33 protein-coding genes and 4 pseudogenes are annotated in these 43,025 nt (G+C 65.8%); 17 read left to right on the top strand and 20 right to left on the bottom strand.

The window, feature by feature from the left end:
- The 8 genes and pseudogenes from DT603_RS11895 to dnaA all read right to left on the bottom strand — a co-directional run.
- Positions 1 to 218: pseudogene (locus tag DT603_RS11895) on the bottom strand (energy transducer TonB); the annotation flags it as partial.
- Positions 219 to 375: 157 nt separating this feature from the next.
- The gene (locus tag DT603_RS11890; RefSeq protein ID WP_162350103.1) at positions 376 to 1,566 is read right to left on the bottom strand and encodes a heme biosynthesis protein HemY; all 1,191 of its coding nucleotides are present in this window, start codon (positions 1,564 to 1,566) and stop codon (positions 376 to 378) included.
- Between the two features lie 125 nt (positions 1,567 to 1,691).
- Positions 1,692 to 2,483 (bottom strand): M48 family metallopeptidase, encoded by a 792-nt coding sequence (locus DT603_RS11885; protein ID WP_162350102.1) that lies wholly within the window; start codon positions 2,481 to 2,483, stop codon positions 1,692 to 1,694.
- A 70-nt stretch (positions 2,484 to 2,553) separates the two neighbouring features.
- The gene (locus tag DT603_RS11880) at positions 2,554 to 3,396 is read right to left on the bottom strand and encodes a CPBP family intramembrane glutamic endopeptidase (RefSeq protein WP_162350101.1); all 843 of its coding nucleotides are present in this window, start codon (positions 3,394 to 3,396) and stop codon (positions 2,554 to 2,556) included.
- Positions 3,397 to 3,409: 13 nt separating this feature from the next.
- Positions 3,410 to 5,854 carry a DNA topoisomerase (ATP-hydrolyzing) subunit B gene (gene gyrB / locus DT603_RS11875; protein ID WP_162350100.1) on the bottom strand — a complete coding sequence of 815 codons (2,445 nt, stop codon included), beginning with the start codon at positions 5,852 to 5,854 and terminating at the stop codon, positions 3,410 to 3,412.
- A 196-nt stretch (positions 5,855 to 6,050) separates the two neighbouring features.
- Positions 6,051 to 7,136 (bottom strand): DNA replication/repair protein RecF, encoded by a 1,086-nt coding sequence (gene recF / locus DT603_RS11870; RefSeq protein ID WP_162350099.1) that lies wholly within the window; start codon positions 7,134 to 7,136, stop codon positions 6,051 to 6,053.
- A gap of 127 nt (positions 7,137 to 7,263) precedes the next feature.
- The gene (gene dnaN, locus DT603_RS11865) at positions 7,264 to 8,364 is read right to left on the bottom strand and encodes a DNA polymerase III subunit beta (protein WP_162350098.1); all 1,101 of its coding nucleotides are present in this window, start codon (positions 8,362 to 8,364) and stop codon (positions 7,264 to 7,266) included.
- Between the two features lie 225 nt (positions 8,365 to 8,589).
- A complete protein-coding gene (gene dnaA / locus DT603_RS11860; RefSeq protein ID WP_162350097.1) occupies positions 8,590 to 9,915 on the bottom strand; it encodes a chromosomal replication initiator protein DnaA in 1,326 nt (441 codons plus the stop codon).
- 237 nt (positions 9,916 to 10,152) lie between these two features.
- Between dnaA and rpmH the strand changes: the two genes are divergently transcribed.
- From rpmH to DT603_RS11835, 5 genes are all read left to right on the top strand, one after another.
- On the top strand, positions 10,153 to 10,293 hold the full coding sequence (rpmH, locus tag DT603_RS11855) for a 50S ribosomal protein L34 (protein ID WP_162315717.1): 141 nt from the start codon (positions 10,153 to 10,155) through the stop codon (positions 10,291 to 10,293).
- Positions 10,294 to 10,381: 88 nt separating this feature from the next.
- Positions 10,382 to 10,816: a ribonuclease P protein component gene (gene rnpA, locus DT603_RS11850; protein ID WP_162350096.1), complete on the top strand. Its 435-nt coding sequence runs from the start codon at positions 10,382 to 10,384 to the stop codon at positions 10,814 to 10,816.
- A gap of 13 nt (positions 10,817 to 10,829) precedes the next feature.
- Positions 10,830 to 12,569 carry a membrane protein insertase YidC gene (gene yidC, locus DT603_RS11845; RefSeq protein WP_162350095.1) on the top strand — a complete coding sequence of 580 codons (1,740 nt, stop codon included), beginning with the start codon at positions 10,830 to 10,832 and terminating at the stop codon, positions 12,567 to 12,569.
- A 111-nt stretch (positions 12,570 to 12,680) separates the two neighbouring features.
- Positions 12,681 to 14,042 (top strand): tRNA uridine-5-carboxymethylaminomethyl(34) synthesis GTPase MnmE, encoded by a 1,362-nt coding sequence (mnmE, locus tag DT603_RS11840; protein ID WP_162350094.1) that lies wholly within the window; start codon positions 12,681 to 12,683, stop codon positions 14,040 to 14,042.
- An 89-nt stretch (positions 14,043 to 14,131) separates the two neighbouring features.
- Positions 14,132 to 15,145 (top strand): energy transducer TonB, encoded by a 1,014-nt coding sequence (locus tag DT603_RS11835; protein ID WP_162350093.1) that lies wholly within the window; start codon positions 14,132 to 14,134, stop codon positions 15,143 to 15,145.
- A gap of 309 nt (positions 15,146 to 15,454) precedes the next feature.
- On the opposite strand, the gene DT603_RS11830 is transcribed toward DT603_RS11835, so the two are convergent.
- From DT603_RS11830 to DT603_RS11815, 4 genes and pseudogenes are all read right to left on the bottom strand, one after another.
- Positions 15,455 to 16,636 (bottom strand): ABC transporter permease, encoded by a 1,182-nt coding sequence (locus DT603_RS11830; RefSeq protein ID WP_162350092.1) that lies wholly within the window; start codon positions 16,634 to 16,636, stop codon positions 15,455 to 15,457.
- The gene (locus DT603_RS11825) at positions 16,633 to 17,379 is read right to left on the bottom strand and encodes an ABC transporter ATP-binding protein (protein ID WP_162350091.1); all 747 of its coding nucleotides are present in this window, start codon (positions 17,377 to 17,379) and stop codon (positions 16,633 to 16,635) included. The genes DT603_RS11830 and DT603_RS11825 overlap by 4 nt, the downstream gene beginning before the upstream one ends.
- A complete protein-coding gene (locus DT603_RS11820) occupies positions 17,376 to 18,836 on the bottom strand; it encodes an alpha/beta hydrolase (RefSeq protein ID WP_162350090.1) in 1,461 nt (486 codons plus the stop codon). Before DT603_RS11820 ends, DT603_RS11825 begins: the two co-directional genes overlap by 4 nt.
- Positions 18,837 to 19,102: 266 nt before the next feature.
- Positions 19,103 to 19,922, bottom strand: a pseudogene (locus DT603_RS11815) (FAD-binding oxidoreductase).
- A 35-nt stretch (positions 19,923 to 19,957) separates the two neighbouring features.
- Here DT603_RS11815 and DT603_RS11810 point away from each other — a divergent pair.
- The 3 genes from DT603_RS11810 (at position 19,958) to panE (ending at position 22,965) form a co-directional block, all read left to right on the top strand.
- On the top strand, positions 19,958 to 20,932 hold the full coding sequence (locus tag DT603_RS11810; RefSeq protein ID WP_162350089.1) for an ABC transporter ATP-binding protein: 975 nt from the start codon (positions 19,958 to 19,960) through the stop codon (positions 20,930 to 20,932).
- 201 nt (positions 20,933 to 21,133) lie between these two features.
- Positions 21,134 to 21,928, top strand: a complete 795-nt coding sequence (locus DT603_RS11805) for an ABC transporter permease (protein WP_162350088.1) — start codon at positions 21,134 to 21,136, stop codon at positions 21,926 to 21,928.
- 98 nt (positions 21,929 to 22,026) lie between these two features.
- Positions 22,027 to 22,965, top strand: a complete 939-nt coding sequence (gene panE, locus DT603_RS11800; RefSeq protein ID WP_162350087.1) for a 2-dehydropantoate 2-reductase — start codon at positions 22,027 to 22,029, stop codon at positions 22,963 to 22,965.
- 4 nt (positions 22,966 to 22,969) lie between these two features.
- Here panE and DT603_RS11795 read toward each other — a convergent pair whose 3' ends face one another.
- Complete coding sequence (locus tag DT603_RS11795) at positions 22,970 to 24,949, bottom strand: winged helix-turn-helix domain-containing protein (RefSeq protein WP_162350086.1); 1,980 nt, start codon at positions 24,947 to 24,949, stop codon at positions 22,970 to 22,972.
- Between the two features lie 186 nt (positions 24,950 to 25,135).
- Here DT603_RS11795 and DT603_RS11790 point away from each other — a divergent pair, with 186 nt between their 5' ends.
- Entirely contained in the window at positions 25,136 to 25,453 is a 318-nt protein-coding gene (locus tag DT603_RS11790; protein ID WP_162350085.1) for a hypothetical protein, read from the top strand.
- 30 nt (positions 25,454 to 25,483) lie between these two features.
- Here the strand turns inward: DT603_RS11790 and DT603_RS11785 are convergent, their stop codons facing one another.
- From DT603_RS11785 to DT603_RS11775, 3 genes are all read right to left on the bottom strand, one after another.
- Positions 25,484 to 28,546 (bottom strand): efflux RND transporter permease subunit, encoded by a 3,063-nt coding sequence (locus tag DT603_RS11785; protein ID WP_162350084.1) that lies wholly within the window; start codon positions 28,544 to 28,546, stop codon positions 25,484 to 25,486.
- Complete coding sequence (locus DT603_RS11780) at positions 28,543 to 29,646, bottom strand: efflux RND transporter periplasmic adaptor subunit (protein WP_162350083.1); 1,104 nt, start codon at positions 29,644 to 29,646, stop codon at positions 28,543 to 28,545. Before DT603_RS11780 ends, DT603_RS11785 begins: the two co-directional genes overlap by 4 nt.
- An 80-nt stretch (positions 29,647 to 29,726) precedes the next feature.
- On the bottom strand, positions 29,727 to 30,539 hold the full coding sequence (locus DT603_RS11775) for a TatD family hydrolase (RefSeq protein WP_162350082.1): 813 nt from the start codon (positions 30,537 to 30,539) through the stop codon (positions 29,727 to 29,729).
- 93 nt (positions 30,540 to 30,632) lie between these two features.
- Between DT603_RS11775 and DT603_RS16255 the strand changes: the two are divergent.
- From DT603_RS16255 to DT603_RS11760, 3 genes and pseudogenes are all read left to right on the top strand, one after another.
- Positions 30,633 to 31,430: pseudogene (locus tag DT603_RS16255) on the top strand (DEAD/DEAH box helicase); the annotation flags it as partial.
- 105 nt (positions 31,431 to 31,535) lie between these two features.
- Positions 31,536 to 33,299, top strand: a pseudogene (gene hrpB / locus DT603_RS11765) (ATP-dependent helicase HrpB); the annotation flags it as partial.
- 227 nt (positions 33,300 to 33,526) lie between these two features.
- Positions 33,527 to 33,919 carry a hypothetical protein gene (locus tag DT603_RS11760; protein WP_162350081.1) on the top strand — a complete coding sequence of 131 codons (393 nt, stop codon included), beginning with the start codon at positions 33,527 to 33,529 and terminating at the stop codon, positions 33,917 to 33,919.
- Between the two features lie 92 nt (positions 33,920 to 34,011).
- Here the strand turns inward: DT603_RS11760 and DT603_RS11755 are convergent, their stop codons facing one another.
- The 3 genes from DT603_RS11755 to aceK all read right to left on the bottom strand — a co-directional run bounded on the left by DT603_RS11755 (position 34,012) and on the right by aceK (position 37,384).
- On the bottom strand, positions 34,012 to 34,551 hold the full coding sequence (locus tag DT603_RS11755) for a pseudouridine synthase (RefSeq protein ID WP_162350080.1): 540 nt from the start codon (positions 34,549 to 34,551) through the stop codon (positions 34,012 to 34,014).
- 199 nt (positions 34,552 to 34,750) lie between these two features.
- Positions 34,751 to 35,611, bottom strand: coding sequence for a class I SAM-dependent methyltransferase (locus DT603_RS11750; RefSeq protein WP_425500961.1), 861 nt, complete (start codon positions 35,609 to 35,611; stop codon positions 34,751 to 34,753).
- A gap of 66 nt (positions 35,612 to 35,677) precedes the next feature.
- On the bottom strand, positions 35,678 to 37,384 hold the full coding sequence (gene aceK / locus DT603_RS11745) for a bifunctional isocitrate dehydrogenase kinase/phosphatase (RefSeq protein ID WP_162350078.1): 1,707 nt from the start codon (positions 37,382 to 37,384) through the stop codon (positions 35,678 to 35,680).
- 319 nt (positions 37,385 to 37,703) lie between these two features.
- On the opposite strand from aceK, the gene DT603_RS11740 reads away from it, so the two are divergent.
- The 4 genes from DT603_RS11740 to DT603_RS11725 all read left to right on the top strand — a co-directional run bounded on the left by DT603_RS11740 (position 37,704) and on the right by DT603_RS11725 (position 40,702).
- Positions 37,704 to 38,216 (top strand): hypothetical protein, encoded by a 513-nt coding sequence (locus DT603_RS11740; RefSeq protein WP_162350077.1) that lies wholly within the window; start codon positions 37,704 to 37,706, stop codon positions 38,214 to 38,216.
- Positions 38,217 to 38,285: 69 nt separating this feature from the next.
- The gene (locus tag DT603_RS11735; RefSeq protein WP_162350076.1) at positions 38,286 to 38,885 is read left to right on the top strand and encodes a DUF6988 family protein; all 600 of its coding nucleotides are present in this window, start codon (positions 38,286 to 38,288) and stop codon (positions 38,883 to 38,885) included.
- Positions 38,886 to 39,347: 462 nt separating this feature from the next.
- Positions 39,348 to 39,941: a GNAT family N-acetyltransferase gene (locus DT603_RS11730; protein WP_162350075.1), complete on the top strand. Its 594-nt coding sequence runs from the start codon at positions 39,348 to 39,350 to the stop codon at positions 39,939 to 39,941.
- A gap of 320 nt (positions 39,942 to 40,261) precedes the next feature.
- Positions 40,262 to 40,702, top strand: a complete 441-nt coding sequence (locus DT603_RS11725) for a hypothetical protein (protein WP_162350074.1) — start codon at positions 40,262 to 40,264, stop codon at positions 40,700 to 40,702.
- A 320-nt stretch (positions 40,703 to 41,022) separates the two neighbouring features.
- Here the strand turns inward: DT603_RS11725 and DT603_RS11720 are convergent, their stop codons facing one another.
- A complete protein-coding gene (locus DT603_RS11720) occupies positions 41,023 to 41,898 on the bottom strand; it encodes a LysR substrate-binding domain-containing protein (RefSeq protein ID WP_162350073.1) in 876 nt (291 codons plus the stop codon).
- Between the two features lie 105 nt (positions 41,899 to 42,003).
- Between DT603_RS11720 and DT603_RS11715 the strand changes: the two genes are divergently transcribed.
- On the top strand, positions 42,004 to 42,606 hold the full coding sequence (locus DT603_RS11715; protein ID WP_162350072.1) for a hypothetical protein: 603 nt from the start codon (positions 42,004 to 42,006) through the stop codon (positions 42,604 to 42,606).
- Positions 42,607 to 43,025 lie beyond the last annotated feature (419 nt).

Raw genomic sequence — 43,025 nt, 5'->3', positions numbered from 1 at the left:
GGTGGCGGCGGTGGCGGCGGCTTCGGCGGATCGACGATGGTCACCATCGTCTTCTGTTCCTGTTCCTTTTCCGAAGGCGGCGCGACGGCCGGGATCAGCAGCAGCAGGAACGCAGCCACGTGCAATGCAATCACGAAGGCCATGCCGATGATGCGCGACCAGTTCAGCCCGGTCGGCTCTTCGTCCCGATACCTGTTAATGACCAGTTGTTCAGCCATGCGCCAATGAACTCACATTTTCTTGGGCCGACGATGCGGCGCCACCTAGAAGTTTGAACCGGCGATGTCTCCATCGCCGGGAGGTCGAGCTTATACCAATCACGTATCCCAGCACCATCATTTCAGTGTGCTGAAACCACGCATACAGGGTTGTGCGTCAAGGCAGCGCGATGATCTGCTTGGCGTCAGCCGGCTTCTTTACGCCTTTTTCCAAGGCCGATTTTGCAGCTTGCTTGGCTTCGGGAATCCGGTCTTCCTGCCACAGCACCTTGGCGAGGTTGAGATAGGTTTCGCCATCCTTGGACAGCGGGGCGGCCTTCTGCCACGCGTCGATGGCGGGGCCGACCTGGTCGGAATAGTAATAGGCCTGGGCCAGCGCCAGGTAGGTCTGCTGGTCGGGCTTCAGGACCCCCTTCTGCAGGCCTTCGTTGATCACCGAAACGACCTCTTTCTCCTTGCCGTCCATGTTCGAATAGGTGGCGAAGAGCTGGCGGTAATCCTTGTCCTCGCCCAGCTGGCCGGCGGCGCGCAGCTTCTCGAGGATGGCCGCGGCCTGCTCGTACTTGTCCGCCTGCAGGTAGACGTTGGCCAGGTTCATCTGCGCCTTCTTGTCGGCGGGCGACTTGGCGGCGATCTTCTCCGCCATCTGCACGGCATCGCCGGCCTGGCCGGTTTCGGCGTACGAAGCCATCAGCAGTTGCTGCCAGTTTTCCTTTGGCTCCGGCGAGCTTTCAATCGCCTGCTTGAGCACCGGAATGGCTTCGGCGTAGCGTTGGGCCTGATACAGCCCTTGGCCCTTGAGGGCAATTTCCTCGGGCTTCTGCGACTTGGTTTCGGCCAGGTAGCGGTCAAGCGTGGCGAGACCTTCGGCGTACTGGTCCTCCTGCAGCTGCACGCCCGCCAGCATGTACATCAACTGGTAATGGCTGTTGTTGTCGAGTGCATTGAACTCGATGGCGCGCTTCAGGTAGGCAATCGTGGCGGCCGAGTCATCCAGGTTGTAGGCGGCCTGCGATGCAAGCTGCGCGGCCACGGCCTTGTCGTAATCCGTCGCGGCGGGGTTGGCCAGCAACTCGTCGGCCTGGGTCCGGGTGGTGGCGAAATCATCCTTGTTGTAGATCTCGACGAGCTTCTGCAACTTGGATTGCAGCTTCGGCGACCCCTTGGCCTTCGGCTCGACGCGCGTCGCGCCGGGGTAGTTGACCTGGTTCTTTTCGCTGCCGCTCTTGCTCTTGCGCTCGGCCCGCTCGCGGGTATCGGCTGCGGAGGCGACGCTGACCGTGGTGGCGCTCAGCAGGCCGATGATGGCGGCGGAGAGCAGGGCTTGTTTTGAATTGCGGAAAAGCATGGGATGACCTCGAGGGGAATTACTGGCGGCGGGACCGTAGGACGCGCCCCACAGGGGGCGGCAACGCTAACAGAAACGCACAGGGCTCGGAACAGGGTTCGGTGCTGCGAAGCAGCAAAACGCACTCAGCCACACTTGGGAGTTCGGCCCGCGGCTCGCGCCTGCTGGTAGGCGGGTACCAGGCTGCCGGCGCGATTGCGCAGCTCCTGGATACGCGACTGCGGGTCGGGGTGGGTGGACAGCCATTCCGGCGGCCTGCCACCGCCGGCGGCGATCATGTTCTGCCACAGGTTCACGGCCTGGGCCGGGTCGAAACCGGCCTCGGCCATCAGGCGCTGGCCGACCTGGTCGGCCTCCGATTCCTGGACCCGCGAACCCGGCAGCAGGAAGCCGGTCTGCGCCAGCAGGCCGCCACCCTGGGTGGCAAGGCTGCCGTAGTCGCCGGCCAGGGCTCCGAGCAGCTGGACTGCGCCACTGGCGCCCATCTGCCGGGTAATGCGCTCGTCGTGATGGCGCTCGACCACATGGCCGATTTCATGCGCCAGCACCGCCGCCAACTGGTCCTGGGTCTTGGCCACGGTGAATATGCCGGTATTGACGCCCACTTTTCCGCCGGGCAGGGCGAAGGCGTTTGGCTCATTGTTGGCAAACAATGCCGTTTCCCACGCCACGCTCTGGTTCTGCGCAGGCAACTGCCGTACCAGCGCGTTGACCACGCAGCGCACATAGGCGTTTTGCCGGGCATCGTTGCTGATGGGGCCCTTGTTTTTCGCTTCCACGAACGCCTGTGCACCCAGCTGGTTGAGCTGTTGCTGGGAGACGCCGCCCACATACTGGGTGCGGCCGGTGGAGCTGGTGGTGGTGGCGCAGCCGGCAAGAACCGCGACGATGGCGGCAGTGAGAATCCAACGTTTCATGGGGCACCCCTTTCTGGATGCGCGGAGTGTGGCGAGCGGGGCCTTAACTTTTCGTCAATCCGCACCGCCCTCAGTCAACTCCGTACAGCTTCAGCAGGCCCAGCGCTATGGCATTGTTCAGCGCATGGGCCGCGATGGCAGCCCACAGCGTCCGCGTGCGCCAGTAGACCAGGCCGAAAGCGGCCCCCAGGAACGCGTAGGTCAGCCACAGCAATCCGGTGGCCGCCAGACTGTTGCCGCTGGTGCCGGGGATTTCATGCATCAGGGCAAAAGCTGCGCTGCTGAGCAGCAGGCCAAGCCAGGGGCGGCCGGCGGCCCATAGCCGGCCGAACAGCACCCGGCGGAACAGCAATTCCTCATACGCAGGTGCCAGCAAGGTGCCAAACAGCCACATGAACACCGGACTGGCCACGAAAGCAGCCTCGATGACCGGGAGATTCGTCGGCGCCGGAGCGATATCGAAGGCTTTTCCCACCGCGGACATGGTGCTGCTGAAGACAAAGGCGATGGCCGCGGTGCCCAGTACCCAGCCCCAGGTACTGGGCTGGCGCACGGCCGAGTACGAGATCGCAAGCTCGGCGGCACTGGCGCGGCGGCGCCAGTAGTACACGACCAGCGCGGCGGTGCCGGTGCTGAGCAGGGTCATCCACAGCATCGACAAGGGACCAGGTTGGCCCAGCCCGCTCACCAACACGCGCAGATCCGCGGGCAGGTTGCCCCGCAGCGCGAGCTGGGCAATCCGGACCAGCACCCAGGCCAGCCCGCTGGCGACCGACACCAGCAGCAGGACCGCCACGGCGATCAGCGCATCCAGCAGGAAGCCCGTCAACGCACGCCGATGGCCAGGCCTCGGCGGCGGGACGGAGCCGGTCAATGCCACCCCTGGGCTCGCCGGCGACGCTTCGCGTTCCATGTGCCGGCGCGGGTCAGACGTCGAGGTTGGAAACCTTCAGCGCATTGGCATCGATGAAGGCGCGGCGCGGTTCCACCACGTCACCCATCAAGGTGCTGAAGATCTGGTCGGCCGCCACGGCGTCCTCGATGCGCACCTGCAACAGGCGGCGCGTATCCGGGTTCACGGTGGTGTCCCACAGCTGTTCCGGATTCATTTCGCCCAGGCCCTTGAAGCGCTGGATGCTGCGGCCCTTCTTGGCCTCGTCCAGCAACCAGGCCTGTGCTTCGGCGAAGCTGGAAATCGGCTGGGTCTTGTTGCCGCGTACGATCTGGGCGCCGTCGCGGATCAGGCCATGCAGCACGGCGGCCGCTTCACGCAGGGGACGCAGCTCGCCGGATTCGAACACCGAGAACGGCAGCACCTGGGTCAGTTCCTCGCCCATGTGCTTGCGCGTGGCCAGCAACGCGGCCGGACGATTTTCGGTGGCCGCCTGCAGGGTCAGCGCGTAACGCGCACTGCCGATACCGCCGCGATTGAGCTTCTTCTCCAGCGCATCGAGTTCCTGGCGCTCGTCGACGTTCTGGGCCAGGTGCTCGGCATCCAGCGGCGAGAAATCGATAAGCGATTCCAGCAGGATGGCGTCGTAGCGATGCGCGTTGCGGGCGATCGCCTCGCGCGCGCCGGCAAAGGACAGCAGCAGTTTTTCCAGCGCCTCGCCGGTGACCGGCGGTTCGCCTTCGGCCGGAATCAGTCCGGCGTTTTCCACCGCGCTGTTGGCCAGGTAGACGTTGAGCGCGGCGTCATCCTTCATGTACATCTCCTGCTTGCCCTGCTTCAACTTGTAAAGCGGCGGCAGGCCGATGTAGATGTGGCCGCGCTCGATCAACTCCGGCATCTGCCGGTAGAAGAAGGTCAGCAGCAGGGTGCGGATGTGCGAACCGTCGACGTCGGCGTCGGTCATGATGATTATGCGGTGGTAGCGCAGCTTGTCCGGGTTGTATTCGTCGCGGCCGATGCCGGTGCCCAGCGCGGTGATCAGCGTGCCGACTTCGGCCGAGGCCAGCATGCGGTCGAAGCGCGCGCGTTCGACGTTGAGGATCTTGCCGCGCAATGGCAGCACCGCCTGGTTCTTGCGGTTGCGGCCCTGCTTGGCCGAGCCTCCGGCCGAGTCACCCTCGACGATGAACAGTTCCGACAGCGCCGGGTCTTTTTCCTGGCAGTCCGCCAGCTTGCCGGGCAGGCCGGCAATGTCCAGGGCACCCTTGCGGCGGGTCAGGTCGCGGGCCTTGCGGGCGGCCTCGCGGGCACGGGCGGCATCGATGATCTTGCCGGTGATCGCACGGGCCTCATTTGGGTGTTCCTGCAGGAACTCCTCCAAACGTGCACCGAACGTGTGCTCAACTACCGGCCTTACCTCGGAACTGACCAGTTTCTCCTTGGTCTGCGAGGAGAAGCTCGGGTCGGGCACCTTGACCGACAGCACCGCGATCATGCCTTCGCGCATGTCGTCGCCGGAAAGGGTGATCTTGGCCTGCTTGGCGATGCCACTCTGCTCGATGTAGTTGGTCAGGGTGCGCGTCAGTGCCGCGCGGAAGCCGATCAGGTGAGTGCCGCCATCCTTCTGCGGGATGTTGTTGGTGAAGCAGAACATGGTCTCCTGGTAGGAGTCGGTCCACTGCAGGGCCACGTCCACGGTGATGCCATTCTGTTCGCCGGTGACCGAGATGACGTTGGGATGCAGCGGCGTCTTCAACTGGGCCAGATGCTCGACGAAGGAGCGGATGCCGCCTTCGTACTGGAACAGGTCCGAGCGCCCTTCACCGCGCTCGTCGCTGAGCGTGATCTTGACCCCGGAATTAAGGAAGGAAAGCTCGCGCAGGCGCTTGGCCAGGATGTCGTAGTGGAATTCGACATCACTGAAGATCTCGGCGGCGGGCTTGAAGCGCAGCAGGGTGCCGCGCTTGTCGGAAGCCTCCAGCTGCTTGAGCGGATATAGCGGCTCGCCCAGCGCGTACTCCTGCTGGTAGTGGAAGCCGTCGCGCCACACATCCAGCCACAGGTGCTCGGACAGGGCATTGACCACCGACACGCCGACGCCGTGCAGACCGCCGGAAACCTTGTAGCTGTTGTCGTCGAACTTACCGCCGGCATGCAGCACGGTCATGATCACTTCGGCCGCGGAAACACCTTCTTCCTTATGGATGTCGACCGGGATGCCGCGCCCGTTGTCATAGACCGCCACCGAACCGTCTTCCAGGATCTTGACCACGACATCGTCGGCGTGGCCGGCGAGAGCTTCGTCAATGGCGTTGTCGACCACCTCGAACACCATGTGATGCAGGCCGGTGCCGTCATGCACGTCACCGATATACATGCCTGGACGCTTGCGGACGGCCTCAAGGCCGCGCAGCACGGTGATCTTGCTGGAGTCGTAGTTGCCGTTGGGGGTCGGGACGGGGCTGGTTTCTTCGGTCATGCGCTTCGGTCGCCTGCTGTGCTCCTGTGCGGGCCGGACTCGCGAAGTCTCGCGATCTGCGGCGCCACACATCAGCTATAGGGAGTGAGGCAGGAATTATACCATTTCAACGCCGGTCAGCCCCGCAACGAAGCGGTTGGGCAGGTCCGCGAGGGGCCTGCCAGCCTGCCGCAGGGCTAACGACAACAGGCCGCGCTTATTGCTGCTGGATATGACCGTGTTCCACGTGGAACACGGTCAAGGGCACCGCCAGCCCTGCCAGCGCGACCGGAACCTCGGTGCCGGTCACGAATACCTGGGCGCCGCTGTCCACCAGGCGTTGCAGCACCCGCTGCTGGTGCCGGCGGTCGAGCTCGGAAGCCAGGTCGTCCAGGGCCACGATGGGCCACTCGCCCCGGCGCTGCGCATAGTCCTCCGCCTGTGCCAGCAGCACCGACAGGGCTGAGAGCTTGGCTTGCCCGCGCGACAGGGCCTCACGGTTGGGGTGCGCGGCGTAATCGATACGCCAATCGGCCCGATGGGGACCTACCGAGGTGTAGCCCAGGCCCCGGTCGCGGTCGCGCGCCAGCAACAGTGCATCGGCCAGGGACAGGTCACTACTGCGCCACCCGGGCTGGAAATGGATCTCACCGGCGCCCAGACCCGGCACCAGATCACCGGCCACGCTCAGCAAGCGGCTTCGCAGCTGTTCCAGGTATTGCTGGCGATGGCGGGTCAGGGGTTCGCCGGATTCGGCCAGTTCGTGGTCCCAGGCATCCAGCTGGGCACCGCCCGCGCCTGACTTCAGTAGGGCATTGCGCTGTTTAAGGGCCCGCGCATAACGACGCCACACCGGCAGGAACTCGGGTTCCACGTGGAACAAACCCCAATCCACGAAGCGTCTACGGGGTTCACCGCCGCCCGTCACCAGCGCATGACTGCCAGGCTCGAAACTGACCACTGCCAAGGCTGCGCACAACTCGCCGAGCTGGGCGACATTTTCCCCATCCAGGCGACCAACCCAGCTCTGCCCGGTGTGCCGCAGGCCGGCCCGGCGTGGCCGGAAGTCGGCACCCTCGCGCCATTCAACGAAAACCTCCACCGCCTCCGCCCCCGACCGTACCAGCCCATCACGTACGCGCCCGCGAAAGCTGCGTCCGTACGCCATCAGATGCAGGGCTTCCAGGAGACTGGTCTTGCCCGCCCCGTTTTCACCGGTGATCAGATTCACCCCCGGGCCGGGCTCGATCGCCACGCCTTCAAAAAGCCGAAGCCCCGCTGCGGTGAGACGGGTTACTCGCATGGGCGCGCCACCCTCGGACCTGTTCCCGCCAGACCGAAACCCAGCACCACCGAGACCACGCCCTGAAAACCAGAACGCCCGGAGATTTCCGGGCGTTGGCCGTGTTCCACGTGAAACAGAGAAGGGATCACAGGCGCAGCGGCATCACCACGTGCCGGGACTTTTCGCTGCTGGCCTCACGCACCAGTGCGGAAGAGTTGGCATCGCGCAACTGGATGATGACGTGCTCGTCGCGAAGGGCCGACAGAGCATCGAGCAGGTAGTTGACGTTGAAGCCGATGGCCAGGTCACTGACCTTGGTGTCGGCCTCGATCTCTTCCTGGGCCTCTTCCTGCTCCGGGTTGTGGGCGCTGATCTTGAGCTGGCCGGGCGAAACCTCGACGCGCACGCCACGGTACTTCTCGTTGGACAGGATCGCGGCACGCTGCAGTGCTGCGCGCAGTACCTCGCGGTCCAGCTTGACCTCGCGGTCGGCGCCGATCGGGATCACCGCGGCGTAGTCCGGGAAACGTCCGTCGATCAGCTTGGAAGTAAAGGTGACGTCATCGCGCTTGACCCGGATATGGCTGCGCCCGATTTCCAGCTCCAGTTCGCGATCGCCGTTTTCGAGCAGGCGCTGCAGCTCGGTCACACCCTTGCGCGGCACGATGATCTGGCGTTTGGCGCCGGAGGCGCCTTCCAGCGGGGTTTCGCACAGCGCCAACCGGTGGCCGTCGGTGGCCACGCAGCGCAGCAGCTTGTCGCCCAGGTCGAACAGCAGGCCGTTGAGGTAATAGCGAACGTCCTGCTGGGCCATGGCAAAGGCGGTGCGCTCGATCAGTTCCTTCAATGCGGCCTCGGGCACGTTGACGCGCTCGGTGGCCTCGACCTCATCCACCGAGGGAAAGTCGTTGGCGGGCAGGGTGGCCAGGGTGAACCGGCTGCGGCCCGCGGACACCGTGACCTTGTCGCCGGTCTGGCTGACCGTGATCTTGCTGCCATCCGGCAAGGCCCGGATGATCTCGAAGAGTTTGCGTGCCGGGATGGTGGTTTCACCATCCTGGGCATCGTCGACCGCGCTGCGCGCAATCATTTCCACTTCCAGGTCGGTGCCGGTGAGCGAGAGCTGCCCCCCCTGGACCTGGACCAGGAAATTGGCGAGGACCGGCAAGGTCTGCCGACGTTCGACCACGTTGACGACTTGTGCCAACGGCTTCAGGAAAGCTTCGCGCTGCAGACTGAAACGCATGTGGTGCTGGCCCCTTATGCACTGGATCTAGAAAGAAGTATTAAATCAAAAGCTGGTGGTGATGGTAGAGCCGATTTCGGTGGAGAAGGGCTATAACCGATTGAATCAAAACGTATTTATCGCATCTGCAAGCTCTGTATCAAGGCTTGTGTAGTCCTGGTGGAACTTGTGGATAACTTTCAGCCCCAATTCCATCCCCACCTTATCCACAGGGCCTGGACCCTTTTATTCACTGAGCTTACGGATCAGTTTGTCCCAGTCCTCATGCAGCTTTCCGTCGGTCTGCATGAGGTTGCGGATCTGCCGGCAGGCATGCAAAACGGTGGTGTGGTCACGACCGGCAAAGGCATCCCCGATCTCGGGAAGGCTGTGCTCGGTCAGTTCCTTGGCCAGGGCCATCGCCACCTGCCGCGGGCGCGCCAGTGAGCGCGTGCGCCGCTTGGACAGCAAGTCCTTGATCTGCAGACCGTAGTAGTCTGCCACGGTCTTCTGGATGTTGGGGATGCTGATTGCCTGCTGCTGGGCCCGCAGCAGGTCGCGCAGGGTTTCCTGGGCGAATTCGGGAGTAATGGCACGACCGGTGAAGTTGGCGCGCGCGGTCAGCGTGTTCAAGGCCCCTTCCAGGTCGCGCACGTTCGAGCGCATCTTCTTGGCCAGCAGGAAGGCCACCTCGTCGGGAATCTGTGCCCCGCGCTCGTGCGCCTTGGCCAGCACGATCGCCGCCCGGGTCTCGAAATCAGGCGGCTCGATCGCCACCGACAGGCCCCAGGCCAGGCGCGACTTCAGCCGCGGCTCCAGGCCTTCGACTTCGCGCGGATAGCGGTCACAGGTCAGGATGATCTGCTGTTTGCCATCGAACAGGGCATTGAAGGTGTGGAAGAACTCTTCCTGGGTGCGGTCCTTGCCGGCGAAGAACTGGATGTCATCGATCAGCAACGCATCGACCTGCTGGAAGCGGCGCTTGAACTGGTCCATCGATTTTTCCATCAGCGCCTTGGTCATGGCACTGAAGAACGAGTCCGAACGCAGGTACAGCACGCGCGCATTCGGGTTCTGCCGGCGCAGTTCATTGCCCGCGGCGAACATCAGGTGGGTCTTGCCCAGACCGGTGCCGCCGTAGAGCAGCAAGGGATTATGCGAGCGGTCGCCGGGCTTCTGCGCCGCCTGCCAGGCCGCGGCGCGGCCCAGCTGGTTGCTGCGGCCTTCGACGAAGTTGTCGAAACTGTAGTGCGAGTCCAGGTTGCCGGCATACGGTTCGTTGGCGGCAAACGGCTGGGTCCCCGAATGGGAGGCCGGCGCAACTGGTTCCACGATGCGCGCACGCGAGCCTATTTCTACCGAAACATCGCGATGGCCGGCGAAGTGCCCCAGCAAGTCCTGGATCCGCGGCAGGTAACGCTCGCGCACCTGCTCGACGATGAAGGCGTTGGGTGCATACAGGACCATAGCATCGACGCGCTGTTCGGCCTGCAACGGCTTCAACCAGGTGTGTACGTCTTCGGCCGGCAGTTCGGCTTCCAGGCGTTCGAGGCAGCGGGGCCAGGCATCCATCGAGGGCAGCAATCGAGTTCTTCAGGAAGGCATGCACGCAGGTAGGGACGCGCGACGCGGGTGAAAATACAGTCGGCCACATTATCACGCGGCGACTACCGCCATTGGCGGCCCGCGTGTTCAGCCGGGCACTTGCGGCGGCCTGCCAGCGGCGGCCCCAGTCAATTGCGGGTTGACCGGGCCTGGGGGGAGCCTATAGAATTTCCGGTTCTTTCCACTTCAATCGCCCGAGGGCCCATGGCCACCAAGCGCACTTACCAGCCCAGCAACCTCAAGCGCAAGCGCGACCACGGTTTCCGTGCCCGCATGGCGACCGCCGATGGCCGCAAGATCCTGGCACGTCGTCGCGCCAAGGGCCGCACGCGCCTGAGCGCCTGATGGCCCTGCCGCATTCGCGGCGGAGTCCATCCATGCTTGTCTTTCGCAAGAGTCCGCGCAGTATTGTGCGGACTTTTTCGTATCCGATATGAAAGCGACCTTTCCCGCCACGGCACGGGTGCGCACGGGTGCCGAATACGCACGCATATTCGAAAGCGCGCGTCGCACGTCCGATCCGATCCTCAGCCTGCACTGGCTGGCTGGCCCAGTGCCGGCCCGGCTGGGCCTGGCGGTTTCGCGCAAGGTCGATCCCCATGCCGTCGGCCGCAACCGCATCAAGCGGGTTTTCCGCGACCAGTTCCGCAAGCTCCGCGCGCAATTGCCTGCCGGTGACTACGTGATCGTCGCCCGCGTGGCGGCGCGCAGCGCCGACAATGCACAGCTGCGCGCGACCCTGCTGCGCACGCTGGTGCGTGCGGGCGCATTGCCCGCACCGGCTGCGGGCGGCACAATGCCGCCGGTCACGAAATCAACTCCTTCCCCTTCCTGCAACACGCCCAAACCGGCCGCTTCCGCCGGTTGAGAATGCCTGTCCGATGAACCAGACCCGTTTGTTCCTGATCTTCGCCTGGCTGATGGTGGCGAGCCTTCTGTGGGTGGAGTGGGGCAAGTTCAATGCTCCCAAACCCCCCAGCGTGGTGGCAGCAACCGCGCAGCCGCAGCCTTCGAGCCTCAGCTCGGTGCCCTCCGCACAGCCAGTTCCGCAAGGCGCTGTCTCTGGGCAGAATGGCGTGCCCACGGCACCGGCAGTCTCGAGCCCTGACAAATCGACCGCTTTGGCAGTCGCTGCTCCTTCCAGCCAGCGTGTCGTGATCAGCAGCGACCTGCTGCGTCTGACTCTGGACGGCGGCAACGTACTTGAAGCGGTCTTGTTGAAGTACCCCCAAGCGAAAGTCGCCGGAAGTCCGCCTGTCGTGTTATTCACGCAGGATCCTGCGCATTACTACACCGCCCAAAGCGGTTGGACCAGCGCCAACAATCCCGCTCCGAACCACCTGAGCGGTTTCGTGCCTGAAAATGGCAGTGGGCATATTTCGCTGGCTTCAGGGGCGGCCTCGGTGTCGGTGCCATTCATATGGAATGGCCCAAACGGCGTACTCATCCGCCGTACCTACACACTCAAGCGCAATGACTATGCTATCGGCGTGCGCGATGAAGTAATCAACAACGGTAGTGCCCCGTGGGAAGGCACGATCTACCGACAGTTGGAACGGCTGCCCCCGGTGATCAAGACCGGCATGACGAATCCGGAATCATTCAGCTTCAGTGGTGCGACGTGGTACAGCGCTCAGAAACAATACGAGCGCCTGAAGTTCGCCAAGTACATGGATGACGGCAAGCTCGATCAGGATGCGAGCGGTGGCTGGATCGCGATGCTGCAGCATCATTTCTTCAGTGCGTGGATTCCTGATCAGAAAACAAAGGTAAAAATACAGACCGACCAGATCGACGGTCGCGCACTGATCCGCGAGCTCGGCCCAAGTTTCCGGGTTGCTCCAGGCTTGAGCCAAACTACAGAGGCACGCTTGTTCGTCGGGCCGAAGTTGATATCGCAGATGCAGGCGCAGGGCGTCAACTTGAACCGCGCGGTGGACTACAGCCAGTTCCGCATCTTCGATTTCATCGGCCAGGGCCTGTTCTGGGTGCTCAGCCACCTGCATTCCCTGTTCGGCAACTGGGGCTGGTCGATCATCGGCCTGGTGGTGCTGGTGAAGCTGGCGCTGTATCCGCTGGCCAATAAACAGTATGAAAGCGCCAACAAGATGCGCGCGCTGGCACCGCGCGTGGCCCAGCTGAAGGAGCGCTACGGCGACGATCGCGCCAAACAGCAGGCCGCGATGATGGAGCTGTACAAGAAGGAGAAGGTCAACCCGATGGGCGGCTGCCTGCCGATCCTGGTGACCATGCCGATCTTCCTGGCCCTGTACTGGGTGCTGGTGGAATCGGTCGAGCTGCGGCAGGCACCGTGGTTCCTGTGGATTCACGACCTAACCGCGCGCGACCCGTACTTCATCCTGCCCGCGCTCAACATGCTGGTGATGTGGACCACGCAGAAGATGACCCCTGCGGTGGGCATGGATCCGATGCAGCAGAAGATGATGCAGTTCATGCCGCTGGTGTTCGGCGTGATGATGGCCCTGTTCCCGTCCGGCCTGGTTTTGTACTGGGTCACGAACGGCAGCCTGGGCCTGTTGCAGCAGTGGTGGGTCGGCAAGAAACACAGCAAACCGCCGGCGGCAACGGAAACCAAGGGCAAGGCGATCGCCGGCAAATAAGCGCGGCGCGCTCCAATTAGCAAGCAGACGAACCCGCCTACCGGCGGGTTCGTCGTTTCCAGCATCGCGACCCGAGGCGGCGCCTGCAAAGGAATATGCAAGACTCCGCGCATGACTACGGCCCCGACCGGCATTGCCTCAACCGACACCATTGCCGCCATCGCCACCGCGCCCGGCGCCGGCGGCGTGGGCATCGTCCGCCTCTCGGGCCCACTGGCATCGCGGATTGGCGCCGAGGTTTGCGGGCGCCCCCTGCAAGCGCGACACGCCCACCATGTGCGATTCACCGCCGAGGCAGGCGAAACCATCGACGACGGCATCGCCCTTGCTTTTCCCGCACCCCACAGCTTTACCGGCGAGGACGTGGTCGAGCTGCAGGCCCATGGCAGCCCGCTGGTATTGCAGCAACTGGTAATGCGGGCCTGCGCGCTGGGCGCGCGGCCGGCACGGCCGGGTGAATTCAGCGAACGGGCCTTCCTCAATGACCGGCTGGACCTGGTCCAGGCCGAAGCCATCGCCGACCTGATCGCCGCTTCGGACACGCGCGCCGCACGTGCCGCGCGACGCGCACTGGACGGCGTCTTCTCGCAGCGAGTCGAGGCCATCGCCACCAGCTTTTCGGCCCTGCGCGTGCACGTGGAGGCGGCGATTGATTTCGCCGATGAGTCCATCGATACGCTCGGCGGCGACGCGGTGCGGCAGAAACTGGCACTCACCCGCCAGCAGCTTTCGCAACTCCTGCTGGAAGCCGAGCGCGGCCGCAAGCTGCGCGATGGCCTGCATGCGGTGATCGTGGGCCCGCCCAACGCCGGCAAGAGTTCGCTGCTGAACGCATTGGCGGGCAGCGAGCGCGCCATCGTCACCGATACACCGGGCACCACCCGCGACCTGCTGCGTGAAACGGTGCGCCTGGATGGTCTGGAACTGACGTTGGTGGACACTGCGGGCCTGCGCACCGGTGGCGATGCCATCGAGCGCGAGGGCATGCGCCGCGCCCGTTCGGAGCTGGAAACCGCGGACCTGGCGCTGGTGGTCCTGGATGCGCGCGACGCCGCTGGTGGGCTGGAGGCGGTCCAGGCCGATCTGGCCCAGGTGCCGATGCGGCTGTTCATCCATAACAAGAGTGACCTGCTCGCCACCGCGCCCGCCGACACCGATTCGACGGTGTATGTGTCCGCGACCACAGGCGCGGGCCTGCCAGCCTTGCATGTGCGGCTGCGCGCGTTGGCCGCCGGCGACGATGGGCTCGAAGCGGGGGCGGGGGAGTTTTCGGCGCGTGCCCGGCATGTCGAAGCGCTGGTTCGGGCATCAGAGCATGCGGAAGCAGCAAACCGTGAACTCCATCACGAAAGGCTGGAGCTGGCCGCCGAAGAATTGAGGCTTGCACATCAGGCCCTGGGCGAGATCACGGGAAAGGTCTCGCCGGACGACATGCTGGGCCGCATCTTTTCGACCTTCTGCATCGGCAAATGAGCCGGACAGGCCGACAAATGCGCTGGCATGGTTCATGCTTGGCAGATCTGGGGATTCCATTGTTTTGTACTGTTTCGGGGAGTAAGAAAATGTCGGTTGCCACGATTTCGAAGAAGTCGCGCTGGGTTGCGCTTTCGCCCGTCGTACTTGCGCTTGCCGTCGCAGTGGCGGGCTGTTCCAAGGACGAGCCGGCCAGCACGGCCGCGCCCGCAGCCGCGCCTGCAGCCGTTGCCGCGCCGCCCGCACCGGCGGTATCGGCCCAGGTCCAGGCCATGGGTGCCGACGAGCTGCGCGCCGCGGCCAACAAGGCGCTGGCCGAGAACCGCATTTACGCGCCGGGCGGGGACAATGCCATGGAGTACTACCTGGCCCTGCGTGACAAGCTGCCCAGCGATCCGGCCGTGGCCAGCGCGCTCACCGACCTGATGCCCTACACGCTGATCGCCACCGAACAGAGCATCGGCCGCGACGACTTCGTGGAAGCCCAGCGCCTGTCGGGGCTGCTCGAGAAGGCAGACCCGAAGGCACCGGCCCTGCCGCGCCTGAAGCAGAGCATCGCCGCCGCCCAGCTTGCCGTTACCGCCCGCGCCGAAACCGCCAAGACCAAGGAGGTGACCGACGCCGAGGCCAAGGTGCTGGAGACCAAGCGACTGGCGCAGCAGGCCGAACAGCAGCGCGTCGCCGCCGAAGCCCTTGCCACCCAGCAGCAACAGGACGCGGCCCGCAAGGCCGAGGCCGATCGCGTCGCCGCCGCCCAACGTGAGGCCGCGGCCGCGGCCCAGCGTGAAGCGGCCGCACGTACCGCCACCACCACGCCGGCCACGCCCGCCGCCGCGGCCCGCCCTGCAGCCAACGCGCTCAAGGTGGTCAGCTCGCCGTCGCCGCGCTACCCGCCCGAAGCATTGCGCGCCGGTACCAGCGGTGAAGTGCTGGTCGAGATCACCGTGGGCACGGACGGTTCGGTGACCAACGCGCGCGTCGTGCGCGCCACTCCGGCGCGCGTTTTCGACCGCGAAGCGCTCAACGCGGTACGCCGCTGGAAGTTCGAGCCGATCGATGCGCCGACCACCACGCGCCGCACGCTGGCGTTCAACCCGGGCTGAGGCAGCGGGTTGGGGAAGCAGAAAAAAGCCGGCGCAAGCCGGCTTTTTTATGGACGGTTGGAACGCCGGCAACACGGCATTGCATACGTGGCAATAGTCCGGCCGGGTACCCATGCGAAGGCCTCGACCTGCCGCGGTGAACGACGTGTTGGGCGCGTCGCCGCATCGAGGTCGCGGCTCAGGGAGTGCATCGACCAGGAGTTGGGTCCCGGCGTTCGCCGGGATGACGGCCTTTCTTTGATGTTTCTTCGTCCGGCATCCGGCATTTGCGGCTGGTCGCATGCCGCAATGCCGGCTGCAATGCCGCCGTCAGCCCGAGATCGCCAGTTGTTCCTGCTGGTAACGCCGGGTGGCCGCGAACCAAAGCAGGCCCGCCAGCCCGAAGCCCGCGGCCAGGTAGAGCGCCCATTGCGCCGCGGTGATCACCTCGCCGCGCACCACCTTCAGGATCAGCTGGTTCTGCGAAAGGAAGGGCACCGCGAACTGCCACATCTGCGTCTTCACCGGGTTCACCAGCAGCACGATGGTCGGTAGCATCGGCAGCAGCATCAGCCAGGTCATGTGGCTCTGCGCCTCCTTCATGCTCTTGGCCGAGGCCGCCAGGTAGGTCAGCAAGGTGGTGCCGATGAAGACCATCGGCAGCAGGATCAGCACCAGTCTGGCGATGGCCGGGAAACTCACCTCCATCTGTCGTCCCACTGTCGGTGAAAGCAGCGCGCCGAGCTTGAAGGCCAGCAGGGTCAGCAGCAGCGAGATCAGCGCCAGCATGCAGGCCGCGGCGATCTTGCCGCTGACGATGGCACCGCGTGCTGCGGGCGTGGCCAGCAACGGTTCCAGCGACTGGCGTTCGCGTTCGCCGGCGGTGGCATCCAGGATCAGCGAGGCTCCGCCCAGGAAGGCGGCGATGATCAGGAAGTAGGGCAGGATGAAGGACAGCATGCGGCCGCGCTGGGCCTCTGGCGTGGCCAGGTCGGTGCGCCGAATCTGGATGGCGGTGGCCGTGCCGGGACTGACCCCGCGCGCGAGCAGCCGCAGCGAGCCGGTCTGCCCGCCATAGCCCGACAGCAATCCCTGCAATCGCTGCACCGGGATCTGTGCGTCCTGGCGGGTGCTGTCCTGGATGATTTCCAGCGGCGCGGGCAGGCTCTTGCGCCACTGCTGGGCGAACTCCGGGCCGATGCGCAGGATCACGTCCTCGTCCTGGTTGGCGATGGCCGCCTCGATATCCTTCGGTGGCGCCTTGATCACCACGTTCTGTCCTTCCAGCCAGGCGATCAGGTTGGGTGCGTGCTCGCGGCCGACCACCGGAAGTTCCAGCGGCTTCTCGATCTGGCTGCGCGCGCGGCTTTCGCCCAGCGTGCCCAGGCCGATGATCAGGATCGGGGTCAGCAACGGACTCAGGCCCAGCGCCAGCACCAGGGTACGGCGGTCGCGGAAGATGTCGCGCAGTTCCTTGCGCATCACCGTCATCACGGCGCGGAGGGTCTTCATGCGTGCAGTCCTTCTTCCGAGCCGATGGCTTTCACGAACGCGTCTTCCAGGTTGTCTTGGCCGGTCAATGCACGCAGCTCGTCGGCGCTGCCGGAGGCCACCACCTGGCCGCGCGCGATGATGACGATGCGGTCACACAGGGCGGCGACCTCCTGCATGATGTGGCTGGAGAACACCACGCAACGTCCTTCGCCACGCAACTGCTTGAGGAATTCACGCAGCCCGCGCGTGGTCATCACGTCCAGGCCGTTGGTGGGCTCGTCCAGGATCACGTTGCGCGGGTCATGGACCAGGGCGCGGGCGATCGCGGTCTTGGTGCGCTGGCCCTGCGAGAAACCTTCAGTGCGGCGGTCGAGGAAATCCTGCATGTTCAGCGCGCGCGACAGGCGTTCGGTGCGCTCGGCGATGGTCGCCGCATCCAGGCCGTGCAGTTCGCCGAAATAGGCGATGTTCTCGCGCGCGGTCAGGCGCTTGTACACGCCGCGTGCGTCGGGCAGCACGCCCAGCACGCGGCGCACGCGTTCCGGGTCGGTGGCCACGTCGATGCCATCGACCAGGACCTTGCCGCTTTCCGGCTTCATCAAGGTGTAAAGCATGCGCAAGGTGGTGGTCTTGCCGGCGCCGTTGGGGCCGAGCAAGCCGGTGATCTCGCCATCGCGGGCCTCGAAGCTCACCCCGTCCACGGCTTTCACCGTGACCTTCTTGGCAGTGAAGGATTTATGCAGGTCGTCAACGAGGATCATGGTTCCCATCCGTAGAAGCCGGTGAACGGCGGGGTGTAGGCCAGCTTGGCCAGGCAGGTGGCATCGAGCGGCTTGGCCTCGGCGGTATCGATGAAGCGGGCCATCAGGCGCGGCATGCAGCCGATGCCGATCACGTTGTGGCCCTGTCCGCGCAGGACCAGGTGGCGCGCGTTGGGCAGGTTCCTGGCCACCGCATCGCCGTAACGCGATGGCGTGACCGGGTCGAACTCACCGGACAGCAGCAAGGCCGGTACCTTCGTTTTCAATGGCGCACGGAAGCCGGCCGGGCGCACGCCCTTGGGCCAGGTCGCGCACTGGGCGACCAGGTACCGGGAAAAATCGTTGCCCAGCAGGGTGTCTTCGTCGGCCGGGTTGGCCTTCAGTTCGCCGCCGTCCTCGGTGCAGATCACCGACAGCTGCATGCCGATGTTGATGCTGTCGGACAGTTGCTCGCCCAGCATCTTGGACAGTGACATCAAGGCGTCGTAACGGCCATTGGCCGCTTCGTTCAACTGCAGCGGCAGCAGCGAGGAGGCCAGCGGCATGTAGGCATACATGCGCACCAGTCCGGCAACCAGTTGCGGGGTCAGCCGTTCCTGGCGGCCTTCGCCGGTGATGCCGTCGCGGTAGGTGACCAGCGGCGGATCGGTGGCCAGCCTGGCCATCAGCACGCGCAGCTTTTCGCGCGGGTTGCCGTAGCGCTGCACGCAGGCCGGGGTCTTGGCGCACAGCGCGAACTGCAGGGCCAGCGCGTCTTCCAGATTGCGGGCGAACTCGTTGCCCAGCACCAGCGAGTTGGGCGCCACGCTGTCCAGCACGATGGTGCGGGTGCTGGCCGGGTATCTGGCCGCGTACTGCTGGGCCACCCGCGTGCCATAGGAAATGCCGACCAGGTTCACCTGTGGGGCGCCGATCGCCTTGCGCACCAGTTCCAGGTCCTGGATCGCCTCGCTCGTGCTGTAGAAGCGCGGGTCGGCCCGCTTTGCAAGCGAGGCCAGGCAACGCTTCGTATAGTCGCTGGCGGCCTGCGGCGTGGGCAGTGCGTTCTCGTCGAACGGCTCGGTGCACGACAGCGGATTGGAACCGCCGGTGCCGCGCTGGTCGACCAGGATCAGGTGGCGCTTCTTGCGCGTCTCATCGAAGGCGTTGGCGGCCTGCGGGTAGCTTTCGGTGGCCGACTGGCCGGGGCCACCGGCCAGCATGAATACCGGGTCCGGTTCGGCCGCGTCATCGCGATCGGCGGGAATCCAGGCGATCTTCAAGCCGATCTTGCGCCCCTGCGGGGCGGCCGGATTCTCCGGCACCTGCAGCACCGTGCACTGCGCGGGCAGGGCGTCACCGGAAAACGGCGTGCTCAGCGAACACGCCTTGAAATCAAGGGAACCCAGCTTGCGTGCCTGCGCTTCGGGGGCGCAGGCAATGGCGAGCAGGGCGGCGGCAATCAGAATCCGACGCATGGCGTCTCCGTTGGGGCGGTCTTGCGGACCGGTATGTTGTCACGACGGAAGCGGCCAACGGATGTGACCTAAGGCAGGGGCGCGTTTTCATCCACCACCGCAGGCCGCACCGGCAACCGGCTATCGCCGGGACGCAACAGGCGCCTCGCTGGCTTGCTGCCTTCGACCTGATGCAGGTTCGTGCACGACGACCCGCAGCTCCGCGCCACGTCGTTTGCTTCGCACCACCTCCGCAGCCGGCGTCGATGCCGCCCGCGAAGAAGACATCACTTCGAGGAAACGTACTTCTCGCGGCGGATCTGCGGAATCGGCAGCCCATCGGCCTTCAACTGCTCGAAGCAGGCGTCGACCATGTTGGGATTGCCGCACAGGTAGGCGATGTCGGTGTCGGCACGGGGCGAGAACTCGGACAGGAACTGCTGCACGTAACCCTGGCGCACGTCGGCATGCGGGTTCTCCGGCAGCTCGCGCGAAAAGCAGGGGACGAAGCGGAATTGCGGATGCTGCTCGGCGAAGGCACGGAAGTCCTCGCCATACAGCAGTTCCTCGGGCGTGCGCGCTCCGAACAGCAGCACCACTTCGATGCCGCGTTCGGCGATCAGTTTTTCCACCTGCGGCAACATGGCGCGGTACGGGGTAACGCCGGTGCCGGTGCCGATGAAGAGATAGCGCTTGTTGGCATCGCCCGGCATCAGGCAGAAGCGGCCGTAGGGGCCGCTGGCATCAAGGTGGCCGCCGATTTCCAGGCCCTCGAACAGCGCGGTGGCCGCGCCACCGGGCACGTAGCTGACCGCGATCTCGACGCCTTCGCCGGCACCCAGCGCGTGGTCATGGATGGTGGCCAGTGAATAGCTGCGCTTGGTCGCGGTGCCGTCGGCGTAGGTGAAGTGCACTTGGATGAACTGGCCGGGGATGAAATCCAGCGGCTGGCCGTCGTCGCGTGCGAACACGTAATGACCGACCGAGGGCGCCAGCATGCGGCGTTCTATCAACTTCAGCGGAAAATGGACGATGGCCAAGGGTCGGGACCGGAACAGTCTGGTGCCGGGGCCGGCCCGACGGGACGCCTATAATAAGCGCTTGCATACTCCGGGCGCCCCGTTGGCGCCGCAAGGCTCTTCATGCTTCCTTCCCAGACTGTCGTTCCTGCGGCCGTGCCCGCACTGTCGATCACCGAACTGCGCAAGACCTACGAGACCGGCGTACAGGCCCTCAAGGGCGTATCGCTGCAGGTCGCACCGGGTGATTTCTTCGCCCTGCTCGGCCCCAATGGCGCCGGTAAATCGACCCTGATCGGCATTGTCAGCTCGCTGGTCAACAAGTCGGCGGGTGAGGTGGAAGTGTTCGGCGTCAACCTGTCGAAGGACCGCGAGGCGGCCATGCGCCTGCTCGGGCTGGTGCCGCAGGAGCTGAACTTCAACATGTTCGAGAAGCCGCGCGACATCCTGGTCAATTACGCCGGCTTCTACGGGATTCCGCGCGCCGAGGCGCTGCAGCGGGCCGAAGAGGAACTGAAACGCGCGCAGCTGTGGGAAAAGGCCGACAGCATGTCGCGGACGCTGTCCGGCGGCATGAAGCGCCGGCTGATGATCGCCCGCGCGATGATGACCCGCCCGCGCCTGCTGATCCTGGACGAGCCCACCGCTGGCGTGGACATCGAGATCCGTCGCGGCATGTGGAAGACGCTGAAGGACATCAATGCGGCCGGCACCACCATCATCCTCACCACCCATTACCTGGAAGAGGCCGAAAGCCTGTGCCGCAACGTGGCCATCATCGATCGCGGCACGATCGTCGAGCAGGGGCCGATGCGCGCGCTGCTGGCCAAGCTCGACGTGGAAGGTTTCATCTTCGACATCGACGGCAGCCTGCCGGCGCAACTGCCGGCGATCGAGGGGACCACCCTGGTCGCCAGCGACGATCACACCCTGGAGCTGGACATGCCGCGGGCCATGGACCTCAACCGCGTGTTCTCCGCGCTGGGCGAGGCCGGCATCCGCGTGCGCTCGATGCGGACCAAGAGCAACCGCCTGGAGGAACTGTTCGTGCGGCTTACCGGCGATGAAGCGGCGGCGAAACGGGAACAGGCGGCATAGGGTTTTTATCCCCTCCCTTGCGAAGTCCCCAAGGGGACTTCCTTCGGGGGGCAGGGGAGGGCCAGGGAGGGGTGTTCTTGCTATTGATCTTGCTTTGATAAGAACGACGAGCAAGATCAAGAGCTCACCCCTCCCCAACCCTCCCCTGCTGCGCAAGGGAGGGGGCAGAAGCAAACGCAAGCAAAAAACATTGAGATCAAAATGAACCAAGCCGTCGCCACCACCTCACTGCAGAAGAACTTCGTCGCCCTGGGCACCATCGTGCGCCGCGAGATCATGCGCATCCTGCGCATCTGGGGGCAGACCCTGGTGCCGCCCGCGATCACCATGACCCTGTACTTCCTGATTTTCGGCGGCCTGATCGGCTCGCGCATCGGCGACATGGGTGGCTACAGCTACATGGAGTTCATCGTCCCGGGCCTGGTGATGATGAGCGTGATCCAGAACAGCTACGGCAACATCTCCTCCAGTTTCTTCGGCGCCAAGTTCGGCCGCCATATCGAGGAGCTGCTGGTCAGCCCGATGCCCAACTGGGTGATCCTGGGCGGCTACGTGGCCGGCGCGGTGCTGCGCGGGCTGATGGTCGGCGCCATCGTGCTGGTGATCGCCATGTGCTTCACCAAGGTGCGCATCCCGCATCCCTTCATCACCTTCACCACGGTACTGCTGGGCGCCACGATCTTCTCGCTGGCCGGCTTCATCAATGCGGTGTACGCCAAGAAGTTCGACGACGTGGCCATCGTGCCGACCTTCATCCTGACCCCGCTGACCTACCTGGGCGGCGTGTTCTATTCGGTCAAGCTGTTGCCGCCGTGGGCCGAGGCCATGACCCATGCCAATCCGATCTTCTACATGGTCAATGCCTTCCGCTACGGCCTGCTGGGCAGCAGCGACGTGCCGGTGTGGATCGCCTACACGCTGATGCTGGGCTTCGTGGTCGGGCTGGGCGCGCTGGCGCTGTGGCTGTTGAAGCGCGGCGTCGGCCTGCGCAGCTGAGTGCGTGATGGGGGAGCCGGGCTTGCCTGGGCTTCTGCAAGATCATTGCAAACGCGGCCGGGCAAGCTCGGCTCCAGAGCAATCAATCGGTGGGCCTGATGCGGATATTGGTACTGGGCGCCGGCGGCACCGGCGGCTACTTCGGAGGCAGGCTGGCGCAGTCCGGTGCTGACGTCACTTTCCTGGTGCGCCCTGCGCGCGCCGCGCAGTTGCGACAGCATGGACTGCAGATCCGCAGCCCGCTGGGCGATGCCGATTTCCCGGTCGCGCATGTGCTGGCCGAAGGGCTTGCGGCGCTGGCGGAACAAACCCCCTTCGACCTGGTGCTGCTCAGCTGCAAGGCCTACGACCTGGACAGTTCGCTCGCGGCCATCGCGCCGGCCGTGGGCGCGCACACCACGGTCATGCCCATCCTCAATGGCCTGCTGCACTACGCCGCGCTGGACGCGCGCTTCGGTGCGCAACGCGTGCTCGGCGGCCTGTGCTTCATCAGCGCGATGAAGGGTCCCAATGGCGAAGTCCTGCACCTGGGCAAGCCGGCCTCGATCACCTTTGGCGAACGCGAGGGCAAGGCGGACAGCGCGCGCGTGCAGGCATTCGCAAAATTGTGCGAACAAGCCGGCCTGGACCACCTCGCCGCGCCCGACATCAACCAGCAGCTGTGGATCAAGTACAGCTTCCTCGCCGCGCTGGCCGCCGGCACCTGCCTGATGCGCGCCAGTATCGGCGACATCATCGCCGCCGAAGGCGGCAGTCAATTCATGCGGGCGCTGTACGGCGAATGCCTCGGCGTGGCCGCAGCGGCGGGCCACCCTGTTTCCGCACAGGCCCAGGCCACGGCACTGGCCACGCTCACCCAGGTCGGCTCACCGGTGAAGGCCTCGATGCTGCGGGACCTGGAAGCCGGGCAGCGGGTGGAAGCGGCGCATATCGTCGGCGACCTGCTGCATCGCGCGCAGGCGGCCGGCTTGACCACGCCGCTGCTGGCGGCAGCGTGGTGTCACCTGCAAGCCTACGTAATGCAGAAGGCGGACTGAACTTTCAGTCGCAGGCGGCGCCGTCAGCGTGGGGGCGGCATTGTTTCGGGAAGCCATGCCGCTTCCAGTACGCCAGCAGGCCGTTGTCGCGCAGATAGTCCTGGAAGGCGGGATCCTTGCGCAGGTACGCCAGGTCGCGGGTCCACAGCAGCAGGTCCCAGCTGGAATAGGAGCGCTCGCGCACCTGGTCCAGGCCGGCGATCAGTGCCGGGGCGTGGGCGGGGGCCTCGGGGGCGAGCACGCGCAGGAAGTTCATCAACCCGGTTTCGCGTTCGCTGGCGCGCAGTTCGGTTTCGACCTGCGGCCACAGGGAGGGATCGCGCAGCGCGCCGGTGGCGGCCACATAGGAAGGCTTGTACAGGCGTTCGTAAGCGGGCGAATCGACACTGTCGCCCAGCTTGTCGGCGATGGCCGCGGCCTGGGCGTAATCCTTGCGCCACACCGCATTGAACCAGCGCGCGTAGGGCGCGAACGGGCGGCCCAACTCCAGCTGCGCCCGCGCCTGCTCGTGGCGACCCAGCGTGTCCAGCAGGCGTCCATGGCCGAAACGCCAGGATGGATTGAGCGGATCGCGTTCGATGTTGTGGCGCATCAGCGCCTCGGCGCGATCCAGGTAGCCCAGTGCCGCCAGCGCCATCGCGTACTGGAAATAGGGTTGCGAATCACTGGGCGCCGCCGCGCCTGCCTGCTCGAACAACCGCACGCAGTCTTCCCAGCGGTTGCCGCGGCAGGCGGCACTGGCCTGCACGCGGTAGGGATCGGCCAGCGACGGATCCAGGCGCTGGGCCAGTGCCGCCTCCTGCGCCGCCTCGGCACGCAGGCCAGCGGCCAGCGGCGGCCGCGAGAACGCGCGCATGTCCAGCGCCACCGCCAGGCCGGCGTGGGCGCGGGCGTCATAGGGCCGCAGTTGCACCAGCTGGCGGAATTCGGTCTCGGCGCGTTCGACCGCCTCGCCGGCAGCGCTGGCCGGCGTCCTCAGCAGCGCCTGGGCGGCGAAGTAACGGCGCAGGAAACCGGCATCGCCGCCTTTCTGCGCCGGCACCTTGGCCAGGCCCAGCTTCAGGGTCAGCGCGGTGGCCACCGCCTGGGCGACTTCGCGCTGCAGGGCGAGCACGTCGTTGGCGTTGCGGTCGTAGTCCTGCGTCCACAGGGTGCGTCCATTGCGCGCATCGTTCAGCCGCAGGTGGATGCGCAGCTGTTCGCCGGACTGGCGCAGGCTGCCTTCCAGGGTGTGGCTGATGCCCAGCCGCGATACCAGGGTGGCGACCTCGGCCGGTTGCACGGTGGCCAGGCTGGTGGATTCGCGCGCGATCACCCGCAGTCCCTGGATGCGGGCCAGCGCGCTGATCAGTTCGTCGCTGAGGCCGGCGGCGATGTCCCCGTCGGCGCGGCCACCGATCGGCTTCAGCGGCATCACGATCAGGGTCGGCGTAGCCACGGCGCCAGCGGGCGATGGCGGTGCCGGCCTTGCCACCCACACCTGGCGCTTGAACCAGACGCCGGTTCCCAGCAGGGCCACGACCAGCACCAGTACCAGCGCGGCCCTTGGCCACCAGCCCCGGCGCGATGTGGTCGCGGGCACCGTCGGGGACATCGAGGTCCTGCGTTCGGCGGCATGCCGACGCTCCTCCACGCTGGCTTCTGCCGATGCGCCGGGCAGGTGCGGCGCCGGCAGGTCGAAGCGGTAGCCCACGCCATGCAGGGTGTGCAGGTAACGTGGCGCCTGGGCTTCCTCTCCCAGTGCGTGCCGCAGCAGGGTCATGATCCGGTTGAGCACGCCCGGGGTGACGTGGCGGTGGCCCCAGACCGCGTCCAGGATCTCGTCGCGGGTGAACGCCTGTCCCGGCCCCTGGGCAAGCAGCGCCAGCACCGAGAAGGCCTTGGGTTCCAGCGCCAGCGCCTGTCCGCCCCGCAACAGGCGCCGCCCGGCGAAGTCGATCACGAAGTCGTCGAAGGCCAGCGCAGGCGTGTCGGAGGAAGGCATCACCACCAGCCGGTATCGACGGACGGACTTCCTATGTACACGAAGATCGGTCCAGCCGGCGGCCCAAGCATTCCCCAAGCATTCCCGCGATTCCCCGCCACGCTCCCAGCGCCGGCCTCAAGCTTGGCCGGCGCGGCGGCGCGACGCTGGCCATGCCGGAATTGCCGGCGAGCACGGAGAATCGCCATGAACCGCCATATCCTGCAATCGACATTGGGTTTGACCCTGCTGCTGTCCGCCGCCGCGGCCGCAGCCGGCCCGGGCATGCCCACCCTCACCGCCAATGGACTGGTATTCGATTGCCAGGCGCCCGCGATGCCCAGCCAGCGCCAGGTCGGCGAACTGACCGGCCAGGCCAATTTCAGCCAGGTCTACGCCACCCGGGCGCGGGTAATGGGAGACGTGCGCCGCGCCTGCAACCGCCAGGGCATCACCCGGGTCGTGGTGCAGCGGCCATCGCAACCGGCAAGCACCGGCCTGGCCGTGCAGGCGCCGGTGCGTTGAAGGCTTGCGCCAGCCGCAGGGCTTGCCGGGTTACGCGGTCACCGGCAGCTTCTTGCCGAAGCGGTTGGCGAACCAGGTGCCCAGGTCATCGACCACGGTGAAGGCGGCCGGGATCACGATCAGGCTGAGCAGGGTCGAGGTGATCAGCCCGCCGATCACCGCGATGGCCATCGGCGCGCGGAAGCTGGAATCGCCGGCCCAGCCCAGCGCGATCGGCAGCATGCCCGCGCCCATCGCCAAGGTGGTCATGATCACCGGCTGGGCGCGCTTGCGGCAGGCATCGACCAGCGCGTCGTGCTGGCTCAGGCCGTGTTCGTCCTCGGCGATCACCGCGTAATCGACCAGCAGGATGGAGTTCTTGCTGGCGATGCCGATCAGCATCAGCAGGCCGATCAGTGCCGGCAGCGACAACAGGTTCTGGGTCAGCAGCAGCGCGCCGAAGGCGCCGCCGGCGCACAGCGGCACCGCGGTGAGGATGGTCAGCGGCATCAGCGCATGGTTGAACAGCAACAGCAGCACCATGTAGATGCAGACCAGGCCGGCAGCCATGGCGATGGCGAAGCCGACGAACAGTTCCACGAACACCTCCGCATCGCCGGCATTCAGGAAGCTGACCCCGTCCGGCAGCGTCTTCAGCGACGGCAGCGCCTGCACTTCCTGCATCACATCGCCCAGCGGGCGGCCGTTGAGCTCGGCGCTGAAGGTGATGTTGCGCTGGCGCTGGTAGCGCGAGATCTGCGAGGGCCCGCTGCCTTCGCGGATGTCGGCCACCGCCGCCAGCGGCACCGGTCCGTTCTTGCCGCGCACCCGCAACTGTCCGATCAGGGCGGGCTGCGACAGCGTGGATTCGGCGAAGCCGACGCGGATCGGGATCTGCCGTTCGGGCAGGTTCAACTTGGCCAGGCGCTGCACGTAGTCGCCGGAGGTGGCGATGCGCGCGGCCTCGGCAATGTCGGCCGTGGCTACGCCCAGGTCGGCGGCGCGCGCCGAATCGGGGGTGATCACGATCTCCGGCCGCAGCAGCGACGCGCTGGACGTCACGCTGCCCAGGCCCTTGATCGTGCGCAGGTCGCGATCCAGCGCGGTGGCCGCTTCCTGCAGGCGCTGCGGGTCGTCGCCGGCCAGCACCAGCTGCATCAGTTCGCCCGGTTCGCTGCTCAGGTAACTCACGCGCACGCCGGGCAGGGCCGCGAGCTTCGCGCGCGCCTCCCGCTCCAGGGTTTTCTGGTCACGGTCGCGGCCGTCGGCCTTGCCCCAGTCCAGGATCAGGGTGGCCTTGCGTGGTTCGCCCACGCCGGCCTTGCCCGGGTCGCCCAGGTCCAGCACGCTGCCCACGGTGGTGTAGACCTGCTCCAGCTCGGGCATGTCGCCGAGCATCGCGCGCGCCTGCTCGCTCAGCGCGGTGGTCTGCTGCAGGGTGGTGCCGGGCGGCAGCTCCAGGCTGAGGTTGCTGCGGCCCAGGTCGGAGAACGGGATGAAGGTGGTCGGGATCAGCGGCACGATCGCCAGCGAGGCCACGAACAGGCCGGTGGCGATCCACAGGGTGCGGGCGCGATGGCGCAGGGCGGCATCCACCCAGCCCAGGTACCAGGTCATCAGCCTGGTTTCCTTGTGCGTCTCGGGCTGCGCCTTGAGTACGTAGGCGGCCATCATCGGGGTCAGCAGGCGCGCCACCAGCAGCGAGAACAGCACCGCCGTCGCCGCGGTCCAGCCGAACTCGCGGAAGAACTTGCCGGCGATGCCGGGCATGAAGGCCACCGGCACGAACACCGCGGCCAGGGTCAGCGAGGTGGCGATCACCGCGGTGCCGATCTCGGCGGCCGCATCGCGCGCGGCTTCCAGCGGCGGCTTGCCCATGCGCAGGTGGCGGACGATGTTTTCGATCTCGACGATGGCATCGTCGACCAGGATGCCGACCACCACGCTCAGCGCCAGCAGGGTGATGATGTTGAGGCTGAAGCCGAACAGGTGCATCACCGCGAAGGTCGGGATGATCGACAGCGGCAGGGCCACGGCCGAGACCCAGGTGGCGCGCCAGTCGCGCAGGAACAGCCAGACCACCAGCAGCGCCAGCAGGGCGCCTTCCCACAGCATGGTCATCGACGATTCGTAGGAACGCAGGGTCTCGTCGATCACCGTGGTGACCAGGGTGAACTGCACGCCGGGATGCTCGGCCTTCAAGGTCGCCAGGGCCGCTTCCACGCCTTCGGCCACGTCCACCTCGCTGGAGCCGCGCGTGCGCGACAGCGAGAACGCCACCACCGGCTTCCCATCCAGCAACGCGACCTGGGTCGGATCGGCGGCGCCGTCGCTGATCCGGGCCACGGCCGACAGGCGCACGGCGCGGCCATCGGGCAGGCTGATGGAATAGTCACGCAGGGCATCCACGCTGGCCACCGTGCCCAGGGTGCGGATGACCTGCTGGCTGCCGTCCTGTTCGGACTTGCCGCCGGCGCGCTCGACCTGGATGCGCGCCAGTTGCTGGGACACATCGCCGGCGGTGACCCCGAGCGCCTGCAGCGCGTTCGGGTCCAGGTCCACGCGGACCTGGCGCTCGACGCCGCCCACGCGCTTGACCACCGCCACCCCGGGCACGCCGTACATGGCCTTGCTGATCTGGCGGTCGACCAGCCAGCTCAGTTCGTCGGCCGACAGCCCGGGTGCCGACACCGCATAGGTCATCAGCGAGCCGCCGATATCCACCTTCGACACCACCGGTTCCTGGATGTCCTGCGGCAGGTCGGTGCGGATGCGGGTGACCGCATCGCGGGTGTCGTCCAGGGCGGTGGCCAAGTCGGTGTCGAGGACGAACTCGATGCTGGTCATGCTGACGCCCTCGCTGACCGAGGACACCACGCGCTTGATGTTGGGAATGGTGGCCACCGAATCCTCGACCCGGCGGGTGACCTCGGTCTCCAGCTGGCTGGGCGAGGCGCCCGGCTGGCTGATGGTGACCGTGGTCATCGGGAGGGCCACATCGGGGAAGCGCGCCACCGGCAGCTTGTGGAAACCCCACAGCCCGGCCACGCACAGCACCACGAACACCATGATGGCCGGCAGCGGCCGGTTGATCGCCCAGGCGGAGAAATTCATGGCGCGCTCTTGGCGGTGGCCGGTGCCCCGACCACGCGGACCACATCACCATCGCCCAGGAAGCCTGCGCCCTGTTCGACGATGCGGGCGCCGGCTTTCAGGCCCTGCACGATCTCGACATGGCCCTCGCTGCTGGTGCCGGTCTGCACGCGCACGCGCCGGGCGACCTTGTTCGCATCCACGGTGAACACGTAGCCGATGCCGTCGCGTTGCACCACCGAGGCCACCGGCACCATCAAGGCATCGCCGGCGCCGGTGAAGATGCGGCCTTCGACATAGCTGCCGATCTTCAGCGTGCCCGGTTGCGGCAGGTCGGCGTAGATGGTGCCGGTGCGGGTCTCGCTGTCCACCCCGGGGCTGACCGCGCGGATCACCCCTTCGACCCGGCCGCCGTCGGCCGCCGGCAGGGTCACCACCGCGCCCGGGGCAATGCGGGCCAGTTCGGCTTCGGGCAGTTCGGCGCGCCATTCCAGGCGGCCATCGCGGATCAGGCGCAGCAGCTCGCTACCGGCCGAGACCACCTGGCCGGGCTGCACCAGGCGCTTGGAAATGATGCCGTCGGCCGGCGCCCTCAGCTCGGCGAAATCGCGGCGCAACTGCGCCGCGTCGCGCTGCGCGCGCGCGGTGCTGCGGCGGGCTTCGGCCTGGCTGCGGTTGGCGCGCAGTTCGTCCAGCTGGCTGGCGCTGATCAACTGTTCCCTGGCCAGCGGGCTGGCGCGGTTGTAGCTGGCCGTGGCCAGGGTTACCGCGGCATCGGCTTCGCGCAGGGAGGCCGCGGCCTGGGCCAGTTCGCTGTCCAGGGTGCGGTGGTCCAGCTGCAGCAGCACCTGGCCGCGGCGCACGGCCTGGCCGACATCGACATTCAGCGCGGTCACGCGCGCGCCGCTGATCTCCACGCCCAGCTGCATTTCCTCATAGGCCGAGACCGGCCCGGAGGCGATCACGCTGCGCTCGATGGGGCGGGCGGCGGCGGTGACCAGGGTCACGGCCAGTGAGGAAGCGGCCGTCTCGGCACCCTTGGCTTCTTCTTCCTTGCTGCAGGCGGCGAGCATCAGGGACAGGCCGGCCGCCAGGGCGAGCGCAACGCGTGACAGGGTCATGTAGATCCGGTGGGTGGTGCAGGGGAGGCCCGGATTGTACTGACAGGTTCAATAAATAGGTCGTGACGGGATGCCGGTGTTCAGGGCGCGAGCGGCAGCCGGAAAAATCCGCGCGCGGTCGCCGTGGTGGTGCGGGCGGACTCCTCGACGCTTTCGCCGCGGTCGCGCGCCAGTTCCTCGACGATGTGGGCCAGGTACATCGGCTCGTTGCGCCGGTGCGAAGGCTGCGGCTTGACCGTGCGCGGCAGCAGGTAGGGCGCGTCGGTCTCGATCATCAGTCGTTCGGCCGGGATATGCGGCACCAGCTCGCGCAGGTGCTGGCCGCGGCGCTCGTCGCACAGCCAGCCGGTGATGCCGATATGCCAGTCGCGGTCCAGGCACTCGAACAGTTCCTTGCGCGTGCCGGTGAAGCAATGCACCACCGCCGGCCCGATGCGCCCCTCGAACTCCTTCATCATCGCCACCAGGTCGTCGTGCGCCTCGCGCTGGTGCAGGAACAGCGGCTTGGGCGTGCCACTGTCGGCCAGGTCCACCGCGATCTGCAGCTGGCGTTCGAAGGCGCGGCGCTGGGCCGGACGCGGCGAGAAGTCGCGGAAGTAATCCAACCCGCATTCGCCCACCGCCACCACTTCGGGGTGGGCCAGCAGGCCGCGCATCTCGGCGTCGCATTCGTCGGTGTATTCCAGCGCGTGGTGCGGGTGCACACCGGCGGTGGCGAACAGGAATCCGGGATGGGCCTGGGCCAATGCCAGTGCCTTGGGCGAATGCTCGCGGCTGGCGCCGGTGACCACCAGCTGCGCCACGCCCGCTTCGCGCGCGCGTTGCAGCACTGCGTCGCGGTCGTGGTCGAAGCTGTCGTGGGTGAGGTTGGCGCCGATATCGATCAAATCCATGCGCACAGTTTAAGCGTTGCAGGAACCGGCCTTGCCGCGATCGCCTTGTCCTGCGAAAAGCATCGCGGGCAGGCCCGCTCCTACAATGGAGGCATGTCGGCGCCCCAATTCCCCATCACCGCACTGCTGGCCGACATCCGCCGCAGCCTGGCCACCCATCCGCGGCTGGTGCTGGAAGCGCCGCCCGGCGCCGGCAAGACCACGCAGGTGCCGCTGGCCCTGCTCGACCAACCCTGGCTGGCCGGCCACAAGCTGCTGATGCTGGAACCGCGACGGGTCGCCGCGCGCGCGGCCGCCGGCTTCATGGCCAGCCAGCTGGGCGAAGCGGTCGGCGAGACCGTCGGATACCGCATCCGCTTCGAGAACAAGGTCTCGGCCCGCACGCGCATCGAGGTGGTCACCGAGGGCATCCTCACCCGCATGCTCCAGGACGATCCTCTGCTTGAAGGCGTGGGCGCGCTGCTGTTCGATGAATTCCACGAGCGCCACCTGGCCGGGGACCTGGGCCTGGCGCTGGCGCTGGACGTGCAGCAGCTGCGCGAGGATCTGCGCGTCGTGGTGATGTCGGCGACCCTGGATGGCGAACGCCTCGCGCGTTTCCTGGACGCGCCGCGGTTGAGCAGCGCAGGACGCAGCTATCCGGTGACGGTCGCGCACTTTCCCGCGCGGCGCGATGAATCGCTGGAGTCGCAGACGCGGCGCGCGGTGGAGGAGGCATTGCAGCAGCATCCGGGGGATGTGCTGGTGTTCCTGCCGGGGCAGCGGGAGATCGCTCGAGTCGAAGCGGCACTAAGCCCCTCTCCCGTCGGGAATCGAAGCCCCCTCCAGGGGCTGAGGGTTGGGGTGAGGGTACGGCGAGGCGATCGTGGTTCAGACGTCGCTGACCCCGCCATACCCTCACACCCCAAGGGTGCTTCCTTCGGCGCGTCCGACGCTTCGGGCCACCCCGGATCAAGTCCGGGGCAGGCTCTTCTCCCAATGGGAGAAGGGAACGGCGTAGTCGTATTACCCCTTCACGGTGAGCTTTCCATCGAACAGCAATCCGCCGCCCTGCAACCCGACCCCCACGGCCGCCGCCGCGTGGTGCTGGCCACCAACGTCGCCGAATCCAGCGTCACCCTGCCCGGGGTGCGCGTGGTCATCGACAGCGGCCAGGCGCGCGAGCCGCGCTACGATCCCAACAGCGGTTTCTCGCGGCTGGAAACGGTCAACATCTCGCAGGCTTCGGCCGACCAGCGCGCCGGCCGCGCCGGCCGCGTCGCCGAAGGCTGGGCCTGGCGGCTGTGGCCGCAATCGCAACGGCTGGAACCGCAACGGCGGCCCGAGATCGCCCAGGTCGAACTGGCCGCCTTGGCGCTGGAGCTGGCCGGCTGGGGCAGCGACGACCTGCGCTTCGTCGATCCGCCACCGGCCGGTGCGCTGTCGGCCGCGCGTGACCTGCTGCAACGACTGGGTGCGCTCGACACGACGCTTGCCATCACTCCGCTGGGCAAGCGCATGCTGGCCCTGGGCACGCATCCACGGCTTTCGGCGATGCTGCTGTCCGCGCGCGGGGAGGAGGAGCGCGCCTTGGCCTGCGACCTGGCCGCCCTGGTGGAAGCGCGCGATCCGCTCCGCAGTGGTGGCGATGCACTGGCCGCGCGCTGGCGTGCACTGGCCGCCTTCCGCCAGGGCCGCATGTCCGCTGATGCCCATCGTTCGGGGTTGGCGGCCATCGATGCCGCCGCCAGACAGTGGCGCCGCCGACTGCGCGTCGAGGTGCCGCCGCCGCGCGAGCCTGAAGCGCACCGCCTCGGCGATCTGCTGGCGCATGCCTTTCCCGACCGCATCGCCCGCCAGCATCCGCTGGATCCGCGCCGCTACCAGTTGGCCAACGGCCGCATGGCGCGACTGTTCGACGACAGCGCGATTTTCGGCGAACCCTGGATCGTGATACCCGAGCTGCGTTTCGAGGCCCGGGATGCGCTGGTCCTGCGCGCCGCGCCGGTCGACGAGCACTATCTGCGCCAGCAATTCCCGCAACGCTTCTCCAGCCAGGATGCGGTGCGCTGGGATGCCGGCAAGCGCGCGCTGTCGGCGCAGCGCGAAACCCGTTTCGACCAGATCGTGCTGGAGAGCAAACCGGCCGGGCGCGTCGATCCGCAGCACGCCGCCGCCGCGCTGACCGAGGCGGTGCGCGACCTCGGCCTGGAGGTGTTGCCGTGGAGCGAGTCGCTGCGGCAATGGCGCGAACGCGTGCGTTGCCTGCAGGCGTGGTTGCCGGAAGCAGGCTTCCCCGATCTCTCCGATGAGGCGCTGGTCGATGCGCTCGACGACTGGCTGCGCCCCGCCTTTGCCGGCAAGACCCGACTCGACGCGCTCGGCGAAGACGAATTGTCCGACGCACTGAAGTCGCGCATCGATTGGTCGCAGCGCCAGCGCATCGACCAGCTGGCCCCCGCCCGCATCAGCGTGCCCTCCGGCATGGAACGCCGCATCGAATACGCGCACGGCCAGCCGCCGGTGCTGGCGGTGAAACTGCAGGAGCTGTTCGGCCTGGCCGACACACCGCGCCTGGCCGAGGGACGGGTGCCGGTGACCCTGCACCTGCTGTCGCCGGGTGGGAAACCGCTGCAGGTCACCCAGGACCTGCGCGGTTTCTGGGAACGCACCTATCCGGAAGTGAAAAAGGAAATGAAGGGGCGCTATCCGCGGCATCCGTGGCCGGATGATCCGTGGTCCGCAACAGCGACCCATCGTGCCAAGCCTCGTGGTACCTAGAAAGCGTGGCTGCCCGAGATCGCCTGCCGCGGCGGCGGTTGTTGCATCGCAAGCGCCGTGGATTCCCTGCGGAGCGGTCTGCGACGGCGACGCATCGCGCCAGAACGACGCACTACCTGGGCGCTCGCATTCAGCGCACGGTGGGTAATGAGTGCCTGCGCTGACACGCCCTGAACATGCGCAAGGGGAGACTGCCCCCCTCTACACGATTCCAGGGAGCCACCCGCATGAGCAAGCTCACCCCCATCACCGACCGTGTCATGGATCTGGTCAGCCAGGCCGGCACCAGCCTGTCGCACGTTGGCCCCAGTGCCACCAAGCTGTTGCAGACCGGCGCTGCCATGGGCGCCATGAAGACCGGCGGTCGCGTCGCGATCAAGCTGGTGCGTCGCAACCCGGTGGTGGCCATTGCCGCGGCGCTGGGCGTTGGCGTGCTGGCCTACGCGGCCCGCCGCAAGCGCAAGCAGGACGAAGCCAACGCGCCGATCGAAGGCCGTTCGCGTCGCATCGAAGCCAAGCGCGTCAACGGCACCGGCAAGACCCGCAAGAGCACCGCCTCGGCCAAGCGTGCACCGCGTGCGCGCAAGACCACTTCCACGGCACCTTCTGCCGAAGCCTGATCCGCTTCAACTTTCAGCGCCCCATGGGGTGGCTTCCGTGCAGGGTGTCGACTTGAACGCTCCTGCACGGAAACCCGCGCCATGGGGCGTTGTCATTGCTGCCGTCGCCACTGGCCCGGCGCAAGCCCATCCAGTTCCAGCGCTCCGATCGACATTCGCACCAGTCGCAGCGTCGGCAGGCCGACGGCCGCGGTCATCCGCCGCACCTGGCGGTTGCGGCCCTCGCTGATGGTCAATTCGATCCACGCATCGGGCACGGTCTTGCGATAGCGGACCGGTGGATCACGCGGCCACAGTTCCGGAGTGGTCGGCAGGGCGCGGGCCTGCGCCGGCAGGGTCATGCCGTCGTTCAACCGCACGCCCTGGCGCAAGGCCGTCAGCTTCGCTTCGTCCACCGCACCTTCCACCTGCACCCAGTAGGTCTTGGCCTGCTTGTGGCGCGGGTCGGTGATGCGGTTGGCAAGAATCCCGTCATCGGTCAGCAGCAACAGCCCTTCGCTGTCGTAATCCAGGCGCCCGGCCGCGTACACGTCCTTGGGCAAGCCGAATTCCGCCAGCGTCCGCCGCGCCGGCTGGCTGCGATCGGTGAACTGGCAGAGCACGTTGAAGGGTTTGTTGAAGGCGATGAGCATTTCGTTATTCCCTTCTCCCTTTGGGAGAAGAGCCTGCCCCCGCGAAGGCGGGGGTGGCGCAAAGCGCCGGATGAGGGCGAGGAGGTTCAGTCCCCACGAAAGCTACTTGCAAGCTGATATTCCATGCCCTCATCCGGCCCTGCGGGCCACCCCCGCCTTCGCGGGGGCAGGCTCTTCTCCCGGTGGGAGAAGGAAACTCTCATTTCGCCGGCTTGATAAACCGCAACGTCATCCGGTCACTCTCACCAATGGCCTTGTACTTGGCCTCGTCCTTGGCCTCGTGGTCGTTGACCGGCGGCAGCGTCCAGACGCCGTTGGGATGGTCCTTGGTGTCGCGCGGGTTGGCGTTGATCTCGCTTTTTTCCTGCAGCTTGAAGCCCGCCGCCTCGGCCAGCGCGATCACCTGCGCCTCGCCCACGTAGCCGCTCTTGTCGTCGGCGGCCACATCGGCCTTGGCCCGATGCTCGACCACACCCAGCACGCCGCCGGGCTTGAGCACGTTGAAGAAGCCCTTGAACATGCCCTCGGCCTGTCCGGACATGCGCCAGTTGTGCACGTTGCGGAACGTCAGCACCAGATCGGCCGAGTCGGCTGGACCAAACGCCGGTGCCTTCGGGTCGTAGCCCACCAGAGTGGCCTTGCCGTACTGCGTGGACAGGCCGGCAAACCTGGTCTCCAGCGTGGTCCTGTTCTTCTGCTGGTAATCGCGGCTGCGGCCTTCGGGCACGCTGGCCGGGTCGACCACGGCGGCGATGTAGTGTCCGCTGTCGCGCAGGTAAGGCGCGAGGATTTCCGCGTACCAGCCGGCGCCCGGGGTGATTTCGATCACCGTCTGGTTCGGCGCGATACCGAAGAAAGACAGCGTTTCCTTCGGATGCCGCCAGCCATCGCGGGCGACATTGGCCGGCTCGCGCCAGCTGCCCTGGATCACCGCATCCAGCGGCGATGCAACGACAGGTCCGCCGGAACCGGTCGCCGGCGCGTTCTGCGCCTGCGCAGGCGCGGCGGCGGCAAAGGCAATGGCAATGGCGATACCCAGGCACAGGGAAAGACGATTCATGCAGGCGACTCCGCGTTGAAAGTGCGGCGAGCCTAGCATGCAGTCCGGTAAGGCCCTGTTGCCCGCTCAGGCCAGGCGCAGCGCATCCGGATAGGGCGGCGTGTCCGGGTATTCGCCCGCGCGCAGCTGCGTCTGCAGGGCGCGCCACCAGGCCGGATCGAAAATCTCGCCGTGCGCGGATTTCAGCGCGGCCATCAACGGCGGCGACAGTCCCAGGAACTTGGGGAACTGTTCGGGGAAGATGTCGTTGGGCGCCGCATAGAACCAGCCGTCCTCCATTTCCTCCTCGTGGTGGCGCGGCTGCGGAATGCTGCGGAAGTTGCATTCGGTCATCAGGCACAGCTCGTCGTAGTCGTAGAACACCGCGCGGCCGTGCCCGGACACGCCGAAGTTCTTCAGCAGCATGTCGCCCGGGAAGATGTTGTTGCGGGCCAGGTCCTTGATCGCCTGGCCGTAGTCGATGGCCGCCAGCCGCGCCGCTTCCGGCGACTGCTCGCGCACGTACAGGTTGAGCGGACGCATGCGCCGTTCCACGTAGCAGAGGTGCACGACGATGTCGTCGCCATCCTCGGTGATGCCATTGGCGCAGGTCTCCTGCAGTTCCTGCAACAGGCCTTCGGAAAAGCGCGCGCGCGGGAAGCGCAGGAAGCGGTAGGGCTGGGCATCGACCAGGCGGCCGACGCGGTCGTGCAGGAAGACCAGCGCGTACTTGGCCTCGACCTGCGCGCGGTTCATTTCCTTCGGGTACGCGAAGCGGTCGCGGATCACCTTGAACACCAGCGGGTAACTGGGCAGGGTGAACACCGCCATGACCATGCCGCGCTCGCCCTCGGCCTGGGTCAGCAGTTCCTGTTTCTCGGTGGCGAAGTGGCGGAAGAAGGTACGGAAGCGCTCGGTCTTGCCCTGCTTGGCGCGCCCCAGCACGGTGTAGATCTCGTCGATGGGCTTGCCCGGCAGCAGCGTGCGCAGGAACACCACCGCATCGCCCACCGTGCCCAGGTCGGCGTGGAAATAGCTGCGTGAATAACTGAAGAGATGCACCACGTCGGCGCGATGGGTCAGCACCGCGTCCACGCGCAGGCCGCCGGCGTCGTTGACCAGCGCGATCACGAACGGCGAGAAGCGGTGCTCGCCGAACACGCGCCCGATCAGGTAGGCGCGGCGCTCGCGGTAGAACACGGTTTCCAGCAGTTCCACCGAGCGCACCGGATTCTCGCCCCAGTGGGCCAGGTCGTCCTGCAGGCGAATCACTATCGCCGCGGCGCAACGGGTGCGGTGCGCATAGGGCACGTCGAAGCGATAGTCGCCAAGCAACCGGGTGAAAGTGTCGACCGGCCGCAGCTCGGAGACCGCATAGCTGTGGCGTTCGACCGGATGGGTGATGGCATCAGTGGGCTCGATGTCCAGGGCCACGAACTCCACCGCGGTGTCCACGCCCTGGGTGGCGAAGAACCGGCGCGTCAGCGTGTTGTAGAAAGTCTTGAACAGTTCGCGGTCGATCAGCCCGCCAATCAGGCGCTCGTAGCTGTCGCGGATCGCCGACCACAGCGCATGGTCGTGGGCGCGGCCCTGCAGGGTGGCCTCCAGCCGCAGCATGCATTCGGCGATGCACTGGTCATACAGCTCGATGCGCTCCACCGCATCGATGCGCGCCGCCGCCCAGTCCCGGGTCTCGAACCGCAACCGCGCCCGCCGGCTGATGTCGGCAAAGCGCGCGTGGTAGTCCTCGAACGCATCGCGGATGACGGTGGCATAGATGTCGGCGTTTTCCATGGCGGTATCGTAAGGCCATTGCGAGGAAGCGGCATGTCACGTCCGCCACCGGAACAGATCACCCGGGACCGGAGCCTGCTCGCCGCATGTCGTCAGCCGCCATGCGCGTTGACGATGGCAGCTCCGAACCGGACATCAGGGTCGGGCAGGCTACGGGAAGCCGAGGGCTGGGAGTAGCCGACACAGCGGTCCGCCGACAGGCCGCTGAACATCTGAAGGGTCAGAGAAAAAACCTCATTGACCCATCGCGCCGCAGGAAGCGACTATTCAATACGCCTCATTACTGGGGTCCACCTAGAGTTAGGCAGCAAGGAGACTTGTGCGCAAACTGATTGCAATTGCATTGTGCTTACTCGGCTTCTTGAGCAGCGCTAATGGTGCGGAACTTCCAGTTGGTCCCATGCTCTTCAAGCTTGGAACTTCGCAGGCCTCTGTTATGACCGAGGTGGCTGCCCGCTTCCGAGTCATTCCAGTCACCGGAAGCCCAGACATGTTCTTTCTTTCGGATAAGAATGCGCCAAGTGCAAATGTAATTGGCGGCATTTCCTTCAAGAACGGACGCCTCAGCTGGGTCCAGCGCAATTGGGGTAGCTTCGACGGCTCCGCCCGAGCAGATGAGGGTGCAAAAGCGCTCTACTCAGCAATCGAGAGCGCAACAACCGCTACTGGTTCATCGGCCTCCATTTCTACAAAGATCAATCGTGTGCCCGGCACAGAGTTCCGCTCTACCTATTTCGAGTTTCCTGGGCACAAAGTGAGCATCACAGTTACAGATGGCGATAGCACACATGGCGGCAAGCAGGTCACAGTAGATGAGAGCATTTCTCAGTGATTCGGCCTAACAACTCATTCAACCCGAAACCGCTTCGCACTTCCGCTTAATTCTGGCGTTGGGCCCAAGATGAAAGTTTCCGAGGAACTCCAGTATCAATCCGAGCACCTTCAATGGCTCGATGAAAGGCTGAAGGTTGGCTTGCCTGTGGACGATTCTAACTATCAGAGCATTGGCTGCTTTGACATGACTCTCGAGCACGTTGGGTCAATGTTGCTGCTCGCCAGTTCGGCGCTTTACGGTTCCATGCTGGCTCTAACGCGGGTTGCATTCGAATCGATCGGGCGCGGTCTATGGCTTCGGCACTGCGCAACGCCTGACCAGCGCGACAAGTTCGCTAGAGGCAAATTGGATCTGCCATTCGCTGACCTACTGAAGCAAGTGGAGTCCGCTGTTGGCTCAGCTGGTACGCCGCTTTCTTCGCTTCAGGCCGGCACGTGGAAGGTGATGAATGATTACACTCACACCGGGATCCGCCAGGTCCGCTCGCGTCACTCCCAGCAGGCCGTCACTGGCACATATCTCACTGAAACAGTCGTTGGGGCGCTGCGTATCAGCGGCCTTTTGGCACTGCTAGCAGCGGGCGAGCTGGCAAGCTATACCGGCAATGACACTCTAATCATCGAAATCCAAACCAAGGCACGTGGGTATGGTCAACCTTGGACTTAACAATTCATTCAAGCTGAGCCAACATCGTTACGGCTTTGATACGACAGTTGGCGTGGGCGGACCGCGTTAATTCAGGTGTTAGGCACATGAAGAGAATTTTTGCACTGCTGGTGGGTTTCCTGCTGGCAGGTAGAGCCCGCAGCCCAGTAGGGCGCAATAACCGGAGGGCATTGCGCCGCATAGTTCGGGAGGCAGGGCAGGTCTCAGTCGTCGTAGCCCAGCTTTTCGCTCTCGACGCTTTCACCCCAATCTGCCGGATATACACCTTGTCCTACCAATCGGTGGAAGGTGTAATACGGCCAATCCACGACCAATCGACAAAGCCATGCTTCGCGGGGTTGAAGTACACGTAATCCATGTGCGGGCGTTATCTGACTTGGATAGCGTCGTTGTTTCTTCGCAATAGCCGACCCACCAGCGCGCAGTGCGCAGCGCGTCGGCATAATTCAGGTGTCAGGCGTCATGCAGGTCTCGGTAGCTCAGCCGCATGATATTGATCAGGCCGTGGATTGCCTGACTTCAGCATTTTCAGCCGATCCGATAACACGGTTCCTGCTTCAGCCTGGCCAGGAATATCCAAACCGCTTAAGACACTTTTTCTCGCTACTCATGCAGGCGCGGGTCGTACTCGGCATGCCTGTACTGCTGTCACGCGACGCGTCTGCCGTTCACGGCGCGGCGATGGGATACACAACCTCACGACCAGAATGGCCCTCTGAAGTCTCTGAGAGCTGGGAAGCTCTGGCGAAGGCCATCCCTGGATTTGACGAGCGAATGTCTGTTTATGACTGCATTGCCGAATCATATAAACCACAGGCAGCGCACTACTACCTTGGTGCGATCGGCGTACACCCGGCCATGCATGGCCTAGGCATAGGAGCCCAGCTACTGCGGTCGTTCTGTGCGCTATCGGACTACGACCAGGAGTCTGCTGGCGTTTACCTGGAAACAGCAAATCCGGCAAACGTGAAGTTCTATGAGCAGAGCGGGTTCACGATATCCGGCTCCGGAAGTATCGGGGACGACACAATCTGGTGCATGTTCAGGCCGCGATAGCGCCGTCATTACGCCGGGAAATTCGACCAAGCCGGACGCGAAGCGGCCTGGCGATTACCGGGGCGGGACCAGTGCACGCCTTAGCCCCTGTAGGGCCCAATCCCACAAGGGGACTCGTTTTCGCGGCGTAGCCGAAGGGCATTGCGCCGCATGGTTCCGGAGGCAGGGCAGGCCTCAGTTGTCGCAACCCCTCTTTTCACTCTCGTCGCACCATCCCGCAGCGACCAGGCGTCAAGTGAACGCCAACACGAAGTTGACGCGCCGGAGTGGCAGCGGGACTATCTGGCGCGACCGATCAACGTCCATCCAAGGGGAGCACCATGCAAACCGCTACGAAGAAGGCACCCTGGCACCTGTGGGTGGTGGGCGTAATTGCAGTGCTGTTCAATGCCATCGGCGTGTTCGACTTCGTCATGGGCAGGATTCAGGGGCCGGCCTACATGGCCAGCGCCGGCATGACGCCCGAACAGATCGCCTACTACCAGCAGTTGCCCGCGTGGATGATGTTCGTGTGGGCGCTGGGCGTGTTTGCCGCCTTTGCAGCCTCCGTCCTGCTGTTGCTGCGGCGAAGAGCGGCGGCGCCGGTGTTCGCCGTGTCGCTGGCGGCTTTCCTGGTCAGCCTGTTGCACACCTATGTGTTGACCGATGGCGGTGCCGTCATGGGTCAGCAGATGGCGATCACCAGCACGGTCATCGCGGTACTGCTTTTCCTGTTCTGCCTGTACGCCTGGTGGGGCAGCAAGCGCCTGATCCTGCGTTAGGCGCAGTCCCGGGACCGGCACCAGCCCATGCGAACAGCGGGGCTGGCCGACACTGACCCCCGGAAGCCCGCAACGCCATTCCCGAAAGCAAAAAAGTGATTCGGGAATAGCGAATTGGCTTTCCGGAGGGCAAAAAAGCCTTTCGGGAATCCCGATTCGCTGTTCGGGAAAGCGGAATCGTCATTCCGGAAGACAAAATAGTCATTCCGGAACAGCAAATTGCTGCTCCGGAACAGCCTTTTCGCCTTCCGTTGGACAAAATTTCATCAACCGAATCGCTTTTTTGCTTTCCGGAAGACAAAAAAGCCTCATCCGCATCGCTATTTGGCGTTTACACCGGCCTGCTCCAACAGCCAGCCGCGCAGGGTCTGGAAGCCTGGCAGGGGCAGGCTGCGTTCCGGATATACCAGGTAGTGGGCGAACTCGGCCTTCAGCCGCTTGCGGGTCAGCAGCACCAGGCGGCCGCTGTCGATCAGCGGCTGGGCCAGCGTTTGCCGGGCCAGCGCGATGCCCAGGCCCTGGGCGGCGGCCTGGTGCAGGGTTTCGGTGTCGTCGAACTGTGCCGCGTAGCGTGCCGGCGCCGCCCCGCCGAAAGCGGCGAACCAGTCGCGCCAGCGCCCGGCCGGATCGCCCAGCAGCGGCAGCGACGGAATCGCCGCCAGCGCCGGCTTGCCGTGGCGGGCGATGAAATCCGGACTGGCCACCGGCGTGATCCATTCGTCGAACAGGAATTCGGCCCTCACTCCCGGCCACTGGCCGCTGCCCAGGCGCAGGGCCGCATCGACCGGCTCGCGTTCGAAATCGACCACGTGGGTGCTGGCCTGCAGGCTCAACCCCAACTCGGGGTGCCGGGCCAGGAAACCGGGCAGGCGCGGCACCAGCCAGGCCGTGGCCATCGACGGGATCAGGCTGAGGGTCAGCAGGTTGTCGGTGCGCGCGCCCAGGCGGCGCAGGGCGTGCTCGATGGCGTCGATGGGTTCGGCCACCGCGTCGTACAGCCGCTGTCCCTGCGGGGTCAGCGCCACGCCGCGGGGACCACGCGCCAACAGCGGATGGCCGACGCGCTGTTCGAGCAGGCGCATGCGGTGGCTCAAGGCGCTGACCGTGAGATGCATGGCCTCGGCGGCGCGGGTCAGGTTGCCCAGGCGCGCGGCGATCACGAACGCATCCAGCTGGTCGAGTGGCGGGCGGCTCATTCGATTTTCCTCAAGTCTGGCTTGCGGAAGTTTCGCTTTTTCAGCGCAAAGGATGGTCCTAACTTGTCTGCCATTCAAGCCGGATGGGCCGGCGAGGAGATCATCATGAAGACCAGCACCTACAACTCATGGTGGCGGGAAATGGGCGCCATCAGCCGCGGAATGATGTTCATCGAAGGCAATATCGCCACTCCGGCGGCATTGGACCTGGGCGGCCGTCGTCCGGCCCCACGGCCGTCGCGCCGGCGCACGGCGCGGCACCCACGCAAGGGTTTCAGTCTCTACGAAGACCTTCTGTTCCTGGGCGGGCGGCCGATGACGGCCGGCCACAACGACGACAGCGAAGAGGCGTTTCCGCAGACCGGCGCCGAAGCCGCCCGCGCTGCCCATGCGGGTGCCCTGCACCCTGTGGGAAACAACGGCAGCCATGTCGCAGCGACGCACGCGTCGGGTTCCGCCCGCACCCGGCACCTGCTGCAGGCCATCGCGCTGCTGCTGTTGGTGGCGGCCACGGCCTGGGCATTCGGCCCCACGCCGACGGCGAGCGTGGTCGAGCTGCCTGCCGTCAGCGCGCAGCCTGCGGTGGCGGCAGCGCCGTCTTCGATCAGGATCGTCGACCTGCCGGCGGTCACCGTGCGGCCGCAGCCGGAGGATTACGCGTTGCTGGCGGCGGAGAACATCCGCAGCGTGGAGTGCCTGGCTTGTTGAGCGCAGTGTCCAGGGTCTTGGTGGGCTTCACCGCCGCTGATATAGAGCGACGCGAGTGCTGAACCTGGTGAGTTCTTCGTAGAGGCAGGATGGTCTGGCAGGTTCAGTGGTTCGCGAAACGGCCCCCTCCCTTGCGCAGCAGGGGAGGGTTGGGGAGGGGTGCTGTTGGCGGGGTAGATCGGCGTGACTGGAATCCCCAACCGCACCAATGCAAGAAGCAGCTCGCCCCATTTCACTACCGCGCCAAAGGCACCCCTCCCCAACCCTCCCCTTTGCTGCGCAAAAGGGAGGGGGCTGGTTCAGCGCGCGGATGTAGGAGCGACGCAGGTCGCGAAGCAGTGAACCTGTCAGCATCCATTGCTCAGCGGAGAGGGTGTCAGCTTCGCGACTTGCGTCGCTCCTACACGTTGCTGCTGCAG

This window comes from Pseudoxanthomonas gei (genome assembly GCF_010119615.1).
Lineage (GTDB): Bacteria > Pseudomonadota > Gammaproteobacteria > Xanthomonadales > Xanthomonadaceae > Pseudoxanthomonas_A > Pseudoxanthomonas_A gei.
Note: the sequence above shows the minus strand (reverse complement) of the source record. Positions and strands in the feature narration are given on the sequence as shown.

What these genes read in the sequence shown, in the direction of transcription:
- DT603_RS11755 (WP_162350080.1), bottom strand. Translation starts at nt 34,551, where the DNA reads ATGCTCATCGCCTTCAACAAACCCTTCAACGTGCTCTGCCAGTTCACC.
- DT603_RS11725 (WP_162350074.1), top strand. Translation starts at nt 40,262, where the DNA reads ATGCAAACCGCTACGAAGAAGGCACCCTGGCACCTGTGGGTGGTGGGC.
- DT603_RS11735 (WP_162350076.1), top strand. Translation starts at nt 38,286, where the DNA reads ATGAAAGTTTCCGAGGAACTCCAGTATCAATCCGAGCACCTTCAATGG.
- DT603_RS11820 (WP_162350090.1), bottom strand. Translation starts at nt 18,836, where the DNA reads ATGCGTCGGATTCTGATTGCCGCCGCCCTGCTCGCCATTGCCTGCGCC.
- DT603_RS11830 (WP_162350092.1), bottom strand. Translation starts at nt 16,636, where the DNA reads ATGAAGACCCTCCGCGCCGTGATGACGGTGATGCGCAAGGAACTGCGC.
- DT603_RS11880 (WP_162350101.1), bottom strand. Translation starts at nt 3,396, where the DNA reads ATGGAACGCGAAGCGTCGCCGGCGAGCCCAGGGGTGGCATTGACCGGC.
- DT603_RS11760 (WP_162350081.1), top strand. Translation starts at nt 33,527, where the DNA reads ATGAGCAAGCTCACCCCCATCACCGACCGTGTCATGGATCTGGTCAGC.
- DT603_RS11730 (WP_162350075.1), top strand. Translation starts at nt 39,348, where the DNA reads ATGCAGGTCTCGGTAGCTCAGCCGCATGATATTGATCAGGCCGTGGAT.
- DT603_RS11835 (WP_162350093.1), top strand. Translation starts at nt 14,132, where the DNA reads ATGTCGGTTGCCACGATTTCGAAGAAGTCGCGCTGGGTTGCGCTTTCG.
- DT603_RS11720 (WP_162350073.1), bottom strand. Translation starts at nt 41,898, where the DNA reads ATGAGCCGCCCGCCACTCGACCAGCTGGATGCGTTCGTGATCGCCGCG.
- dnaN (WP_162350098.1), bottom strand. Translation starts at nt 8,364, where the DNA reads ATGCGTTTCAGTCTGCAGCGCGAAGCTTTCCTGAAGCCGTTGGCACAA.
- rnpA (WP_162350096.1), top strand. Translation starts at nt 10,382, where the DNA reads ATGAAAGCGACCTTTCCCGCCACGGCACGGGTGCGCACGGGTGCCGAA.
- yidC (WP_162350095.1), top strand. Translation starts at nt 10,830, where the DNA reads ATGAACCAGACCCGTTTGTTCCTGATCTTCGCCTGGCTGATGGTGGCG.
- dnaA (WP_162350097.1), bottom strand. Translation starts at nt 9,915, where the DNA reads ATGGATGCCTGGCCCCGCTGCCTCGAACGCCTGGAAGCCGAACTGCCG.
- gyrB (WP_162350100.1), bottom strand. Translation starts at nt 5,854, where the DNA reads ATGACCGAAGAAACCAGCCCCGTCCCGACCCCCAACGGCAACTACGAC.
- DT603_RS11785 (WP_162350084.1), bottom strand. Translation starts at nt 28,546, where the DNA reads ATGAATTTCTCCGCCTGGGCGATCAACCGGCCGCTGCCGGCCATCATG.
- aceK (WP_162350078.1), bottom strand. Translation starts at nt 37,384, where the DNA reads ATGGAAAACGCCGACATCTATGCCACCGTCATCCGCGATGCGTTCGAG.
- panE (WP_162350087.1), top strand. Translation starts at nt 22,027, where the DNA reads ATGCGGATATTGGTACTGGGCGCCGGCGGCACCGGCGGCTACTTCGGA.
- recF (WP_162350099.1), bottom strand. Translation starts at nt 7,136, where the DNA reads ATGCGAGTAACCCGTCTCACCGCAGCGGGGCTTCGGCTTTTTGAAGGC.
- DT603_RS11715 (WP_162350072.1), top strand. Translation starts at nt 42,004, where the DNA reads ATGAAGACCAGCACCTACAACTCATGGTGGCGGGAAATGGGCGCCATC.
- DT603_RS11890 (WP_162350103.1), bottom strand. Translation starts at nt 1,566, where the DNA reads ATGCTTTTCCGCAATTCAAAACAAGCCCTGCTCTCCGCCGCCATCATC.
- DT603_RS11885 (WP_162350102.1), bottom strand. Translation starts at nt 2,483, where the DNA reads ATGAAACGTTGGATTCTCACTGCCGCCATCGTCGCGGTTCTTGCCGGC.
- DT603_RS11795 (WP_162350086.1), bottom strand. Translation starts at nt 24,949, where the DNA reads ATGCCTTCCTCCGACACGCCTGCGCTGGCCTTCGACGACTTCGTGATC.
- DT603_RS11775 (WP_162350082.1), bottom strand. Translation starts at nt 30,539, where the DNA reads ATGGATTTGATCGATATCGGCGCCAACCTCACCCACGACAGCTTCGAC.
- DT603_RS11805 (WP_162350088.1), top strand. Translation starts at nt 21,134, where the DNA reads ATGAACCAAGCCGTCGCCACCACCTCACTGCAGAAGAACTTCGTCGCC.
- rpmH (WP_162315717.1), top strand. Translation starts at nt 10,153, where the DNA reads ATGGCCACCAAGCGCACTTACCAGCCCAGCAACCTCAAGCGCAAGCGC.
- DT603_RS11790 (WP_162350085.1), top strand. Translation starts at nt 25,136, where the DNA reads ATGAACCGCCATATCCTGCAATCGACATTGGGTTTGACCCTGCTGCTG.
- DT603_RS11810 (WP_162350089.1), top strand. Translation starts at nt 19,958, where the DNA reads ATGCTTCCTTCCCAGACTGTCGTTCCTGCGGCCGTGCCCGCACTGTCG.
- DT603_RS11825 (WP_162350091.1), bottom strand. Translation starts at nt 17,379, where the DNA reads ATGATCCTCGTTGACGACCTGCATAAATCCTTCACTGCCAAGAAGGTC.
- DT603_RS11750 (WP_425500961.1), bottom strand. Translation starts at nt 35,611, where the DNA reads ATGAATCGTCTTTCCCTGTGCCTGGGTATCGCCATTGCCATTGCCTTT.
- mnmE (WP_162350094.1), top strand. Translation starts at nt 12,681, where the DNA reads ATGACTACGGCCCCGACCGGCATTGCCTCAACCGACACCATTGCCGCC.
- DT603_RS11780 (WP_162350083.1), bottom strand. Translation starts at nt 29,646, where the DNA reads ATGACCCTGTCACGCGTTGCGCTCGCCCTGGCGGCCGGCCTGTCCCTG.